Source organism: Novosphingobium sp. NBM11, assembly GCF_015390225.1.
In the GTDB taxonomy this organism is placed as follows: Bacteria; Pseudomonadota; Alphaproteobacteria; order Sphingomonadales; family Sphingomonadaceae; genus Novosphingobium.
Window position 1 is genome coordinate 4,109,211 of sequence record NZ_VUOG01000001.1, and the last position, 42,353, is coordinate 4,151,563.

The window sequence follows — 42,353 nt, forward strand, 5'->3', positions numbered from 1 at the left end:
CGCGGCGATCGTCGCCGCGACCTCCTGGGAGAAGCCGGCCGGCGCGTTGAGCCCGGTGCCGACCGCTGTACCGCCCACCGCCAGTTCATAAAGCCCGGCGCGGCTTTCCTCGATCGCGGCGATGCAGGCGCGGATCTGCCCGGCCCAGCCGTGCCATTCCTGGCCGACTGTCAGCGGTACAGCGTCTTCCAGATGGGTGCGGCCGATCTTGACAATGTCGATCCAGCCATCGGCCTTGCGCTCGATCACCTCGGCCAACCGGGTAACGGCAGGCAGCAGTTCGGCGTCGATCGCGAGGACGGTCGCGATGTGCATCGCGGTGGGGAAGGTGTCGTTGGACGACTGACCCATATTGACGTCGTCGTTTGGCCCAACCGGATGCTGGCTGCCCAGCGTGCCGCCGAGCAACTGGATTGCCCGGTTCGACAGCACCTCGTTGACGTTCATGTTCGACTGGGTGCCGGAACCGGTCTGCCACACGTAAAGCGGGAAATGCTCGTCGAGTTTGCCGGCGATCGCCTCGTCCGCCGCCTGTACGATCGCGTCGCGTTTCCAGTCAGGCAGGCGGCCGGCGGCTGAATTCACCAGCGCGCAGGCTTTTTTTACATAGCCGTAGGCGTGGTAAACGTCCTTGGGCATGCGGTCGCCGCCAATGTTGAAGTGGTGAAGAGACCGTTCTGTCTGCGCGCCCCAATAGCGATCGGCAGCGACGCTGACCGTGCCCATGCTGTCGAATTCCTCGCGCATACCGCTGGCGTTGATGCCAATCGCAATTGCCTGGACGGTTGGTATCTCGGTCAATGCAACGCTCCCTTCTTGGCGGCGAATTGCGTGAGGGTTCTGCGCCAGGCTCGCGATCTCCGTCATGGGATCCGCCCTTGAGCCCAGACTGCCCGCAAACGATAGAGCGCCAAGCTATCGGCGTCGCCCCCGATCCATCTTGTCGAATTGCGCTGATTTTTGGACGGGTAGTCCTCGCTGCAAAGCCCGTCCGCGTGGTCTTGGGACTTGTTGCAAAGGCGTGATCAGCCGATCACACTCGGCAACTAATGGATAAATGATCCCATTGGCATCCATCCTGTGCAAGCCTGACGGCCGGAAGTGCGGCTATCCATCGGATCGCTTCGCCGCTGAATAATCGATTTTTCGCAGGCGCTTGCCGAATACCCTGAGGCTGGCGCATCAATCCCGGTAGGTTACGGAGAATACCCTCATGTCCAAACAGACGATCGCAGATCTGGTCGCCGCCACGCTCGCCGACGCCGGCGTCGAGAGAATTTGGGGGTCACGGGACAGGGTGTGCTAAAACCCACGGATCAGGCAAGCCTGTCCGGCGATCCTGAAGCCGTTTCACGGACAAATGGTGTTGGCCGGGAGCGACCAACGCCCGAAATTAGCCGGCCGTCCGTTGAAAACCGGGGTACAGCCGGGAAGCGGAGTGGCGGATCTAAAGCGCCGGCTTTGGAATGGCCGCCGTTTCTGGAGTCGGCTTCCTGCCGTGCATGAACGCCTGAACCATGAACCATGCGAACGCAAAGACACCGAATGCGAACACGATGTCGCCGGGCACCCTTGCCCAGACCAGCGCCTGCATGATCGGGCTATGGATAAACTCCGCCGAGCGCGCATAGGCATAGCCGTGCTCGATGCTGGCGTAGGTCTGCAGGATGCCCTGCGGGAGCAGCGACAGGAACGTCATCATGCCAAGGCCGATATTGAGCGACCAGAAGGAAATCCTGATCCATTTCTGGTTCCACCGCGTGACGTCGGTCAGTCCACGCATGCAATAGAGCGTCAGGCCAAGGCCGAGCATGCCATAGACGCCGAACAGCGCGGCGTGGCCATGGTTGGCCGTCGTGTTCAGCCCCTGCATATAATAGAGCGCGATCGGCGGGTTGATGAGGAAGCCGAACAGCCCGGCGCCGACCAGATTCCAGAACAGGACGGCGGCGAAAAACATGAACGGCCAGTGGTAGATTCGTTCCCACTCGGCCTCATGCTCGACCTTGTGGCGCGTATAGGCCTCGAAGCCGACCACCAGCAACGGCACCACTTCCAGCGCCGAGATCATCGCGCCGACCGCAATCACCGACGTCGGCGTCCCACTGAAATACAGGTGATGGAAGGTCCCGAGCACCCCGCCGAACAGGAAGATGATCGTCGCGAACAGCACCATCACGGTGGCGGTGGAGGTTCGCAGGATCCCCATCTGCACGAACAGCAGCGAGATGATGGCGGTCGCGAAGACCTCGAAAATGCCTTCCACCCACAGGTGCACAACCCACCAGCGCCAATATTCCATGATGGCGATGTTCGTATGCTGGCCCCACATCAGCCCGGCGCCATACAGCAGCCCGATGGCGAGCGCCGACACCAGCACGAGATAGATGAGAGACTTGCCGCCCTCCCGGCGCAGCACGGGCCGGAGTGCGCGCACCACCAATGCCACCCACAGGAACAGGCCGATCAGGAGGTAGATCTGCCAGAAACGGCCTAGGTCGACATACTCATAGCCCTGGTGCCCGAACCAGAAATTCGCCGTCAGGTTGGTGAAGAAGCGATGGACCGCCGCCCATTGCCCGGCGAACGAGCCGATGACGATGACCAGAAGGCTGACGAACAGAAAGTTGACGCCGAGCCGCTGGAATTTGGGGTCGCGTCCCCCGAGCATCGGCGCGACATAGAGCCCGGTCGCCAGCCACGCCGTGGCGATCCACAGCACCGCGAGCTGCGTGTGCCATGTGCGGGTGATCGTGTAGGGAAGATATTCGGCGAAGGGCAGGCCGTAGAGCCCTTGCCCCTCGACCGCATAATGGGCGGTGACGATGCCGAGCAGCACCTGCGTCACGAAGAGCGCGCAGACGACCCAGAAATATTTCGCCGTGGCCCGCATCGACGGCGTGATGACCGCCTGCCCCAGTAGGTCGGAGGTCGCCATGCCATCCTCGGGCAGGATGTCGCCGCGCCAGACGTCAAACTGCTTGGCATAATAAGCGATCAGCGCCCCGGCTGCGGCAAGCAGCAGGATGACAGACGCAAGGCTCCACAACAATGTACCGGTGGTCGGGCTGTTGCCCACCAGGGGTTCGTGCGGCCAGTTGCTGGTATAGGTAATGGTCTGGCCCGGACGGTTCGTGGTCGCGCCCCATGCCGTCCAGAAATAAAAGGCGGCAAGCTGCCGGGCTTCCGCTTCCGACAGCTCGCCATAGACCGGAAAGGCATAGTCGCGGCGGAGCTGGAGCGAGGCGGGGTCGCCGCCATCGTACAGGCTGACGAAGTGCTGCTGCACCTGCCTGATCGCGCGCGCGCGCGCGTCGCTGACCGTTATGACGCCGGATGCGGGGTCATAGGTGTTCCTGCGCATTTCCTCCTGCAGCGCGGCCTTTCGCATCGCCTCCGCTTGCGTCGCGGATACCCCCTCAGGTACCGGCGAAGTCGATAGGGCGAGCAATGCCTCCGCCTCCCGGTGCAGCCAATCGGCGCTCCAGTCGGGCGCCAGATAGCTGCCATGGCCCCAGATCGAGCCCTGTTGCATGCCGCCGATCGACTGCCAGATATTCTGGCCGGTCTCGATGTCGGCGCGCGTGAACAAGGTTTCGCCGCTTTGGGATTTCACGGCTTCGGGAATGGGCGGCGCCTGCTGGTAGATCTGCTGGCCGAGCAGCAGCAGGATGCCGAACATGACCACCATGCCGACCGACAGGATGATCCACAACCGTTTGATGCTGAATGTCGTTTGATAGCTCGTCATGCTCCAACCCCTCCATTCAGAATAGCCCGTGGCTACCGCCGACCGCTCCAAGAATAGTTGTGATGCTGATGATGAGTAATAGTTGATGCAGTCGCGTCATTCGAGCGAAATCCGCCTCCGGTGACTTTGAATCTGCAAGTCGGCGGTGCAGATGCAGTGGCTCGATGACGAACAACATTAGCGCAAAAACGACCCAAAGCGCCACCATCAGGTGCATCCACCAGAACCGGGCGTCGAGGAAACGGCTCCACAGATCGGCGCGCACCACCAGCCACAGGCCGCTTGCGCCGGCAAGCAACACCCACAGGCGCGCCTGCCAGGCAAAGCGCGCCTCCATCTGCTGAAAACGGCGCAGGCGGTCCTGAGGCAGTTCCGTTGTCCTCAGCGTCGGCATCAGCACCCGGGTGACGAAGCCGACGCCGCCTATCCAGAACAGGACCGCGATGACATGCACCGCGCGAGCAAGGGCGAAGTCATCCACGGCCGGCGTCTTCGCCAAGGAACGGGCGTTCCCGGTAGAACTCGACCTGCATCGTCATGGGGCCGAGCGGAACGACATGATGGGTTGCTTGCGGCGGGATGATCGCGGGCCTGTCGGGCGTCACAAGCTGCTCGCTCGGCGGATCGACGAAAATGAGCCGCACTTCGCCGTCCAGCACCCGCAGCAATCCCCAGGTGCCCGCCTTGGTGCGATGATCGTTGCGTAGGGCATCAGGCAGGCTTTGCTCATCGAAGATCGGCGAGGCGCCATAGGGGGCGGGCGTCATGACGAGGCCCTCGCGGAAATGGCCGCCAGGCCGCCGCGGTCGATCTTGATGCCGGTCAGCAAGCTCTCGCCAATGCGCAGTGCCGCTTCGCGAAACCGATCCGCGACCGCGGCGTTCGGCGCGATCCGGTCAAGCGTCTGGTTCCAGAGCGACTGCCAGCGCGCGAAATGCGCCTCATCGAGCCCGCCGATCGCGATGTGCTTGCGCATCGGATTGCCGCTGAAGCGCCCGGATTCGAGCATGACCGAGGCCCAGAAATCCTTCATCCGCGCCAGATGATGCGGCCAGTCGCCGATCCGTTCCGCAAAGATCGGGCCGAGCATGTCGTCCTGGCGGACGGTGCTGTAGAACCGCTCCACGAGTTGCGAGATGAAAGCATCATCGATTCCGCAGGCGAGCGCGTCCGCCATCTTGCGCGCCCGCGCCTGCTCGGCATGGTTCGACGTCATTGCCTGCCTCGACTCGATTAAGATGTATTCCTATGCATGGTTTACGCGCGTTGGCGGATAAAACCAATATATGATATCCATCTTTTATGAGATTGTCCGTCCAGACCGACTATGCCCTTCGCACACTGATGTTCCTGGCCGTGAAGGACGGCCATCATTCGATCGCCGAGATCGCACACGCTTATGGCATCTCGAAGAACCATCTGATGAAGGTGGCGCAGCGACTGGCTGCGGAAGGATTTGTCGAGGGCGTGCGCGGTCGGAGCGGCGGCCTCAAGCTGGCGCGGCCCGCCAATGCCCTGAACGTCGGTTCGATCATGCGCGCCATGGAAGACACCGGGACCTTCGTGGAATGCTTCGACGCGGCGACCAACAGCTGCGTCGTGACGCCCGCATGCGGCTTGCGCCATGCCTTGGCAGGCGCGCTGGAAGCTTTCGCGCGACACCTCGATCAGTTCACCATCGCCGATCTCGTACCGGATTCCAAAAGCTACGGGTGGCAGCTCGATGCGCAAGCGGCCACTGCTTCGACGTAACGGAGAACCCGGCGATTCTGACCTCATCCTTCTCGGAAGCCCGCAACATCTGTAATGAGTTATTACGCCACCTAGCGCAGATGTTCAAAGCCAAGAACAAGCTTTTACTCATGAACCTGTCAGTGTAGAATCCAATTATCTTCCCATCCTCCACGCCGGGGTGTGCATGAGTTTTATTGAGGGACTCGCACGAGACCAGGTCAGCCTGCTTCCTCCTTGTGTTGATGACTATGTTTCCCCGGACGCATTGGTCCGAGTCGTCGATGCTTTTGTTACCAGCTTGAACTTGGCAGAGCTTGGCTTCGGTCGTGCTATCGCTGCGGTCACCGGCCGCCCTGGATACCATCCAGGCGATATGCTCCGGCTGTACATCTGGGGCTACCTCAACCAGGTACGGTCCTCACGCCAATTGGAACGAGCGTGTGTCCGCGACCTCGAAGCGCTTTGGCTAATGCGCCGGCTCGCCCCGGATTACCGAACGATCGCCTCCTTTCGTCATGACAATCCGGAAGCCATTGTCGGCGCCAGCGCTGCATTCATCCAGTTCTGCCGCGAAACCGGCTTGATCAGCGGTCGATTGGTCGCGCTGGACGGGACGAAGATGCGCGCGGTCGCGAGCCCAAAGAACATCGCTGGCGCCGACCGGCTGGCCCGTGACGTTGCGCACACCGAAAAGGAGATCGCCTACTACCTTGAACGGCTCGACATCATAGATGAGGCAGTGGCCCAGGGGTTCGACGATCAGCCCAAACATCGGGAGGCGTTCACCACTGCGATCGAGACCCTCGGGCGCCGCAAGGACAGGCTCGTGCGCCGGCAGGACATCCTGAAGGATCGCGACGAGACGGCTTTGGTCTTTGGCGAGTCCGACGCGCGGCCGATGGGCTATGGACGTTCTCCCAAGACACCCTGCTACAACATGCAAAGCGTGGTCGATGTAGATAGCGGCCTGATCATACATCACGACGTGACCAACGAGGCAAACGACAGCCAGCTCCTGCATCCAATGTCGATGGCGACGATGGAGGTGCTTGAGGTTAACGAGCTCAAAGTCCTGGCCGACGGCGGTTACTCCAACGCCCAGGCGGTCGCGCAATGCGAGCGCGACCATATTGAGGTCGCGGCGCCGATCAAACGCGGCGCCATGAGCACCGATTTTTTCCGGCCAGCGCAGTTCGTGTATGATGAGGGGACCGACACAATCCGGTGCCCCGCCGGCAAGACGTTGAGACCATCCGGCAAACATACCCGCAACCGTGCGATCCGATATAGAACGTCCGCATGCAAAGACTGTCGGCTGAAGAGCCGATGCACGTCCGGCGCCCAACGGACCATCCATCGGTTGTTCGACCAGGCGGCGCTGGATCGTATGGAGGCCAGAATCTACGCGGATCCGAGCTTGATGGTGACCCGCCGATGTACTGTAGAGCACCCCTTCGGCACGATTAAACGGATGTCCGGCGGCGGAAGGTTCCTCACGCGAGGTCTCAGAGCGGTAAAGGCCGAAGCGGCTCTCTCGATTGTCGCCTTCAACATCCTCCATGCAGTAAATGCCTTCGGTGTCGAGCGACTGACGCCAGCGGGGTGAGACGCGCGTCGCTGTGCTGGTGGCGGCGGATTAGACGAATGAGTTTTTGCACAGCCTGGGGAGACAGCCTCAACGGATTGAACGAAAGCCTTCGACGGCTGGGCACGATTCAATGGATGATGACGCGCCACGAGGAGGTGGCGGCCTTCGCAGCGGGCGCCGAAGCCGGCCTTACCGGCAAGCTGGGCGTTTGTGCCGGGTCGTGCGGGCCGGGCAATCTCCACCTCATCAACGGGCTGTTCGACTGCCATCGCAACCATGTGCCCGTGCTGGCGATCGCGGCGCATATCCCATCGTCGGAGATAGGCCTGGGCTATTTTCAGGAAACGCATCCGCAAGAGCTGTTCCGAGAGTGCAGCCACTTCGTGGAGCTCGTCAGCAACCCCAAGCAAATGCCGGAGGTGCTTCACCGCGCCATGCGGGCCGCGATCGGAAAGCAAGGCGTCGCTGTCGTGGTGATCCCGGGCGACGTCGCGCTCGCGGAGGCACCCGCCGGGGCCGCGACCGTCTTCCCGGTGCTACGGCCCCCACGGCTGCTTCCGCATCCGTCGGATATCGACCAGCTCGTCGCGCTGCTCGACGAATCGCGAGCAACCGCGCTGCTGTGCGGCAGCGGCTGCGCCGGTGCTCATGACGAAGTCGTCGCGCTGGCAGACAGGCTCGGTGCCCCGGTCGTTCATGCGCTGCGCGGCAAGGAGCATGTCGAATGGGACAACCCTTTCGATGTCGGCATGACCGGTCTGATCGGCTTTTCGTCGGGCTATCACGTCATGGAAAACTGCGACACGCTGCTCATGCTCGGCACCGATTTTCCCTACCGCAACTTCTATCCCGAAAGCGCCAGGATCATCCAGATCGATCGGGACCCCTCGCAAATGGGCAAGCGGGCTCCCCTTGCCTTGGGGATCGTAGGTGATGTCGGTGAAACGGTCCGCCAGTTGTTGCCGCGGTTGGAGCGTCGTGAAGATAGAACGTTCCTGACCCGATCGCTGGAACACTATGCCGGCGCTCGCAAGGGGCTCGATAGCCTCGCCACCCCTGACAAGCCCGGCCGACCGGTCCACCCGCAATACATCACCAAGCTGGTCAGCGATCTCGCAGCCGACGATGCGATCATCACGGCCGACGTCGGGACACCCACCGTATGGGCCGCACGGTATCTCAAGATGACGGGGAAGCGGCGCCTGCTTTTTTCGGGCAATCACGGCTCGATGGCCAACGCCCTGCCCCAGGCGATGGGGGCGCAGGCCGCCTTCCCCGATCGGCAGGTCATTTCTCTCTCGGGAGACGGCGGGTTCGCCATGTCGATGGGCGATTTTCTGAGCCTTGCGCAACTCGGTCTGCCCGTGAAGGTCATCGTGTTCGACAACAGCCTGCTGGGCTTTGTCGCGATGGAACAAAAAGCGGGCGGATTCCTTGACGTGAACGTACAGCTGCACAACCCGGACTTTGCCGCGATCGCCGAGGCGTGCGGTGTCCTGGGCCTCCGCGTCGAGGATTCCGACGCGCTCGAGCCCGCCCTGCGCCGTGCCTTGGCGCATCCCGGGCCGGCTTTGGTCGATGTGCGAACCGCACCCCAGGAACTGGCGATGCCGCCCGCGATAAAACTCGAGCAGGCAAAGGGCTTCAGCCTTTATATGCTCAAAGCGATCATCAGCGGTCGCGGCGACGAGATCATCGAGCTTGCCCGGACCAATCTGCGCTAGTCGATGACAGGGCGACAGTATCAGGATTCCGTTTCAGCCCCGAATACCGCAGCGAGGATTTCCGCCCGGCAAGGCCCGAAGCCGATCGGCACGAAGCCATCGGCCCGGGCCTTGCCGCCGAAGGCGATCTCGTCGCCGTCGATCAGGAACGAACGCTCCTCGCCACCCGGCAGCGTGATCGGCGCTTTGCCGCCCCGCGTGATTTCCATGAGGCTGCCGAGGCCCGATGCTGCCCGCGATCGGGTCGCTGCCCATCAGGATCGATGGCCGGGTCATCGGCGCTATCGGCGCGAGCGGTGCGCCGTCCGCGGTGGATGTGGCGGTGATCACTGCGGCTATCGAAGCCGTGGTCGGCCCCATCGGCAGCTGAGGACGATCGAACATGCGTCTCCTCGCTTACCAGGACAGCACGGGTCGCGCGCTCGGCGTGTCGACCGACGGGCTCAGCTTCCATCCGATCGCGGCACTGGCGCCCGATCTGCCGACCGACATCGAAGCATTGCTTGGTATCGACGGCGCGCTTGATCGGCTGGCCCGACTGCTCGCGGCAGCCGGGCCTGGTCACCCATTGAAGGACGTCACGCTCCTTCCTTTTCTCGGCCGCTCCAATGCGTTCTGGGCACTCGCACTCAACTTCAAGACGCATATCGCCGAGACGGGTCTCACCACGTCACTCGACTATCCGCATCTCTTCCTGCGCACGGCTGCCTCCTATGTCGGAAGTGGCGAGCCGATCCTCGCCCCGCCGGAAAACATCGCGAAAGCCTTTGACTACGAGGGCGAACTGGGGGTCGTGATCGGCAAAGCCGGCCGGCATATTCCGGTCGAACGCGCGCTCGAGCATGTAGCCGGTTATACGATCGTCAACGAAGGGTCGGTCCGCGAATACCAGATGCACAACCGCCAGTTCGGTCTGGGCAAGAATTTCGAGGCATCGGGCAGCTATGGCCCGTGGATGGTAACACCCGACGAGTTCGGCGATCCGACCCGGCACTGCCTCGAGACACGCCTGAACGGCGTGGTTCGCCAGCGTTCTGGTCTAGATGACCTGCTGGTCGGCGTTGCCGAGACCGTTGCCTATCTCTCACAAGGCTATCGCCTGCGCCCCGGCGACATGATCGCCATGGGCACGCCCGGCGCGCTGCCGCCGTCCGAGGATGATGCGGAAGGACGCGACCTTTCGCGCCAATATGGTCCCTTCCCGACGCCGGGGCTGGTCCACATGCGGCCGGGCGTCAACCCTCACCCCGCCACCGGCACCTCTTCCGGTGGCAACGGCACCCTGCCCCGGATCACGTCGGCGATCTTTTCCGCGATCATGATCGTGGGGGCGTTGGTGTTGCCGCCGATCAGGGTGGGCATGACCGAGGCATCGACCACGCGCAGGCCTTCGAGGCCGATCACCTTCAGGTCCTTGTCCACCTCGGCGAGGGGATCGGTGGGCAGGCCCATGCGGCAGGTGCCCACGGGGTGGTAGATCGTCTCACCCTTGGCGCGGATGAAGGCGTCGATTTCCTCGTCGGTCTGCACCTGCTCGCCCGGCGCGAACTCGGCGCCCCGGAACGCCTCGAGCGCGGGCTGGGCGACCACCGCGCGGGCCATGCGCACGCCTTCGCGCACCGCGCGGCGGTCATCCTCGGTCGAGAGGAAGTTGGCGAGGATCGCCGGATCGTTATAGGGATCGGCCGAGGATAGCGAGACGGTGCCCCGGCTTTCGGGCCGCAACTGGCAGACGTGCATGGTAAAGCCATCCTGCTTCACCGCGACCTTGGCATGGTCCTGCATGATCGCGAGCACGAAGTGGAACTGCAGGTCCGGCCGGTCGAGGTCCAGGCGGGATTTGAGGAAGGCGCCCGCCTCCAGCCCGTTCTGCCGCCCCGGCCCCTTGCCGGTGAGCAGGTATTGCAGGCCGACCTTGAGCTGCTTCAGGCCCTTCGTATCGTTATAAAGCGTGATCGGCTGCGGGCACGTCCAGTTGAGCGTGACGTCAAGGTGATCCTGGAGGTTGCCGCCCACGCCCTTGCGCGCATGAACCGGGCGGATGCCGTGGCGGGCCAGCGCCTCGGGATCGCCGATGCCCGAGAGGTTGAGGATCTGCGGCGACTGGAACGCCCCGGCGCAGAGCAGCACCTCGCGCGCGGCGTGCGCGGTTTGCACCGGCTTGCCTTTGCCCAGGCTGTATTCCACTCCCGTCGCCCGGCCGTTCTCGATGACGATGCGGTGGGTACGGGCACCGGTCACCACCGTCAGATTGGGGCGCTGGCCCACGATCGGCTGAAGATAGCCGCGCGCCGCGCTCCAGCGCTGCCCATCGCGGATCGTCAGTTGATAGCGGCCGAAACCTTCCTGATCGAAGCCGTTGAAATCGGGAGTGATCTTGTGCCCGGCCTCGCCCCCGGCGCGGATCACGCCGGCATAGAGCGGATGGTCGGACCGTTCGCCCCAGCTGACCGAAAGCGGCCCGCCTTCGCCGTGGTAGGTCGAAGCGCCATCCTCGAAGTTTTCGGCGCGTTTGAAGTAGGGGAGCGTTTCGGCATAGGACCAGCCGTCCAGCCCAAGCTGCCGCCAGTGATCGTAATCGCGCGCGTGGCCGCGAATATAGACCATGCCGTTGATCGCGGACGAACCGCCCAGCCCCTTGCCGCGCGGATGCCACAGGCGCCGGCCGTCCATGAACGGTTCCGGCTCGCTCCAGAAGCCCCAGTTGAACTTGCTCTTTTGCTTGATCAGCGTACCCACGCCGGCCGGCATCCGCACCAGCACAGAGGTATTGCGCCCGCCCGCTTCGAGCACCAGCACCCGGACGCCGGGATCTTCGCTGAGCCGCGCGGCCAGAACCGATCCCGCGCTGCCCGCGCCGATGATTATGTAATCGTATTCGCCCGAAGCCATGGCACGCCCATCCCGATACCGTTCTTATTGACATGCTTGTCATCAAGAACGCGCCTGAGCGCAAGCGCATTTAGGCGATCGGTTAAATTACCGTTCTACAGGGCTAGACCGGCGGCCTTGCCGCTGGCCCAGGCCCACTGGAAATTGTATCCGCCTAGCCAGCCGGTGACGTCAACCGCCTCCCCGATCGCATAGAGGCCGGGCACCGTGCGCGCCTCCATCGTCCGGGAGGAAAGGCCCGCCGTATCGATCCCACCGCCGGTGACTTCGGCCTTGGCGAAGCCTTCGGTGCCGTTGGGGTGGAAGCGCCAGTCGGCAAGCCGGGCTTCGGCCGCGCGCAAGGCCTTGTCGGTCATGCCGCCAAGCTCGCCACCGCCGCCTAGCCGTTCGCACAGGGCAGTGGCAAGCCGCTCGGGCAGCGCTTCGGCCAGCACCTTGCGCAGCGCCACGCGGGGCCGTTCACGCTTGGTCGCCAGCAGCCATTCGCGCGGACGGTCGGGCAGGAAATCGATACCCACCGCTTCGCCATGGCGCCAGTAGGACGAGATCTGGAGAATGGCGGGGCCGGACAGGCCCCGGTGCGTGAACAGCGCGGCCTCGCGGAACGCCGTTTTGCCGGCGCGCGCGGTCACATCGGCCGAAACGCCCGACAGATCGCGGAACAGGGCCTCGTCCCCGCCCAGCGTCAGCGGCACGAGCGCCGGGCGGGGTTGCACCACTTTCAGCCCGAAGCGCCGCGCCAGATCATAGGCGAAGCCTGTCGCGCCCATCCTGGGAATCGATGGCCCGCCCGTGGCCAGCACCAGCGCCGGCGCGGTGAAGGTTCGTCCGCTGGCCTCCACGCGAAACAGGCCATCGGCATGGCTGACCTCGCCCACCGCCATGGCGCACAGCACCTCGACCTGCCCTGCCGCGCATTCGTCGAGCAGCAGGGACACGATCTGCCGCGCCGAACCATCACAGAACAGTTGCCCCAGCGTCTTTTCGTGCCAGGCGATGCCATAGCGGTCGACCAGCGCGATGAAGTCGGACGGGGTGTAGCGGCTCAGCGCCGATCGCGCGAAGTGGGCATTCTGCGAAAGATAGCGGTCATGCGCGGTGTGGATATTGGTGAAGTTGCACCGCCCGCCCCCGGAAATCAGGATCTTCCGGCCAGGCTCGTCCGCGTGATCGAGCAAGGCCACGCGGCGGCCGTTCTGCCCGGCGGTGGCCGCGCACATCAGCCCCGCCGCGCCGGCGCCCAGCACGATCGCATCATGAGTCGCGGTCATGCCGGAACGCCGGAGTGGTCAGGATCAGATATGCAGCGCGCGCCCGTAGGCGGCGAGCACGCTTTCGTGCATCGATTCCGAGATCGTCGGATGCGGGAACACGGTGTTGATCAGTTCGGCTTCGGTCGTTTCCAGCGTCTTGCCGACGACGTAGCCCTGGATCATCTCGGTCACTTCCGCGCCGATCATGTGCGCGCCCAGCAGTTCGCCGGTCTTGGCGTCGAACACCGTCTTCACGAAGCCTTCCGGTTCGCCCAACGCGATCGCCTTGCCGTTGCCGATGAACGGGAACGTGCCGACCTTGAGCGTGTAGCCCGCTTCCTTCGCCTTCGCTTCGGTCAGGCCGACGCTGGCGATCTGCGGGTGGCAATAGGTGCAGCCCGGAATGTTGCCGCGATCCATGGCGTGCGGATGCACATCCTTGTTGCCCAGTTCCTGCGCGATGGCTTCCGCCGCGATCACGCCTTCATGGCTGGCCTTGTGCGCCAGCCACGGGCCGGGGGTGACATCGCCGATCGCCCACACGCCCTTCACGTTGGTGCGGCCATGGCCATCGATCTGGATGATCCCGCGTTCGGCCTTCACGCCCAGCGTTTCCAGGCCGATGTTCTCGGTATTGGGCACGATGCCCACCGCGACGATGACGTGGCTGAACTGGCTTTCGACCACCTTGCCGTCCTTGCCCTTGATCTTCGCCTTCACGCCACTGGCACTCACGTCGAGGCTTTCGACGCCCGCCCCGGTCAGGATCGTCATGCCCTGCTTGACCAGCGCCTTTTCGAGGAAGGCGGAAACGTCGGCGTCTTCCACCGGCACGACCCGGTCCATCATCTCGACGACCGTCACTTCCGTGCCCATATCATTGTAGAAGCTGGCGAATTCGATGCCGATCGCGCCCGATCCGATGACCAGCAGCTTGCTCGGCTGTTCCTTCGGCGTCATCGCGTGGCGATAGGTCCACACGCGGTTGCCATCGGCCTTGGCGAACGGCAGGTCGCGCGCCCGCGCACCGGTGGCGACAATGATATGGTTCGCGGTCAGCGTCTCCACGCCCTTGTCACCGGTCACTTCCAGCGTGCCGGGCGCCTTCAGCACGCCGGTGCCCATGTGGACGGTGATCTTGTTCTTCTTCATCAGGTGCGTGACGCCCTGGTTCAGCTGCTTGGCCACCCCGCGCGAACGCGCGACCACCGCTTCGATGTCGGCGCGGATGTTGTCCGCAGCCAGGCCATAGGCCTTGGCGTGCTTCATGTGGTTGTACACTTCGGCCGAGCGCAGCAGCGCCTTGGTGGGGATGCAACCCCAGTTCAGGCATATGCCGCCGAGCAGTTCGCGCTCGACAATCGCGGTCTTGAGGCCGAGTTGCGCGGCGCGGATCGCCGCGACATAGCCGCCGGGGCCGGATCCGAGGACGATCAGGTCATACTGTTCAGCCATGTTCACTCCACTGTATCGATGGCGCGCGGCCGGCCATCATCGGCCAGCAGCACGAATTTGAATTGCCCGCGCGCGACCTCGGTCACGCCTTCGCCATTGCGTTCGCGCCCTTCCCCCCGCGCGACGATCGTCAGAGAGGTGCGCCCCCGCGCAACGATTTCGGCATGGACGGTCAGTTCGTCGCCCACCGCCATCACGCCCGGAAAGGTAAAGTCGGTAGCGGCGACCACCACGGCCTTGCCCTTGCCCCGGCGCGAGGCGAGCGAGCCGGCGCCCAGCGCAAGCTGGCTCATCAGCCAGCCTCCGAACACCCCGCCATAGGGATTGAGGTCGGTTGGCATCGCGGTCACGCGGATGACCAGTTCCTCAGCCATGCGCGTTCTCTCCCACGGGAATCGGCGGCACCGCGCGCGGCTGCCGGCTCTCGTCGATGGCCACGAAGATGAACCGCGCCTGCGTCACGCGCTGCCGCTCGTTCCCTGTGCGCGGCCGCCGCCAGGCTTCCACGTCGATCACCATCGACGTGCGGCCCACCGAGGCGAGATCTGCATAGACCGTCACTTCATCCCCGATGTGAACGGGGTGGTGGAACTTCATGCCTTCCACCGCGATCGTCGCCGCGCGCCCCATCGAATGCCGGGTGGCGACGATTCCCGCCGCCATGTCCATCTGCGCCATCAGCCACCCGCCGAAGATGTCCCCGGCCGGATTGGCGTCCGCCGGCATCGCCGTGATGCGGATCGCCGGCTCCGAACCGGGCAGCGGCGGGTTGTCGACGTCCGACACGGCGGGGTCAGGCGACCAGGCCGAGCGGGTTTTCGATCAGCGCTTTGAACGCCTGCATCAGTTCGGCCCCATCCGCGCCATCGATTGCGCGATGGTCAAAGCTGCCGGTGGCGCTCATCACGGTGGCGATCGACAGCGCGCCATCGACCACATAGGGCCGCTGCTCGCCCGCGCCGACCGCCATGATCATGCCCTGCGGCGGGTTGATCACCGCATCGAACTGCTTGATGCCGAACATGCCGAGGTTCGAAAGCGAAGCCGTGCCGCCCTGATACTCATGCGGCTGCAGCTTGCCTTCGCGCGCCTTGTTCGCCAGTTCCTTCATCTCGGTGGCGATCGTGGAGATCGACTTGGTGCCGGCATCGACGATGATCGGCGTGATCAGGCCCGAAGGCGCGGCCACGGCCACCGAGATGTCAGCACGGCTGAAGCTGCGCAGTTCGTCGCCAGCGAAGCTGACGTTGCACTTGGGCACTTGCAGCAGCGCCTTGGCCAGCGCCTTGATGATGAGGTCGTTGACCGAGAGCTTCACGCCCTGCGCTTCCAGCGCCTTGTTCAGCTGGCCGCGCAGCTTGAGCAGCGCGTCGAGCTGGATGTCGACGGTCAGGTAGATGTGCGGGATGGTCTGCTTGGCTTCGGTCAGGCGGCGCGCAATCGTCTTGCGGACGTTGTTGAGCTTCTGCGCTTCGTAGGGAATGCCGAAGTCCGGAACGCTGGCGGCGGCGGGAGCCGTCGCGGGCGTCGGGGCTGCTGCCGGCGTGGCGGCCGGGGCCGAAGCCACAACAGGCGCGGTCGCAGGCTGCGCGCCCGCAACATCGGCCTTGACGATCCGGCCATTGGGGCCGGTGCCCTTCACGCCGGCCAGATCGATGCCCTTGTCGGCGGCGATGCGCTTGGCGAGCGGGCTGGCCACGACGCGGTCTCCCTTGGGCGCGGGCGCGGCGGCAGCCACGGGAGCGGGAGCCGGCGAAGGCGCGGGTGTCGCAGCAGGGGTCGGCGTGGTGGCTGGCGCGGGAGCCGGGGTGGCCTTGGGCGCGGGTGCGCTGGCGCCTTCGTCCTCGCCCGCGAGCGTGGCGATCACCGTGCCGACCTTCACGCCTTCGCTGCCTTCGGCAACGTCGATGGAAACGATCACGCCTTCATCGACCGCCTCGAACTCCATCGTGGCCTTGTCGGTCTCGATTTCGGCCATGATGTCGCCGGACGAAACCGTGTCGCCCACCTTCACCAGCCACTTGGAAAGCGTGCCTTCTTCCATCGTCGGCGAAAGCGCGGGCATCTTGATGGCTATGGGCATGGCGCAGTTTCCATCCTTGGTTATTGATTTGAACAAAAAGCAACCAAATAGGTTATTTCAGGCTGCCTCACCTCTTGTCGCCATTTCAACGGCCTTGCCTTGCGGGTCAAGTGGCTTGAGGCTTGCCCTGCATACGAATTTGCCGGTAGAGAGGTCCGGGAAGGAAAAGGCCATGCTTCAGCAGCGTGTCTACCTGGTCATTATGGACGAAACGGACGAGGCGCGGCAAGCGCTGCGTTTCGCCGCCCGACGCGCCGTTCGCACCGATGGCACCGTTCACATCCTCGCACTCGTTCCGAAGCAGGAATTCGTTGCTTTCGCCGGCGTACAGGCGACCATCGAGGAAGAGGCCAAGGATCGCGCCGAAGTGCTGGTCACTACCGCGGCCGGCAGCGTGGCCAGCGAATCCGGACTGACGCCGATCATCTCGGTGCGCCAGGGCAACGGCCCGGACGTCGTGCGCGATTACCTGCGCGAACATCCCGAGGTTTCGGCGCTGGTGCTGGGCGCCGCGGCCGACGGCGCGCCCGGCCCGATGATTACCCATTTCAGTACCCACGCCGGGCAACTGCCCTGCCCGCTGATGATCGTGCCCGGCGGCATGGACGACGAGGCGATCGACGCGCTGAGCTAGGAGCGGACTGTCCGGACATGCTCGAAGCCCGTTGCCCAAAATCAAAATCCCGTCACCCTGGCGAAGGAATCCCATCATCCCGGCGAAGGCCGGGATCTCATGCCGGATGCCTGAGGCCAGAGATGCCAGCCTACGCTGGCATGACGGCGGAGGAGGGAGAAGTCTCGACGGTTGTCGCCCAGTTGCGGAAGTTTAGCGATGATAACGGCCTGCGATGGGTTGCCGCTTTCACTCCAAAGCGTTAAGTTAAAGCAATGAAAGTTGCGAAGATTTTTTTAGGCGGCGTGGACAAATTGCCTAGAGGCGAGCTTTCCAAGTGTCTTCGGGATATTTGATGATTTGTCGCCGCCATATCCAAACGGCGAACGAAAACATGATTGCTCCGGTAGCTATACCAGCACCCCATCCCTTCTGATGACCATGAAAATAGGCCACCAGAATACTGACAACGGCCGGAGCAGATAGCGCAAGCCAATCCCGTCGGGTCACTTTCCTCATGCGGCGTAATCTATCGCGAGGTGGCCGTAAAAACACCGATTTCTGCATGGTGTTTGGGAACGCGATTGACGCGATGGCCAGTCGTTGATTCAAGCCTGCTTTTTGGAGGCAGATTTGAGCCGGGGCGATCTCACCGAAGCAGAATGGCGAATTTTGAAGGGCTTGTTGCCAATCGAGCCTGAAAATCGCGGTCGAGGCAGGCGGCCGGAGCAGAACCGTTCTGTCGTCAACGGCATACTCTGGCGGCTCCGTTGCGGCGCACCGTGGCGCGATGTACCACCGAAATACGGCAGTTGGAACACGATCTATCGGCGGTTTCGACGCTGGAGTGAGGCTGGTGTTTGGGAGACCGTTGCGGTTACGCTCGCCGAAATCATGGCTGACAGCGGCCACTACAGCATCGATAGCACAACAGTCCGCGCCCACGTTTCGGCAGCGGGCGGAAAAGGGGGACTCATCGACGCGCTCTTGGCCGCTCGCGGGGCGGGTTCACCAGTAAGCTTCACTGCTTGGCTGATGCCCTCGGACGACCAGTTGCCTTCCACCTAACAGGTGGCGAGGCAGCGGACTGCAAGGCGTATGATGCTTTGATCGATCTGCCCGAGTGCACGCCCGACGCTTTGTTGGCGGACAAGGGGTATGACGCTGATGCCATTCGTGCGGATCTTGCCGAGCGGAAGATTGCTGCCGTCATCCCCGGCCGGTCAAACCGCCGCGTCAAGATCGAGCATGATCGAACGCTCTACAAGCAGCGCAACCGCATCGAGCGCATGTTCGGCCATCTCAAAATCAACCGCGCCATCGCCACCCGCTACGACCAGCTTGCCAACAGCTTCCTCGGCATGGTCCATCTCGCCACCGCCAGATACTGGCTCAAATTTGTCCACGCCGCCTAGGATTATGCGCTCTTGCTGTCGCTTGGACATGCATACTTTCCTACGTCGAGAGAACGAGAACAATCGAAGGCATCTGGAGTGTCGCTTTCGAATGCTCTGAATTTTTCGAGAATGCTCAACCAGAGGATGTTGAGGACCAAAGTTGCCATGACGGCTCATGGATCGACTACCTCTACGATAAGGGACGTGGAGAAAACTACGATCGCATAATGCAGCACAGCTTTAACCCTCATACAGGTAAAGTGCGAATTTGGCCGCCCGCTCCGTATAAGATCCGCTTCATAGGTAGTAAAAAGGTAGCTTTATTTGGGATCGGCTACTTGATACCCGTCGGATTCGGTCACATGTCTGGCTGGGGAAGCGAGTACCGCGTTGAAAGGTTGCTTTCGATCAAGCCTTTGCCCCTTCGCGGGAATGACAGTGCGCCGTCGCCATGGCTCACAGCGAAGTGAGTGATCCCAGGATCATCCGCGAACGACGATGATCGCCTACTTGCGCTTGCCCTGATGGCGGATGTTGGACGGCCGCCCACGCTTTCCGGTCATGAACTTGCCCTTGGGCTTCGGCTTGCCCGGAAGCTTGCCGCCGCGGCGCTCGATGCGGCTGACGCCTTCGGCCACGTCGACCGGTTCGAACTTCAGCGCGCCGGTCAGCGGGTTGGCCTCGGCCAGTCGCAGCTTGAGCATCATGCCCATCGCAAACTGTTCGCCGCTGCTTTCGCCTTCCAGCACTTGCGCCTTTTCGTCATAGACGAAGCGTTCGGCGCCCAGCACGGAAACGGGCACCAGCCCGTCGCCGCCCAGCCCGATGATCGTGGCGAACAGGCCGAACTTCTGGACGCCGGTGATGCGCGTATCGAACACTTCGCCCACCCGACCGGCCAGCCATGCCGCCACATAGCGGTCGATCGTTTCGCGCTCGGCTTCCATCGCCCGCCGTTCGCTGGCGCTGATCGCTTCGCTCACGCGGGCCAGATCGTTGCGGTCGCGGTCGGCAAGGCCACTCGTCGGCGGCAAGTCATGGTCCTGCGGGCGCGGCTGCTCCAGATCATAGGCATCGACCAGCGCGCGGTGGACCAGCAGGTCCGAATAGCGGCGGATGGGCGAGGTGAAATGGGCGTAGCTGCCCAGCGACAGGCCAAAGTGGCCGGCGTTGCGCGGCCCATAGTAGGCCTGCGTCTGGCTGCGCAGCACCGCTTCCATGACCAGCGCCTTTTCCGCCTCGTCGGTCACGTCCTTCAGCATCCGGTTGAACAGCGATGGCGTGATAACCTGCCCCAGCGCCAGCTTGCGATCGAACGTGGCGAGGTAGTCCTTCAGCGCAAGTAGCTTCTCGCGCGTGGGCGGTTCGTGGATGCGATAGACCACCGGCGCGACTTTCGCCTCCAGCGCCTTGGCCGCGGCGACATTGGCGGCGACCATGAAATCCTCGACCACGCGATGCGCGTCGAGCCGTTCGCGCAGAGCCACTTCGGCGATTCGCCCCTGTTCGTCGAGCAGCACGCGCCGTTCGGGCAGATCGAGTTCCAGCGGATCGCGATCCTTCCGCGCCTTTTCCAGCAGACGCCAGGCCTCCCACAGGTGCGCCAGGTGCGGCGCTGCTTCGCTGGCGTCGATCCGGCGCTGCGCTTCCTCGTAGGCGATCACTTCGGCGATCCGCACCCGCGCGCGGGTGAAGCGCCATGACGTCACGCGCCCCTGGGCATCGATGGTCATGTGGCACGCCATCGCCGCGCGGTCCGCGCCGGCCTTGAGCGAGCAGACATCCGCGCTCAGCACTTCGGGCAGCATCGGCACGACGCGGTCGGGAAAATAGACCGAGTTGCCCCGCTTGCGCGCGTCCCGGTCCACCGCGCCACCGGGGCGGACGTAGAAGCTGACGTCGGCGATGGCGACCAGCGCGCGGAAGCCGCCCTCGCCGTCCGGCTCCGCCCAGATGGCGTCGTCATGATCGCGTGCGTCGACGGGGTCGATGGCGACGATCGGCAGGTGGCGCAGATCCTCGCGATGCTCCTCGCTCAGCGGCAGGGCTGCCGCGAGCTTCGCTTCCTCGATGGCCTTTTCGCTGAACGAGAACGGAATGCCGTGCTTGTGGATCGCGATCAGGCTGAACGCGCGCGGGGCCAGCGGATCGCCCAGCACCGTCGTCACTTTCAGGCCCGAGCGGGGCGAACGCCCGGCGGGTTCCGCCAGCACCAGGTGGCCGGCTTCCGCCTGGCCCAGATCGCTGATCGGCGCCGCGTTGCGCACGCGCTTGTCCACCGGGGCAAGCCATCCCTTGCCCGCGCCATCGATCTCGATCACGCCCAGCATCTGGTCGGTCTGGGCGGGCAGCTTCTTCATCGGATGGGCGATCCAGCCCTTCCCGGCTTCCTCGGTCCGCGCCAGCACCCGGTCGCCCACGCGCAACGCCTGCTGCCGCTGCTTGCCGCGCTGCTCCACCAGCCGCACGCGCGGCGGCGGCGCGCCATCATCGGGATGCCAGCTGTCTGGAATGGCGATCGCCTCGCCATCATCGATATCCACCACGCGCAGCACGGTCACGCGCGGCACGCCGCCCATGCGGTGAAACGCGGTGCGGTTGCCGTCTATCAGGCCTTCCTCGGCCATGTCCTTGAGCAACGCCTTGAGCGCGATCTTCTCCTGCCCCTTCAGTCCGAACGCGCGCGCGATCTCGCGCTTGCCGGCGGGCTCGTCGGACCGGGCGATGAAGTCGAGAACCTGCTGGCGCGTGGGCAGGCCAGGCTCTGGTCGAAGCGTTTTGGCTGAAGGCATCAACGCCATGTGGCGCTTTGCCGCCCGCAACTCAAGGCGAACGTGGCCTAAATCGCCCTAATCGCGATCGGACATACCCCGAATGCAACCTAGAAGCGCGTGGGCTCGTCTCCGTAGCGATTGGGTCCGTCTGTCGATTTCAGAACCCCAAAGATCACCACGAACAGTACCGGCACCCAGCCGAGCAAAGCTATCGGCCCTTGTCCCTGCATCATCGTCATGGGACCGTTGGCGGCCGATCCCGGCGCCTGAATTCGCTCCATCACCTCGATCGCGCGATCCATCTGTACGGGCAGCATCGCCAGCGCCACAGCGTAGGACAGACCGGGCACCAGCACGAGCCATCCCGAAAGGCCGCTGTCGTGCAGCCGCCGGGCCAGACTGGCAGCCAGCAGCACGATCGTAACCACGCCGATGACGATCCCTACACCGGCCATGGTCTGCATCATGCCCGTCATCTGATGCATCATCTGCGCCTGGACCACGGCCTCGCCATCGTTGCGTTGGGCGGCCCGAAACCCTGCGCGCATCAGGTTCACCGTGAGCGGAATTGAAACGGCTATGCCGCCCGCAACGCGCAGCAAGACCACGAATAGCACGTAATACCAGAACGTCTGGCGCGCATCGCGACCCCGGGGATCGAAAATATGGACCAAGCCGTGCCGAACCGCCCCAAGCATCCCTCGACCCCACCTTCACTACCAGACGCATCATTTTTTGCCGCGGCGGCGCAAGCGCGTCCAGCGCCAATGGATCGGCATTGACGCTACCATCAGGGGAGCGCGGATGCGACCGGAACGAACCCACCCCCGGGCAGGGCGGAAGCAATCGGGCTTTCGCTGCCGTCGGCCGCTTTCGCGCTGACCCCGAAGAACCAGTCGTCTCCGCGCACGCCATCGAACCGCACGCTGGTGCCGGTCACGCCTTCGCGGACTTTCTCCTGCCATGCCGGCGCGTCCGTGCGCCGCCGCCAGACCGTGTAGCTGGCCGCGCCGTCCACCGGCTTCCACGCGATGTCGGTCCAGGTCGAAACCGCCGCCTTGACCGTCGCCACGGGCGGCATCGGCGCGGCGGCCAGCGCCGCCAGCCCACGCACGTTGAGGCGGACGACCTTGGCCAGATAGGGGAAGTCCATCTCGTCGATGGTATCGCCGAACTTCACCCCGTTCTCGGTGCGCAGATCCTGGTGCTGGTGCTCGTAATCCTCGACCGCCACGGTGAAGCGCACGGCGGGATAGCCCTTGTCCGAAAACGGCAACTGGTCCCCGCCACGCCCCATGCGGTCGGCGCGCCAGATCTGGCGGACTTCCAGCCCCGTGGCGTCGCCGGTGGCCAGCCCCGCCAGCCAGCGCGATAGGTTGCGCGAAGGGCTGTCGTTCTCGCCCCCAAAGCGCCGCTGCGCCGCGCGGAGCGCATCGGTGCTGTCGGCGCGCGGCCCTTCTGAAAGGATGCGGACATGCGTATCGTCCTTCCACCCGTCGGACCCGCGCGATCCGCCGACGATGTCGTTGTTGAACACCGCCTTGATCGTCCAGCCATGCTCTGCCGCGTAATCGGCCAGCAGCTTGCCGCCCAGCAGCCCCTGTTCCTCGCCGGAAAGGGCGGCATAGACGATCGTCGAAGGGAATTTCTGCCGTGACAGCACGCGCGCGGCTTCCAGCACCAGCGCGGTGCCCGATCCATCGTCGTTGGCGCCGGGCGCATCGATCGTGGCGTTGAGGACATCCGACGCGCGGCTGTCGATATGCCCCTGCACGATCACCACCTCGTTGGGGCGTTCAGTTCCACGCTGGATAGCGACAACGTCGACCAGGCGCGTCGGTGTCGGCACGCGTTCGCCCTGCACCATGCGTTCGGGGAGCACGATCTCCAGGCAATTGCCGCAGGCCTTGGACGTCTTGCGGAATTCGGCTTCCGCCCAGGCCCGCGCCGCGCCGATCCCGCGTTTCGGGTCGGTCTGGGGGGACAGGGTATGGCGCGTGCCGAAGGCCACCAGCTTCGCCACGTCCGCTTCAAGCCGTGCTTGCGAAATGGCGTCTTCGGGCGCCGCGATGGCCGGCGCGGAACAGGTGAGGGCGAGCGGGGCGATAATGGAAAGGCGCTTCATGCCGCGCAGGGTAACCGTTCGCCCCTGTTCCTCGCAAGCACCGGCAGGAAAAAGGGCGGAGAACCCGAAGGTTGCCCGCCCTTCTGGATCAGTACGCCCGCGCGATCAGGATGCGCTCGACCGCCGGTTCGCCCGTGAACGGGCACGGCCCTTCCGGCGGCGCGGCATCCATCGGCGTGTTGCGGATGGTGAGCTTCAGCCCCTTCAGCGTTTCCACGACCTTGTCGAGCGCCGCGCCGGTGGGGCGGGACCAACCCATTTCCACCCAGCCGGGGAACTTGCGATCTTCGGCGAAATAGGCGGCAAGCCCGTCCAGATCGGTCACGTCGCGCACCACCTGCGCATCGCGCTTCGCCTGCGCTTCGGCGAACAGGCCTTGCTGGATGGCTTCAAGCTCGACCACCGCCGTCGCGACGAAATCGTCCTTTGCCTGTGCCACGAAGTTGGGCTTGCCATCCTCGCGCCACAACCGGTCGCGGCGCAGCGCGCTGACCTGGCCGCCTTCGGCATCGCGGCCGCCGATTTCGAGCACCAGCGGCACGCCCTTCTTGACCCAGGCCCAGCGCTTGGCGGTGGCCTTGCCGGGGCGTTTGTCGAGCAGGACGCGCACGCGCTCGCCGAACGCCGATTGCCGCGCCAGCGCCGCGCGCAGGCCTTCGCAATAGGCGAGCAGCACCTCGTCGCCTTCGTTGTCGCGCAGCATCGGCAGGATCACGATCTGCTGCGGCGCCACCTGCGGCGGCACGCGCAAGCCGTCATCGTCACCATGGGTCATGATCACGCCGCCGATCATGCGGGTGGAAACGCCCCAGCTGGTGGTGTGGCACAGCGTTTGCTGGCCTTCCTTGTCCTGATAGCGGATGCCCGCCGCTTCGGCGAAGCCGGTGCCGAGGTAATGCGAGGTGCCGGCCTGCAGCGCCTTGCCATCCTGCATCATCGCCTCGATCGAATAGGTCGCGACCGCGCCGGGGAAGCGTTCGTTCTCGGGCTTGGCGCCGGCGATGACCGGCATCGCCAGCACGTCCTCGGCAAACGACCGGTACATTTCGAGCGCGCGCAGCGTTTCCTGCATCGCGTCGGCCTCGTCCGCGTGCGCGGTATGCCCTTCCTGCCACAGGAATTCGCTGGTGCGCAGGAACATGCGCGTGCGCATTTCCCAGCGCACGACATTGGCCCACTGGTTGGTCAGCAAAGGCAGGTCGCGCCACGATTGCACCCAGCGCGCCATCGCCGCGCCGATCACCGTTTCCGACGTGGGGCGCACCACCAGCGGCTCTTCCAGCTTCGCTTCGGGGTCGGGCACCAGTCCGCCCTTGCCGTCCGCGATCAGGCGGTGGTGCGTGACCACGGCCATCTCTTTGGCGAAGCCTTCGACGTGGTCGGCTTCCTTGGCGAAGTAGGACAGCGGAATGAACAGCGGGAAGTAGCAGTTCTCGACGCCCGCTTCCTTGATGCGTTCATCCATGATCTTCTGGATGCGTTCCCAGATGCCATAGCCCCACGGCTTGATCACCATGCAGCCGCGCACCCCCGATTCCTCGGCAAGCTCGGCCTCGGCGATCACCGCCTGGTACCACTGGGCAAAGTCTTCGTCGCGCGTGACGTTCAGCGCGTGCTTGATCTTGGGCTGGTTCATGCCGCGCGGGTTAAGCGGCAATCGACAAAGGGGCAAGACGGTTTGCAGCGGTTCCGCACGGTTCGTGGCCCGGCGATCACGCCACCGGCACCGGCACCGGCCCCGCGCTCGCCGCTATTTCGTGATCTGGTCGAGCTTCTTCTGCATTTCGGCCATCTGCTTGCGCAGTTCGGCCAGTTCGTCACCTTCGCCGGCGGCGGGCTTTTCCGCTTCGCGCGCGGGGGCGCCCGGCACAAACGCGGCGGCTGCGGCCTTGAAGATTTCCATGTTGCGCTGGGCCAGTTGCGCCAGCGGGTTGGCGCCGATGCTGTCCTCGATCGCCTTGCGCAGCTTGTTCTGGTTTTCGCGGAAATAGTCCATCGACGCTTCGAGATAGCCAGGCAGCAGCGCCTGCATCGAATTGCCGTACATGGAGATCAACTGCCGCAGGAAGTTGGTGGGCAACATCTGTTCGCCCGCCGATTCCTCTTCCATGATGATCTGCGCCAGGATCGAATGCGTCAGGTCCGCGCCGGTCTTGGCGTCGATCACCTGGAAGTCGATGTTTTCCTTCACCATCTGGGCGAGATGGTCCAGCGTGATGTAGCTCGACGTCCGCGTATTGTAGAGCCGCCGGTTGGCGTACTTCTTGATGATTACGGTATCGCCGTCTTTGGACTGGTTGGCCATCGTGGTGCGCCCTTCATGGTTTATCGGCGTCATTAGCAGATGCAGTATGTGCGGCGCAACACGGGGGCACAAGCCCACTTGCCTCAGGTTTGGCGGAAAAAGCGACGCCCGAGCAGGGTAAAGAGTTCATATTGAGACAATCCGCTGATCGCGGCCGCCGAAACGGGGTCATAATCGACCGTCAGCCAGTCGCCCTCGCCGCAACCGGGCGCATCGTCCAGCGCGACGATGGTGAGGTCCATCGAGATTCGCCCCAGCACCGGGATGGGGATTCCCCGCCATGAAAGGCCGCCCTTGCCCGACCAGCAGCGCAGATAGCCATCGGCATAGCCCAGCGCGATCACGCCCGCGCGCATCGGGCGCGGCGCGATGAAGGTGGCGTTGTATCCCACGCCCTCGCCCGCCTCGATCCGGCGGACCTGCAGCACCGCCGCTTCGGGATAGGCGACCTGGCGGATCGCCCCCGCCATTTCCGCGCGCGCGATCCCGCCATAGAGCGCCAGCCCAGGCCGCGTCAGGTCCGCGTGATAGGCATCGCCCAGCATGATGCCCGCGCTGTTGGCCAGGCTGTAGCGCCGCGCCGATACCTGCCGCCGCACTTGTTCGAAACGGTTCAATTGCTGCGCGTTCTGGGGCACGTCCTCGTCCGCCGACGCCAGGTGGCTGATGCAGCAATCGATGGTCAGCGCCTGCAGCACCGGATCGCCCAGATCGCCCATCGCCAGACCCAGGCGGTTGATGCCGGTATCGACCATGACATGGCACGCGCCGCCCCCGGCGGCGGACCAGCGCCGGGCCTGCTCCAGCGAATTGAGCACCGGCCGCACGCCGCTTTCGAGCGCGAATGCCACGTCGGCATCGTTCAGCGGTCCATGCAGCACGGCGATCTGCTCCGCCGGCACATGCCGCAACAGTGCCGCCGCCTCGCTCCAGTGCGCCACGAACCAGTTGCGACACCCCGCGCGCGCCAGTTCCGGCACCACTGACGTTGCCCCCATGCCATAGGCATCGGCCTTCACCGCCGCGCCCGCGACCGCCTTGCCCGACCAACCGTCCAGCGTCCGCCAGTTGCGGGCGAGTGCGTCCAGATCCAACCTCAGGCGAAGCGCGGCGGGCGGAACAGCGAAATGGGTGGGATCAGACGGCATCGTCACCATAGGCTTGTGGAGGACCGCCCTTTAGCCCCCACATCGCCACGAGGAAAGCCACCGCCACCACGACCCAAGTGTACCACAGACCCGAATAGGGATCGCCCGTCTTGGCCACGATCAGGCTCGATATGAACGGCAGGAAGCCGCCGAAATACCCCGTGCCGATGTGATAGGGGATCGACATCGAGCTGTAGCGGATGCGAGGCGGGAACATCTCCGTCAGCAGCGCGGCGACAGGGCCGTAGGTGAAGCCGGACAGAGCCATCAGCAGCAGTAATGAGGCGATGATTCCCGCAATCTGCACCGGGCCAGGGCGGACCTTGGTGAAATCATATCCGGCATCGGCCAGCATCGCCTGCAAGGCCTTGGCGCGCGCCGCCTTGTCCGTCCAGGGATAGGCATCGAGCTGCAGGACGCGATCACCCGCCCGCAGCGTCAACGCCGGCGCGGTCTTCAGGCTATAGGGCACGCCCGATCCCGCCAGATCGGCCAGCAGCTTTCCGCACTGCGTCGACTGTTCGGTCGAAAACGCGCTGAAGCTGCAATCCGGGCCAGCGACCGTGACCGGGGCGCGGCGTGCCTGTTCAGCCAGCGCGGGATTGGCGGAGGCGCCCATCAGCCAGAACGCCGGGAACAGCAGCAGCAGCGTGGCGAGATAGCCGATCACGATCGGCTTCTTGCGGCCGACCCTGTCGGAGATGTGGCCCGCCAACAGGTAGAACAGCATACCCACCGCCGCGCCCACGCCGACCACGATTTCGGCCAAGGTATCTTCCACGCGCATCGCCGATTTCAGGAACGAAAGGCCGGTGAACATCGCGGTGTACCAGATCACCGTCAGCCCGGCCGCGATGCCGAACAGCGCGATGAACAGGCGCTTCCTGTTGCCGGGATAGGTCAGGCTTTCGACAAAGGGGTTGCCGGCGATCTCGCCTTGTTCCTTCATCGCCTGAAACACCGGGCTTTCCGACAGTTTCATGCGCATCCACAGCGATACCACCAGCAGTGCCAGGCTGACCAGGAACGGCACGCGCCAGCCCCAGTCCTTCCACACCGCCTCACTCATCAGGCTCTTGCAGGTCAGCACCACGATCAGGCTGAGCACGAAACCGCCCACCACGCTGGCCTGGATATAGCTGGTGAAATAGCCGCGGCGGCCGGGTTCGGAATGCTCCGCCACGTAGACGGCCGCTCCGCCATACTCGCCGCCCAGCGCCAGCCCCTGCAGGATGCGCAGCAGGATCACCAGCACCGGTGCCGCCATGCCGATGGTGGCAGCGGACGGGATCAGGCCGACGCCCGCCGTGGCGATGCCCATCAGCGTGACGGTAACGAGGAACGTGTACTTGCGGCCCAGCCGGTCGCCCAGAAAGCCGAACAGGATCGCCCCCAGCGGCCGGAACCCGAAGCCGACCGCGAAGACCAGCCAGAACAGCAGCATTTCCAGCGTGGCATTGCCGGTCGGGAAGAACGCCTTGGACAGGATGGCGCCCAGCGTGCCGTAGATGAAAAAATCGTACCATTCGAACACGGTGCCGGCCGACGACGCGGCGATAACCAGCCGAATGTCCGCCGCGCTTGGTTCAGCGCCCGCTGCTGCCATTGTCCGTCCTCTTCCCCGTTTATAGCCCCGCTCTAGCGAACGCGGCGGGATCGGGAAAGAGCCGTTCAAGCCGCCTGTTCGAGTGCGGAAAGCGCGGCTTCCCAGGCCAGCATGATCGCGCCATGGCGCGCCGGATAGTCGCGGGCAACGGCGATAAGGTCGATACCCGGCCAATCCGGCATCGCGCCATCGCCCGCCAGCCATGCTGCCAGCGCATCGCGCGCGGCCGCGATGGCAGCGGCATCGCGGCCGATCGCGGCTTCGGCGAAAACGGAGGCCGCCGCCTGTCCCACCGCGCAGGCGTGCGGTCGCAGGCCCAGCCCGTTGATCGTGCCATCGGCATCCGTCCGCAGCGCCAGCCCGATCGTGCTGCCGCAGCTGCGCGAGCGCGCCTCACCCCGCAAGGGCAAGGCTTCGTCCCACGGCCAGTTGGCCAGCCCCGCCGCCGCCGCCAGCATGGCCGGCGTGTAGAGAGCGCGCGCGGAACTGGCCACGGTTCAGTCTTCCTTATCGGCGGACGTGTCGGCCCGATGGCGTGAAGCCGACTTCTTGGCCGCTTTCTTGTGCGCGGCCGCCTTGTCCTTTTTTGCCTTGGCGGCCTCGTCAGCCTTGGCGTCCGCTTCCGCCGCCGCGCGGCGATCCGCGATCATCGTCATCAGTTCCTCGCTGGCCGCGTTAAGGAACGGATAGGTGCGCGCCTGCGAAATCCACATCGGCCGACCGCTGACGCCCCACACCACGTCATAGCCGAAGACTAGAATCGAAAAGCCCAGAACGACGATGATGAAGCCCTTCACCGCGCCGAAACCGAAGCCGAGCAGCCGGTCGATCGGCCCCAGCACCGAATTGCGGCTGGCGCTTCCGATGCGGCGCGCGATGAAGCGGGTGATCCCGTAGGGCACGATCAGCAGCAGCACGAAGGCGAGCACACCGCCGCCGGTCTCGTTCTCCAGATAGGGCGTCAGCAGTTGCGTGAGCGGTTCGTGCAGATAATGCACCGCGAACAGCGAGATGCACCACGCCGCCACGGCGAGGATTTCCTCCACGAAGCCGCGAAAGAATCCACCGATCGCGCCGACCGCGACGATCAGGAATACAACATAGTCGAAGCCGGTCATTACCCGGTGAAATTAGGAGCCGCCCACAATCCGGTCAACGAGATTTGGCAGCAACCGCAACGGCGCATAGCTGAGACCGGCCACCTTCTCGATGCTGCCATCAGGGCCATAGGCGCGGGAAAAGCCCAGTTTCGCGGCTTCCTTGAGCCGGATGGAGCTGTGCGCCACGGGCCGGACTTCGCCCGCCAGCGATATTTCGCCGAACCAGGCCGCCTGCGCCGGCAGCGGCCGGTCGGCCAGCGCCGAGACCAGCGCCGCCGCCACCGCGAGATCGGCGGCGGGATCGGTCAGGCGATAGCCGCCCGCCACGTTGAGATAGACTTCGGCTGCGGAGAAATTCAGCCCGCAGCGCGCTTCCAGCACGGCCAGCAGCATCGCCAGCCGTCCGCTATCCCAGCCCACCACCGCGCGGCGCGGCGTGGCCCCGCTGGCGAGGCGCACGGTAAGCGCCTGGATCTCCACCAGCACCGGCCGCGTACCTTCCAGCGCGGGGAACACCGAACTGCCCGGCACCGGTTCGTCCCGGCCGGACAGGAACAGCATGGAGGGGTTGCCGATCTCCTCCAGCCCTGCCCCCGCCATCGCGAAAACACCGATCTCGTCCACCGCGCCGAAGCGGTTCTTCAGCGCGCGCAGGATGCGGTACTGGTGGCTGCGTTCGCCCTCGAAGCTCATCACCACGTCGACCATGTGTTCCAGCACGCGCGGGCCGGCGATCGAACCGTCCTTGGTGACATGGCCCACCAGCACCAGCGCGACGCCGTTCTCCTTGGCATAGCGAATCAGTTCGAACGCACAGCCGCGCACCTGGCTGACCGTGCCTGGCGCGCCTTCGATCTGGTCCGAATGCATCGTCTGGATCGAATCGATCACCAGCAGCGCCGGCGGCTTCATGCCGCCCAGCGTCGTCAGGATGTCACGCACCGAGGTATTGGACGCGAGCCGGATCGGCGCATTGCCCAGGCCGAGCCGGTCGGCGCGCAGGCGGACCTGGTCGGACGCTTCCTCGCCGCTGATATAGATCGCGTCCGCGCCGGCAAGCGCGATGGATGCCGCCGCCTGCAGCAGCAGCGTGGACTTGCCGATGCCCGGATCGCCGCCCATCAGGATCGCCGATCCCGGTACCAGCCCGCCACCGAGCGCGCGGTCGAATTCGGCAAGGCCGGTCTTGCGCCGCTCCGGCAGCTTGACCGGCTGATCGAGCGAGACGAACGAGACCAGCCGCCCTCCGCTCGACAGGTCATGCCTCGCCGAAAACACCGTTTCCGGCGCTTCCTCCACCAGCGTGTTCCATTCGCCGCAATCGGCGCACTGCCCCTGCCAGCGGGGAGAAACACTGCCGCAGGACTGGCAGACATAGCGGCGCTTGGGTTTGGCCATGGCCTGCGCTTAACGGGAACGTATCAGGAACGCAAGCCGCGTGATCGCCGCAACGCTCCTCGCCGTCACCCCTTGGGCATCAGCCGCATCGCCTCGCTGGCCAGCGCTTCCGCGCCGGCGGCGATGACCTTGTCCGCCTCGGGCGCCCAGAACGGACTGTGCAGCGATGGCAGCGCCCGCCCCTCGCGCTTCGCCGCTTCCAGTTCGCTGGCCGGGCGGCCGCCGACCCAGAAGATCGTCGCGCCCATGCGGTCAGGATCGGCGCGCCAGAACTCGCCGAAATCCTCGCCCGCCATCACCGGCGGCGTCTGCACCGCGCCCGTATCGCCAAACTGCCGCTTCATGTCGGCCAACACCCGCTGGCTGAACGCGGGCGGATTGAACGTGGCGCGGGTATAGGGATCGAGCACGGAGACGACCGGCATCCGGTCCTGCGGCACGCCCGACGCCATGGCCTCGCCCGCCGCAATGCGGCGGATGCCGTCGAGCAGCAGCTTGCGCTGTTCGTCGCTGTAGCTGCGCACGGTGAGCTGGAGCCTCGCCTCGTCGGGGATGATGTTGTGCTTGGCGCCGGCATGGAAGCTGCCGACGGTGACCACGCCCGGCTCGAACGGGCTGTTCTCGCGGCTGATCAGCGTCTGCAGGCGCATGACGATGGCGCTGGCCAGCACGATCGGGTCTTTCGTGGTCTGCGGATAGGCGCCGTGCCCGCCGAGCCCCTTCACCGTGATGTCCACGCTGTCGACATTCGCGAGGGCATAGCCCGGCGTCACCCCGATCACGCCCGAAGGCAGATCGCCAGTATCGTGGAACGCCAGCGCGAAATCGGGCTTGGGAAAGCGGGTGAACAGGCCGTCGGCCAGCATCGCGCGCGCGCCGAGGCCGACTTCCTCCGCCGGTTGCCCGATCATCACCAGCGTGCCCGACCACGCATCGCGGTGCGCGGCCATCAGCTTGGCGACTTCCATCCACGCGGTCATGTGCGTGTCGTGCCCGCAGGCATGCATGATCCCGCTTTCGACGCCAGCGGTGGACGTGCCACGATCCTTCGAGGCGAAGGGCAGCCCGGTCTGTTCGACCACCGGCAGCCCGTCCATGTCGGCGCGGACCAGCACGGTCGGGCCGGGGCCGTTGCGCAGTACCGCGACGACGCCGGTGCGGCCCACGTTCTCCGTCACCACGAACCCTGCCTTGCGCGCGGCGGCGGCCAGTTGCGCGGCAGACTTCACTTCCTGGAAGCTGAGTTCGGGATGCGCGTGCAGGGCGCGGTAGGTCTGCAACAGCCCCGGCAGATCGGCAGCGATTTCCGCGCGCAGATCGGGTGCGGCAGCCTGAACGGCGGCGGGGATACAAAGAGCGGCAGCGCCGAGCGCCAGCAGGGAGCGGAACGTCATCGCGCCACTCTATCGCCGGGCGGGGCCGGTGCAAACGTCCTTTCCTGGCCCCGAAGAAATGCTTTGTGGCAATGCCGGGTCCACACCCCACATCGGCCACCACATCGACCTCAGCATTGACACGGCAACAGGACAGGACGGATCATGACGGACGCAGCAACGATCGACACCGCGCGTTGGGCCGCGGCGCAGCACTTGCGCGATGGCGGCTTCGAAACCGAGGCGACGATGGTATCCGAAGGGCGCGGTGACGATTTCGCCGAAGTGCGGATCGCCCTGTCGCTGCTGCGCATCCTGGGCGAGCGACCCGCGCGCACCGCGCCGCCGGTCAAGCGCAACGGCCGGCGCCTTGTCGGCGAGGAGTGTTGAGTCGGGAGTGTTGAGGGGGGAGCGCTGAGGCTCCCTCGCTTTCAGTAGTGTGGTACGGGCGGCCGGACTCGAACCGGCATGTTGTCACCAACGGCGGATTTTGAATCCGCTGCGTCTACCATTCCGCCACGCCCGCGCGTTCGACGAAAACCCGTACGTGCCGGAGAACGAAGGCGCCCTATAGGGCGCTGTTCCCCGGCAAGCCAGAGCCAATGTGCAAAATTTAGACGCGCCGGTCAGCGAGCCTTGAGCGCGCCAGCCACCAGCTTGTGCAGCTTGGAATGGAGCGCATCGTTGCCGGCCAGGACGGTTTCGTCGCAGATCGGCAGCGAACGGCCCTTGTAGTCCGAAACGAAACCGCCGGCTTCGCGCACCAGCAGGCATCCGGCCGCGCTGTCCCACGGTTGCAGGCTGCTTTCCCAGAACCCGTCGTAACGGCCGGCGGCCACCCACGCGAGATCCAGCGAAGCCGCGCCGAAGCGACGGATGCCGGCCACGCGCGGGCCAAGCTCGTGGTAGATGCGGGTCCATTCGCCCATGTCGCCCCGGCCCGCGAAGGGAACGCCGGTGGCGATCAGCGCCTCGTCCAGATGGCGGCGCGCCGAAACGCGCAGGCGGCGGTCCTGCAACCATGCGCCCGGGTCTTTTCGGCCCAGAAGCTCTCGTCGGTCACGGGCTGATAGACGATGCCGGCGGTCACTTCGCCCCAGCCCCTGCCGTCCAGCGTCGGTTCCTGCACCGCGATCGAGATCGCGAAATGCGGGATGCCGTGGAGGAAGTTGCTGGTGCCGTCGAGCGGGTCGACGATGAAGCGCGGCTTGCCGGGCTCGCCCGCGATCTCGCCGCCTTCCTCCATCAGGAAGCCCCAGTCCGGCCGCGCCTGGCGCAGTTCGTCCCAGATCGTCCGTTCGGCGGCCTGATCCGCCTTGGACACGAAGTCGGCCGGCCCCTTGCGGCTGACCTGGAGATGTTCGACTTCGCCAAAGTCACGGCGCAGGCGCGTGCCGGCCTTGCGGGCGGCACGTTCCATCACGCGGATCAGTCCGGAAATTGCGGCCATCGCGGATCAGCCCGCCTTGCCGACGTAGGAACGTTCGTACACGTCCACGACGATGCGCGTGCCGCTTTCGATGTGCGGCGGCACCATCACGCGCACGCCGTTGTCGAGGATCGCGGGCTTGTAGCTCGAAGAGGCGGTCTGGCCCTTCACCACGGCGTCGGCCTCGACGATGGTGGCTTCGACCTGTTCGGGCAACTGCACCGAGATCGGGCGTTCGTCGTACATTTCGAGCAGCACGGTCATGCCGTCCTGCAGGAACGCGGCGGCATCGCCGAGAAGATCGCTGGGCAGCGTGATCTGGTCGTAGGTTTCCACGTCCATGAACACCAGGTCATCGCCTTCGGCATAAAGGAACTGGAAGTCCTTGGTATCGAGGCGGACGCGCTCGACCGTGTCGGCGCTGCGGAACCGGACGTTGGTCTTGCGGCCGTCGATGAGGTTCTTCATCTCGACCTGCATGAAGGCACCGCCCTTGCCGGGCTGGGTGTGCTGGGTCTTGGCAACTTTCCAGATGCCCTTTTCGTATTCCAGGATATTGCCCGGACGGATGTCCACGCCGCTGATCTTCATGATGGAAAGAGCCTTACCGTGAGTAGGGAAGCGCGCGCCTTAGCCGCTGTGGCCGATTGCTTCAAGCGGCAGCCGCGTGCTAGCGCGATATCCGTCATGAACCGTCGTCTTTTCCCTGCCTCGCTCGCCGTGATCGGCGCGCTTGTCGTCACGGCTCCGGTCGAGGCCGTTCCGGGCGGCCCGATCCACACCTTGCTGCGCGGGCGCTGGATCTGCGAACTGCCGGGCGATGCCGAAATGCAGCCGACCGCGCTGCCCGACGACAGCTTCCGCGCAATTCCGGATTCGAGCTACCAGATGGCCGACGGAAAGCGCGGCACCTACGCGCTGTTCGGCCGTATCCTGACGATGACGAGCGGACCGCTGAAAGGCCGGCGCTATCAGTTGAACAACCGCGCGATGGCGCGGCAGATCGACGCGGCAGGCGAGTTCATCGGGCCACGCTGCATCCACGCCGGCACGCCGACCGGCGTCGACGCGGGCGATGATTCGTCCGGGTCCGACAGCGGCAACTCCGACATCTGACCCGGATCAGCGGGCGGCGCCATCGCGCCGCATCCGCCAGTAGGCATAGCCCACCAGCCCGCCAAACACCGCAATGCCCAGCGGCATAGCCACGGGGTTTGCGTGAACGATCGCCAGCGAATCGGGGTCGTTGGTGGCAGCCACGATCGCGGCATAGGCAATGTTGAACAGGCCATCGCCAACGATCAGGCCGGTGGCGGTCAGCACGCCCATGCGTTCGGCCAGTTCCGGATCGGCCTGCCGCGCGGCCCAGCGGTTGTAGAGATGGCCCAGGATCGCGCCGATCACGACCATCCCCGTGGTCTGCGTGGGCAGGTACATGCCCATGCCGACCGCGAGCGGCGGTAAGGCACCACGGCCCGACCGGCGCAGCGCGCCATCGACCGCCAGCGCCACCACGCCGATCGCCGCCCCCAGACCCACGAGGTTCCAATCGAGACTGCCGCCCAGCACGCCTTGCGCGATGGTGGAGATCAGCGCGGCCTGTGGCGCCGCCAGCGCGTTTTCGCCCGCGCTCGGGGCGCCAAGGAACCCGAAGGTGCCGTTGAGCAGATCAAGGATGGGCGGGATTACCAGCGCGCCGAACAGCACGCCCAGCACGAGCGCGACTTGCTGACGCCATGGCGTCGCCCCGACAAGCTGGCCGGTCTTGAGATCCTGCAGGTTGTCGTTGGAAATCGTGGCCACGCCGAACACGATCGCGGTGACGAACAGCGCGAAGGCGACCAGCGCCTTGGTTGCCGCCGCATCCCCGCCGCGCCCGTAGAGCGCCAGCAGGATCAGCGAGATGCCCAGGGCGGCGAGGATGCCCACGCCCGAGATCGGGCTGTTCGACGCGCCGATCAGCCCGGCCATATAGCCGCAAACCGAAGCGATGAAGATGCCGGCGACCAGCACATAGAGCACGGCGGCCGCCAGCCCGATCCCGAGCGATTCAGCGACCGGGCCGCCGGCCGCGAAATCGGCCAGCAACAGCGCGATCGGCACCATCGACAGCAGGATCGTGCCGCCCACCAGGCCAATCGGCAGGTCGCGCTCGCTAAGGTCCAGCGAGGCGTAGCCCGCCTGCTTGCGCGCCCGGCTGGCGGCGATGGCTCCGGCCACGCCGCGCACGATCGGGCCGATCACCCGCAGCATCGTCCAGATCGCCGCCACGCCAATGGCCCCCGCGCCGACGAAGCGGATGCGCTGGCGGAACACGATGGAGATGAAATCGGCGAGTTCGGTCCCCGCCGGGGGGCCGCCGGCGGTCAACACCGGCAGCAGCACGCCGAAGCTGATGACGATGCCCACCAGCATGGCGATGCCCACCGCCAGCCCGACGAGATGCCCGACCCCGACCAGCGCCATCGACAGCCCGCCGCCGAACGCGGTGCCGCCCGCGCCGACGCGGATCAGGGTCGAGGCTTCCTCCGCCACCAGCTTAAGCTTGGCGAGCAGCGGATAGAGCGCTGCCAGCAGCGCCCCGCGCATCACCGCCGCCAGCCCGCGCCGGTTTTCATCCGCGCCACCGACACCCGCGCCGACCTTGAGCACTTCCGCCGCGGCCACGCCTTCGGGATAGGGCAGGTCCGATCCGGTCACCAGCGCGCGGCGCAGCGGCACCGAATACATCACGCCCAGGATCCCGCCGACCGCGATCACCGCGACCGATTCCCAATAGGGAAAGCCCGTCCACCACCCGATCATGACCAGGCCCGGCAGCACGAACACGATGGCCGAAAGCGTGCCCGCCGAACTGGCGATCGTCTGGACGATGTTGTTTTCCTGGATCGTCGCGCCCGAAAGCAGCCGCAGCACGGCCATGGAAATCACCGCGGCCGGGATCGAGGTGGCGAACGTCAGCCCGATGCGCAGGCCAAGATAGACGTTGGCCGCCGTGAACACGACCGTCAGCACCGCGCCAAGCACCACGCCGCGCAGGGTCAGTTCCCGGACCGGCCCCGTGCCCGATTCGCCTGCGCTCATGCTCGATCTCCGTTCAGGAAACTCCGCCTTTTCCTGACGAAGTTGACAAAGTTGACACGGTCCAGCGGAAAGGATCGCCCCTTCCCCGCGCGGACTTCGCAGGCCCTGTCTGGCATGGTGCGGCGGATTAGGAAAGCGGGGCGCCGTTAGCCGTGCTGGCCCCCCATGTTGACGGCGCACTTCCTCGACTCGCCCGTCGAGCATCGTCACGCGCACATCAGCCACCTCGGCAATGCCGGTATCGTGGGTGACGCAGACCACCGCCCGGCCCTGTTCGTGCGCCAACGTGCGGAACAGGTCGACCACGCGCGCCGAATTGGTGGAATCGAGATTGCCGGTCGGCTCGTCGCCCAGGATCAGCGCGGGATCGTTGGCCAATGCGCGCGCGATGGCGACGCGCTGGCGTTCGCCGCCGGACAGCTTATCGGGGGACTTCAGCACCTTTTCACCCAGGCCCACGTCAGCGAGCAGCGTCCGCGCGCGCGCATCGGCCTCGGCGCCAGACAGCTTCCCGAGCCGGCGGATCGGCAGCATCACGTTTTCCAGCGCGTTGAATTCGGGCAGCAGGAAATGGAACTGGAACACGAAGCCGAAGTGTTCGAGCCGGATGCGCGCACGCTCGTCGCCCGAAAGCGGCGTCATGTCTCGCCCTTCGAACAGCAGCCGTCCCTGCGTAGGCCGGTCGATCAGGCCCAGCAGGTACAGCAGCGACGACTTGCCGCAGCCCGAAGGCCCGACGATGGCGGTGAAGCACCCGGGCTGGATGGCAAGGTCCGCGCCGTCCACCAGCGTCACCGGGGGATCGACCGGCAGCCGACGGGTAAGTCCTTCGGCGACAAGGACGGGCCGGTCCGGGGCGGGCGCGCTCACATCGCCCCCCGCAGGATATCCACGGGATCGACCTTGGCCGATTTGCGCGCGGGCAGCCACGCCGCCACACCACCCGCCAGCAGCGAGGCCGCCGCCGCGATCAGGTATTGCCGGGGACTGCGATCGATCGGGATCGACTGCTCCTCGCCGCCGATGGCAAAGCGCAGCGAGCCGAGAATGCTCATCAGCGCATAGCCGAGCAACCAGCCCAGCAGTACGCCGATCACCGCCAGCGCCAGCCCTTCGACGACGAACACGATCTGCAGGTCCGCTTCCGAAAAGCCCATCGACCGCAGGATCGCGATGTCGCGCCGCTTGTCGGCCACGCTGTTGGAAACGGCGGTGTAGATGCCGAAGCTCGCCACCAGCAGGATCGCGGAAACCACCGTGTACATGATGATGTTGCGCGTCACCAACAGCGAGAGGAAATCGGACGAGCGTTCCTGCCAGCTTTCCGCCTTGTAGCCATAGCGTTGCTCCAGCGTGCGGGCGACATCCTGCGCGGTATAGGGATCGCTCAGCTTGATGCCGATGCGGTTGATGATGAACGGGCGGCCGAGCAGCGATTGCGCCTCGCGCAGCAGCATGTAGCCGTTGGACGAGCCGAGCTGCGAATTGCCCTTCTTGACCAGGCCGACGATGCGCAGCGAGCGCGTGGTGCCCGATGCCGCCGTCGCGCCGACGATGTCGCCCATGTTGAGGCCGAGCCGGCTGGCCAGTTCCTCCCCGATGATGACGCCGCCCTGCACCCGCTCCAGATCGTCGAGATGCCCGGCGCGCAGCTTGTCGGAAATGGTGCTGACGCGGGATTCCAGCGCGGGATCGATGCCGATCACGCCCAGCGGCTCCTCGCGCCCGCCCAGCCGCAGCGTGACCGCACCCGAAAGGCTGGGCGAGACGACCGCGCCGGGGATGGCGGCGGCGCTGGCCATCACCGCCTGCCAGTCCTTGATACCCCGCACCTCGTTGCGGACCTTGTAGCCGTGCAGCACCACGGCGCCGTCGGGAAAGGCGCGCGCCCCCGGCTGCGGCGCCGGGCTGCGCAATTCGTCGGAAATGATGATGTGCGGGGCAACGTCGATCAATTGCCGCACGAAGTCGGCCTGGCTGCCGACCATCAGCGCCGACACCGCCAGGAAGAAGCCGACGCCCACAGCCACGCCGCTGGTCGCCACCAGCGTTTGCCGCTGCCGCATCAGCAGGTGGCGCGAGGCGATGTGCAGCAGCAGGAGCAGGCGGCCGATCACGGGGTCTTGATCCTGACCTTCCGTCCTTCCGCGAGGTCGGCAGGCGGGGCGACGACCACCGTCTCGCCCGCGCGCAGCCCACTCACGATCTCCACCATGTCGTTAGCCTCGATCCCGCGCCGGATGGTGCGAGCATGGACCTGTCCGTCCGCCACCACCCACAGGCGATCGCCGGAAAGCGCGGTAGCCGGCACCAGCACCGCGCGTTGCGTGCTGCGCGTGACGACGTTGACCTCCAGCGTGATGCCCAGCGGCAGGTCGCCCGCGCTTTCGGGCAGCAGGCGCACGCGGAAGGCGCGGGCGTTGGGATCGCCGCTGGGGGTGACTTCATGGACGCGCGCATGGATCACGCGGCCGGGCCAGGCATCGCTCGACATCAGCGCATCCTGGCCGACGCGGACCCGGGTGATGTCGCGTTCGTCCACGGTCGCGGTGATGCGGATGCGCGCCGGATCGCCCAGCAGGATCAGCACGCGCGTGGGCGTGGCGAGATCGCCCGGCTCGACATCGCGCTTGGTAACCACGCCGTCGGTATTGGCGCGCACGACAAGCTGGTCGCGCCGGGCAACGGCGGTGCGTTCGCCGGCGCGGGCTGCATCGGCGCTGGCGACGGCCTGATCGCGCGCGGCGCGGGTCATCCAGCCCTGGCGATAGAGCGTTACCGTCCGGCGTTCGGTTTCCTCGGCCGCGCGCCGCTGCGCCGCCGCCTGATCGAGCAGGCCGCGTTGTTCGTCATCGACAAGGAGAACCAGCGGCTGGCCGCGCCGCACCCGGTCCCCTTCGGACACGAGCACTTGCGCTACTGGCGCGGTGATGCGGGCGGCGACCGATACCGGCTGCTGAGCCTCGACATAGCCGGTGGCATAGACGAGGTCCGCCGCCGGCCCGATCCGCGCCTTGGCGACCTCCACCGCGGGTGGCCGGGTTCGCCATGCCAGCCCGCCGGCTATAGCGCCCGCCAGCAGCAGTACCACCACGATCCAGACCAGCCAGCGCTTCCGTCCCACGCACCGTACCCCATGCCCGCCGGGGCCCACGCGCCCTTCGGATTTCCGGTCATTGGCGTGCTACGTGCGCCCGCGCCTTGCGTTGGGTCAAGCGCGGAACGGTGTCCGCTGCTTATTCGTCTTCTTCACGCCGGGGCGCGGCTGCGATGGCCGCCAGCAGGTCGCGCACGCCCTGCGCCTCGTCCCCGCCCCACACGGCGTGACTCACCGCGAGGAAATCGGCGCCCGCTGTGACCAGCGGCGCGCAATTGGCGGCGGTGATGCCACCGATGGCGACGCAGGGCAGTTCGAACAGGGTGGACCACCAGGTCAGCAGGTCCGGTTCGGGACGATGCTCGGTTTCCTTGGTGGTGCTGGGGAAGAATGCGCCGAAGGCCACGTAGTCCGCCCCGGCCTCGCCCGCTTCCATGGCGAGGTGGCGGCTGGCGTGGCAGGTCACACCGATCTGTGCGTCACGCCCCAGGCGCTGGCGCGCTTCCTGCGGATCGCCGTCCTTCTGGCCCAGATGGACCCCATCGGCGCCGAGCCGCTTGGCCAGGCTGACCGAATCATTGACGATGAACGCCACGTCGCGGTCGGCGCAGATGCGCTGGAGCGGTTCGGCCAGCCGCGCGGCGGCATGATCGTCCACGTCCTTGACGCGAAACTGGAACGCGGCGACCGGCCCCGCGTCCAGCGCGCGGACCAGCCGTTCGGGAAAGGTGCCCGAGACATCGAGCGGGGAGATGAGATACAGTTCGCTGGCGGGTTGCGTCATCGGCGCGCTCTACCGCCGTTGCGGGGCGGCGGCAATCACAAGGTCAATCTTCGAAACGCACGCCCTGCGCGGCCAGCATGGCATCGAAAGCGGCGGGATCATCAAGCCTGATCATGACCGCATGAACCGGGCGCCGATCCGCCAGCGGCGGCGAGAGCACCAGCATCCGGTTCGGATAGGCCAGGGGCACGAGATTGCGCACACCCGCCTCCTTGTGCGCACCCGGCTGCCAGCTTCTGCGCACAACCGCAATAGCACCCAGCGGCACGCTGATCTGTCGCAGCGAACCGGCGCGGAGCAGCAAGCTCCCTTCGGCAAGCACATGGGGTAGCCGCGCCATCGACCGTATCCACCGCACGATCCAGGCGAGAGACGCCGCGGTCAGCGCGGTCAGTGGCCAGGCCAGCCATGGCCAGCGCAGCGCAACGAGAAGATGGACCACGACAAGCTCGATCGAAGCCAGCCCGAACAGCACCCATGCCATGGGCGCCACGCCGCGATGATAGGCAAAGGTGGACGATGAACATGCCGGTCCGGTCATGGCTTCTCCCCGGCTATCGGTCTCCCGACAGCAAGACGCCCCTCCCCCGCTTTGCGGGGCGAGGGGCGGCCTTTCCCATCCTCTGCAATCGATAGATCGTCAGGCGGACTTGACGGTCGAACCCGTAAAGATTTCGTCAATGGCGCCGGCCAGCGAGGCATCGAATTCCGCGTCGGTCATCTGGTGGCGCAGGTCTTCGAGCAGCGCACGGCTGAAGCTGGCGATGATCCCCGCGTTCTTCGCCAGTTCGACGCAGGCTTCGGGGCGCTTGTAGCCGCCCGACAGCGCGACGACGCGCAGCACCTTGGGATGGGCGACGAGGGGATCGAATGTGCCCGGCACGATCGGCAGGGACAGCTTGAGCATGACCTGCGTGCCTTCGGGCAGTTCGTCCAGGTTCTTGAGGATTTCCGCGAGCAGGATCGTGTCGCACTCGGCGCGGGTTTCGCTCTTGATGTTCACTTCGGGTTCGATGATCGGCATCATGCCATGCGCGAGCACCTGCTTGCCGACTTCGAACTGCTGCTTCACCACGGCGGCGATCCCGGCCGGGTTGGCCGAATTGATCACCGAACGTTCCTTGGTCCCATAGACGCCCAGCGCCTTGCTGCGTTCGAGCAGCGCATCGAGCTCGGGCATCGGCTTCATCAGCTGGACGCCGTCCTTTTCGTCCTCAAGCCCCTTGTCGATCTTGATAAAGGGCACCACGCCGCGTTCGATCAGCGCGGCGGGAACGGGCTTGCCGCCGGCATCGCCGTCCATCGTGCGTTCGAACAGGATCGCGCCGATCACCTTTTCGCCGGTGAACGCGGCCGAAGTGATGATGCGCGTGCGCATCTGGTGGATCAGGCCGAACATTTCCTCGTCCGTGCTCCACGCGCCTTCCTCGATGCCATAGCCCTTGAGCGCCTTGGGCGTCGAACCGCCGCTCTGGTCGAGCGCGGCGATGAAGCCCTTGCCGGAAGCCATCTTGGCGGTCATTTCAGTGACGTTCATGATCCCATCCTGTCCTGTGGCGCCTTCGGAAATCCAAGGATTTTCAAAAGCGCATACCTATGCACAAACTTCATTTGAAAAGGCGTCCGCCTTGCAACGGACG

At 65.4% G+C, this 42,353-nt stretch carries 37 protein-coding genes, 1 tRNA gene and 4 pseudogenes (1 of these 42 only partly in view); 9 read left to right on the forward strand and 33 right to left on the reverse strand.

The window, feature by feature from the left end; translation table 11 throughout:
- From fumC to F1640_RS19920, 5 genes are all read right to left on the reverse strand, one after another.
- On the reverse strand, positions 1 to 747 hold the 5' portion of the coding sequence (gene fumC / locus F1640_RS19900; protein WP_206694906.1) for a class II fumarate hydratase. Its footprint begins 648 nt before the window's first position; the window shows 747 of its 1,395 coding nt (coding positions 1-747); it begins with the start codon at positions 745 to 747; its stop codon lies beyond the left edge, outside the window.
- A 700-nt stretch (positions 748 to 1,447) separates the two neighbouring features.
- The gene (locus F1640_RS19905) at positions 1,448 to 3,751 is read right to left on the reverse strand and encodes a nitric-oxide reductase large subunit (protein ID WP_194918777.1); all 2,304 of its coding nucleotides are present in this window, start codon (positions 3,749 to 3,751) and stop codon (positions 1,448 to 1,450) included.
- 16 nt (positions 3,752 to 3,767) lie between these two features.
- Positions 3,768 to 4,232 carry a hypothetical protein gene (locus tag F1640_RS19910; RefSeq protein ID WP_194921279.1) on the reverse strand — a complete coding sequence of 155 codons (465 nt, stop codon included), beginning with the start codon at positions 4,230 to 4,232 and terminating at the stop codon, positions 3,768 to 3,770.
- The gene (locus tag F1640_RS19915) at positions 4,225 to 4,518 is read right to left on the reverse strand and encodes a DUF1971 domain-containing protein (RefSeq protein ID WP_010335699.1); all 294 of its coding nucleotides are present in this window, start codon (positions 4,516 to 4,518) and stop codon (positions 4,225 to 4,227) included. Before F1640_RS19915 ends, F1640_RS19910 begins: the two co-directional genes overlap by 8 nt.
- A complete protein-coding gene (locus tag F1640_RS19920; RefSeq protein ID WP_010335698.1) occupies positions 4,515 to 4,967 on the reverse strand; it encodes a group III truncated hemoglobin in 453 nt (150 codons plus the stop codon). Before F1640_RS19920 ends, F1640_RS19915 begins: the two co-directional genes overlap by 4 nt.
- Before the next feature lie 86 nt (positions 4,968 to 5,053).
- On the opposite strand from F1640_RS19920, the gene F1640_RS19925 reads away from it, so the two are divergent.
- The 3 genes from F1640_RS19925 (at position 5,054) to poxB (ending at position 8,797) form a co-directional block, all read left to right on the forward strand.
- Positions 5,054 to 5,503, forward strand: coding sequence for an Rrf2 family transcriptional regulator (locus tag F1640_RS19925; protein ID WP_065846908.1), 450 nt, complete (start codon positions 5,054 to 5,056; stop codon positions 5,501 to 5,503).
- A gap of 166 nt (positions 5,504 to 5,669) precedes the next feature.
- On the forward strand, positions 5,670 to 7,091 hold the full coding sequence (locus F1640_RS19930; RefSeq protein ID WP_065846905.1) for an IS1182 family transposase: 1,422 nt from the start codon (positions 5,670 to 5,672) through the stop codon (positions 7,089 to 7,091).
- Positions 7,088 to 8,797 (forward strand): ubiquinone-dependent pyruvate dehydrogenase, encoded by a 1,710-nt coding sequence (gene poxB, locus F1640_RS19935; RefSeq protein ID WP_309229308.1) that lies wholly within the window; start codon positions 7,088 to 7,090, stop codon positions 8,795 to 8,797. Before F1640_RS19930 ends, poxB begins: the two co-directional genes overlap by 4 nt.
- A 20-nt stretch (positions 8,798 to 8,817) precedes the next feature.
- Here poxB and F1640_RS19940 read toward each other — a convergent pair.
- Positions 8,818 to 9,021 (reverse strand): annotated as a pseudogene (locus tag F1640_RS19940) (fumarylacetoacetase); the annotation flags it as partial.
- Between the two features lie 2 nt (positions 9,022 to 9,023).
- Here F1640_RS19940 and F1640_RS19945 point away from each other — a divergent pair.
- Positions 9,024 to 9,167 carry a heme-binding protein gene (locus F1640_RS19945; RefSeq protein WP_255530421.1) on the forward strand — a complete coding sequence of 48 codons (144 nt, stop codon included), beginning with the start codon at positions 9,024 to 9,026 and terminating at the stop codon, positions 9,165 to 9,167.
- Between the two features lie 12 nt (positions 9,168 to 9,179).
- Positions 9,180 to 9,926, forward strand: a pseudogene (locus F1640_RS19950) (fumarylacetoacetate hydrolase family protein); the annotation flags it as partial.
- 113 nt (positions 9,927 to 10,039) lie between these two features.
- On the opposite strand, the gene F1640_RS19955 reads toward F1640_RS19950, so the two are convergent.
- The 6 genes from F1640_RS19955 to F1640_RS19980 form a co-directional block, all read right to left on the reverse strand.
- Complete coding sequence (locus F1640_RS19955; RefSeq protein ID WP_194920962.1) at positions 10,040 to 11,689, reverse strand: choline dehydrogenase; 1,650 nt, start codon at positions 11,687 to 11,689, stop codon at positions 10,040 to 10,042.
- 95 nt (positions 11,690 to 11,784) lie between these two features.
- A complete protein-coding gene (locus F1640_RS19960) occupies positions 11,785 to 12,960 on the reverse strand; it encodes an NAD(P)/FAD-dependent oxidoreductase (RefSeq protein ID WP_194920963.1) in 1,176 nt (391 codons plus the stop codon).
- Between the two features lie 24 nt (positions 12,961 to 12,984).
- Positions 12,985 to 14,397, reverse strand: coding sequence for a dihydrolipoyl dehydrogenase (gene lpdA / locus F1640_RS19965; protein ID WP_194920971.1), 1,413 nt, complete (start codon positions 14,395 to 14,397; stop codon positions 12,985 to 12,987).
- Positions 14,398 to 14,399: 2 nt separating this feature from the next.
- Entirely contained in the window at positions 14,400 to 14,771 is a 372-nt protein-coding gene (locus F1640_RS19970) for an acyl-CoA thioesterase (RefSeq protein WP_194920973.1), read from the reverse strand.
- Positions 14,764 to 15,123, reverse strand: coding sequence for an acyl-CoA thioesterase (locus F1640_RS19975; protein ID WP_124807651.1), 360 nt, complete (start codon positions 15,121 to 15,123; stop codon positions 14,764 to 14,766). Before F1640_RS19975 ends, F1640_RS19970 begins: the two co-directional genes overlap by 8 nt.
- 67 nt (positions 15,124 to 15,190) lie before the next feature.
- Positions 15,191 to 16,480: a pyruvate dehydrogenase complex dihydrolipoamide acetyltransferase gene (locus tag F1640_RS19980; protein ID WP_194920974.1), complete on the reverse strand. Its 1,290-nt coding sequence runs from the start codon at positions 16,478 to 16,480 to the stop codon at positions 15,191 to 15,193.
- Between the two features lie 172 nt (positions 16,481 to 16,652).
- Here F1640_RS19980 and F1640_RS19985 point away from each other — a divergent pair, with 172 nt between their 5' ends.
- A complete protein-coding gene (locus F1640_RS19985; RefSeq protein WP_124807354.1) occupies positions 16,653 to 17,114 on the forward strand; it encodes a universal stress protein in 462 nt (153 codons plus the stop codon).
- 612 nt (positions 17,115 to 17,726) lie between these two features.
- Positions 17,727 to 18,508 (forward strand): IS5 family transposase gene (locus tag F1640_RS19990; protein WP_202804794.1). Its coding sequence is split into 2 segments (ribosomal slippage): positions 17,727 to 18,051 and positions 18,051 to 18,508, totalling 783 coding nucleotides; the frame shifts between segments, so codons are not numbered across the junction.
- Between the two features lie 488 nt (positions 18,509 to 18,996).
- Here the strand turns inward: F1640_RS19990 and F1640_RS19995 are convergent.
- From F1640_RS19995 to F1640_RS20045, 11 genes are all read right to left on the reverse strand, one after another.
- Entirely contained in the window at positions 18,997 to 21,282 is a 2,286-nt protein-coding gene (locus tag F1640_RS19995) for a ribonuclease R family protein (protein WP_194920976.1), read from the reverse strand.
- Positions 21,283 to 21,371: 89 nt separating this feature from the next.
- Positions 21,372 to 21,938, reverse strand: coding sequence for a DUF805 domain-containing protein (locus tag F1640_RS20000; RefSeq protein ID WP_194920977.1), 567 nt, complete (start codon positions 21,936 to 21,938; stop codon positions 21,372 to 21,374).
- A gap of 116 nt (positions 21,939 to 22,054) precedes the next feature.
- Positions 22,055 to 23,389, reverse strand: coding sequence for a M20/M25/M40 family metallo-hydrolase (locus F1640_RS20005; RefSeq protein ID WP_194920978.1), 1,335 nt, complete (start codon positions 23,387 to 23,389; stop codon positions 22,055 to 22,057).
- An 88-nt stretch (positions 23,390 to 23,477) separates the two neighbouring features.
- Entirely contained in the window at positions 23,478 to 25,025 is a 1,548-nt protein-coding gene (gene proS / locus F1640_RS20010) for a proline--tRNA ligase (RefSeq protein WP_194920979.1), read from the reverse strand.
- A gap of 114 nt (positions 25,026 to 25,139) precedes the next feature.
- A complete protein-coding gene (phaR, locus tag F1640_RS20015; protein ID WP_125955835.1) occupies positions 25,140 to 25,694 on the reverse strand; it encodes a polyhydroxyalkanoate synthesis repressor PhaR in 555 nt (184 codons plus the stop codon).
- 83 nt (positions 25,695 to 25,777) lie between these two features.
- Complete coding sequence (locus F1640_RS20020; protein ID WP_194920980.1) at positions 25,778 to 26,842, reverse strand: alanine racemase; 1,065 nt, start codon at positions 26,840 to 26,842, stop codon at positions 25,778 to 25,780.
- Entirely contained in the window at positions 26,832 to 28,448 is a 1,617-nt protein-coding gene (locus tag F1640_RS20025) for an MFS transporter (RefSeq protein WP_194920981.1), read from the reverse strand. The genes F1640_RS20020 and F1640_RS20025 overlap by 11 nt, the downstream gene beginning before the upstream one ends.
- A 65-nt stretch (positions 28,449 to 28,513) precedes the next feature.
- Entirely contained in the window at positions 28,514 to 28,942 is a 429-nt protein-coding gene (locus F1640_RS20030; RefSeq protein ID WP_309229309.1) for an iron-sulfur cluster assembly scaffold protein, read from the reverse strand.
- A gap of 3 nt (positions 28,943 to 28,945) precedes the next feature.
- Positions 28,946 to 29,566 carry a CvpA family protein gene (locus F1640_RS20035; RefSeq protein ID WP_125955641.1) on the reverse strand — a complete coding sequence of 207 codons (621 nt, stop codon included), beginning with the start codon at positions 29,564 to 29,566 and terminating at the stop codon, positions 28,946 to 28,948.
- Positions 29,567 to 29,578: 12 nt separating this feature from the next.
- Positions 29,579 to 30,946: a DNA repair protein RadA gene (radA, locus tag F1640_RS20040; protein ID WP_194920982.1), complete on the reverse strand. Its 1,368-nt coding sequence runs from the start codon at positions 30,944 to 30,946 to the stop codon at positions 29,579 to 29,581.
- Positions 30,947 to 31,011: 65 nt separating this feature from the next.
- Positions 31,012 to 32,340, reverse strand: coding sequence for an amidohydrolase (locus F1640_RS20045; RefSeq protein WP_194920983.1), 1,329 nt, complete (start codon positions 32,338 to 32,340; stop codon positions 31,012 to 31,014).
- A gap of 144 nt (positions 32,341 to 32,484) precedes the next feature.
- Between F1640_RS20045 and F1640_RS20050 the strand changes: the two genes are divergently transcribed.
- Positions 32,485 to 32,709 carry a hypothetical protein gene (locus tag F1640_RS20050; protein WP_194920984.1) on the forward strand — a complete coding sequence of 75 codons (225 nt, stop codon included), beginning with the start codon at positions 32,485 to 32,487 and terminating at the stop codon, positions 32,707 to 32,709.
- A gap of 50 nt (positions 32,710 to 32,759) precedes the next feature.
- On the opposite strand, the gene F1640_RS20055 is transcribed toward F1640_RS20050, so the two are convergent.
- From F1640_RS20055 to efp, 3 genes and pseudogenes are all read right to left on the reverse strand, one after another.
- Positions 32,760 to 32,845 (reverse strand) — tRNA-Leu (locus tag F1640_RS20055).
- Positions 32,846 to 32,945: 100 nt separating this feature from the next.
- Positions 32,946 to 33,769, reverse strand: a pseudogene (locus F1640_RS20060) (inositol monophosphatase family protein).
- Between the two features lie 6 nt (positions 33,770 to 33,775).
- A complete protein-coding gene (gene efp / locus F1640_RS20065; RefSeq protein ID WP_124807343.1) occupies positions 33,776 to 34,339 on the reverse strand; it encodes an elongation factor P in 564 nt (187 codons plus the stop codon).
- A gap of 96 nt (positions 34,340 to 34,435) precedes the next feature.
- Between efp and F1640_RS20070 the strand changes: the two genes are divergently transcribed.
- Complete coding sequence (locus tag F1640_RS20070; RefSeq protein WP_194920985.1) at positions 34,436 to 34,864, forward strand: hypothetical protein; 429 nt, start codon at positions 34,436 to 34,438, stop codon at positions 34,862 to 34,864.
- 6 nt (positions 34,865 to 34,870) lie between these two features.
- Here the strand turns inward: F1640_RS20070 and F1640_RS20075 are convergent, their stop codons facing one another.
- The 7 genes and pseudogenes from F1640_RS20075 to F1640_RS20100 all read right to left on the reverse strand — a co-directional run bounded on the left by F1640_RS20075 (position 34,871) and on the right by F1640_RS20100 (position 42,250).
- Entirely contained in the window at positions 34,871 to 36,832 is a 1,962-nt protein-coding gene (locus F1640_RS20075) for an OPT family oligopeptide transporter (RefSeq protein ID WP_206694907.1), read from the reverse strand.
- A gap of 348 nt (positions 36,833 to 37,180) precedes the next feature.
- Positions 37,181 to 37,762: pseudogene (locus F1640_RS24900) on the reverse strand (ABC transporter ATP-binding protein); the annotation flags it as partial.
- Positions 37,699 to 38,949, reverse strand: coding sequence for an ABC transporter permease (locus tag F1640_RS20080; RefSeq protein WP_194920994.1), 1,251 nt, complete (start codon positions 38,947 to 38,949; stop codon positions 37,699 to 37,701). The gene F1640_RS20080 and the pseudogene F1640_RS24900, both read right to left, overlap by 64 nt.
- Positions 38,946 to 39,956: an efflux RND transporter periplasmic adaptor subunit gene (locus F1640_RS20085; RefSeq protein WP_194920996.1), complete on the reverse strand. Its 1,011-nt coding sequence runs from the start codon at positions 39,954 to 39,956 to the stop codon at positions 38,946 to 38,948. The genes F1640_RS20080 and F1640_RS20085 overlap by 4 nt, the downstream gene beginning before the upstream one ends.
- Before the next feature lie 112 nt (positions 39,957 to 40,068).
- Positions 40,069 to 40,713: a thiamine phosphate synthase gene (gene thiE, locus F1640_RS20090; RefSeq protein ID WP_125955661.1), complete on the reverse strand. Its 645-nt coding sequence runs from the start codon at positions 40,711 to 40,713 to the stop codon at positions 40,069 to 40,071.
- Positions 40,714 to 40,756: 43 nt separating this feature from the next.
- Entirely contained in the window at positions 40,757 to 41,254 is a 498-nt protein-coding gene (locus F1640_RS20095; protein WP_194920999.1) for a hypothetical protein, read from the reverse strand.
- A 99-nt stretch (positions 41,255 to 41,353) separates the two neighbouring features.
- Positions 41,354 to 42,250 carry a fructose bisphosphate aldolase gene (locus F1640_RS20100; RefSeq protein ID WP_194921001.1) on the reverse strand — a complete coding sequence of 299 codons (897 nt, stop codon included), beginning with the start codon at positions 42,248 to 42,250 and terminating at the stop codon, positions 41,354 to 41,356.
- Positions 42,251 to 42,353: the final 103 nt, after the last annotated feature.

Bases quoted from the DNA above. Each gene is read 5' to 3' on its own strand.
- phaR (WP_125955835.1), bottom strand. From the start codon at position 25,694: ATGGCCAACCAGTCCAAAGACGGCGATACCGTAATCATCAAGAAGTAC.
- F1640_RS19920 (WP_010335698.1), bottom strand. From the start codon at position 4,967: ATGACGTCGAACCATGCCGAGCAGGCGCGGGCGCGCAAGATGGCGGAC.
- F1640_RS19915 (WP_010335699.1), bottom strand. From the start codon at position 4,518: ATGACGCCCGCCCCCTATGGCGCCTCGCCGATCTTCGATGAGCAAAGC.
- F1640_RS19960 (WP_194920963.1), bottom strand. From the start codon at position 12,960: ATGACCGCGACTCATGATGCGATCGTGCTGGGCGCCGGCGCGGCGGGG.
- F1640_RS19905 (WP_194918777.1), bottom strand. From the start codon at position 3,751: ATGACGAGCTATCAAACGACATTCAGCATCAAACGGTTGTGGATCATC.
- efp (WP_124807343.1), bottom strand. From the start codon at position 34,339: ATGAAGATCAGCGGCGTGGACATCCGTCCGGGCAATATCCTGGAATAC.
- F1640_RS20020 (WP_194920980.1), bottom strand. From the start codon at position 26,842: ATGCCGTCTGATCCCACCCATTTCGCTGTTCCGCCCGCCGCGCTTCGC.
- F1640_RS19930 (WP_065846905.1), top strand. From the start codon at position 5,670: ATGAGTTTTATTGAGGGACTCGCACGAGACCAGGTCAGCCTGCTTCCT.
- proS (WP_194920979.1), bottom strand. From the start codon at position 25,025: ATGAACCAGCCCAAGATCAAGCACGCGCTGAACGTCACGCGCGACGAA.
- F1640_RS20100 (WP_194921001.1), bottom strand. From the start codon at position 42,250: ATGAACGTCACTGAAATGACCGCCAAGATGGCTTCCGGCAAGGGCTTC.
- F1640_RS20070 (WP_194920985.1), top strand. From the start codon at position 34,436: ATGAACCGTCGTCTTTTCCCTGCCTCGCTCGCCGTGATCGGCGCGCTT.
- thiE (WP_125955661.1), bottom strand. From the start codon at position 40,713: ATGACGCAACCCGCCAGCGAACTGTATCTCATCTCCCCGCTCGATGTC.
- F1640_RS20075 (WP_206694907.1), bottom strand. From the start codon at position 36,832: ATGAGCGCAGGCGAATCGGGCACGGGGCCGGTCCGGGAACTGACCCTG.
- F1640_RS20045 (WP_194920983.1), bottom strand. From the start codon at position 32,340: ATGACGTTCCGCTCCCTGCTGGCGCTCGGCGCTGCCGCTCTTTGTATC.
- F1640_RS19975 (WP_124807651.1), bottom strand. From the start codon at position 15,123: ATGCCGGCGGACGCCAATCCGGCCGGGGACATCTTCGGCGGGTGGCTG.
- F1640_RS20050 (WP_194920984.1), top strand. From the start codon at position 32,485: ATGACGGACGCAGCAACGATCGACACCGCGCGTTGGGCCGCGGCGCAG.
- F1640_RS20005 (WP_194920978.1), bottom strand. From the start codon at position 23,389: ATGAAGCGCCTTTCCATTATCGCCCCGCTCGCCCTCACCTGTTCCGCG.
- F1640_RS19980 (WP_194920974.1), bottom strand. From the start codon at position 16,480: ATGCCCATAGCCATCAAGATGCCCGCGCTTTCGCCGACGATGGAAGAA.
- F1640_RS19955 (WP_194920962.1), bottom strand. From the start codon at position 11,689: ATGGCTTCGGGCGAATACGATTACATAATCATCGGCGCGGGCAGCGCG.
- F1640_RS19995 (WP_194920976.1), bottom strand. From the start codon at position 21,282: ATGCCTTCAGCCAAAACGCTTCGACCAGAGCCTGGCCTGCCCACGCGC.
- F1640_RS19945 (WP_255530421.1), top strand. From the start codon at position 9,024: ATGCTGCCCGCGATCGGGTCGCTGCCCATCAGGATCGATGGCCGGGTC.
- F1640_RS19970 (WP_194920973.1), bottom strand. From the start codon at position 14,771: ATGGCTGAGGAACTGGTCATCCGCGTGACCGCGATGCCAACCGACCTC.
- F1640_RS20095 (WP_194920999.1), bottom strand. From the start codon at position 41,254: ATGACCGGACCGGCATGTTCATCGTCCACCTTTGCCTATCATCGCGGC.
- F1640_RS19985 (WP_124807354.1), top strand. From the start codon at position 16,653: ATGCTTCAGCAGCGTGTCTACCTGGTCATTATGGACGAAACGGACGAG.
- lpdA (WP_194920971.1), bottom strand. From the start codon at position 14,397: ATGGCTGAACAGTATGACCTGATCGTCCTCGGATCCGGCCCCGGCGGC.
- radA (WP_194920982.1), bottom strand. From the start codon at position 30,946: ATGGCCAAACCCAAGCGCCGCTATGTCTGCCAGTCCTGCGGCAGTGTT.
- F1640_RS19925 (WP_065846908.1), top strand. From the start codon at position 5,054: ATGAGATTGTCCGTCCAGACCGACTATGCCCTTCGCACACTGATGTTC.
- F1640_RS20025 (WP_194920981.1), bottom strand. From the start codon at position 28,448: ATGGCAGCAGCGGGCGCTGAACCAAGCGCGGCGGACATTCGGCTGGTT.
- F1640_RS20035 (WP_125955641.1), bottom strand. From the start codon at position 29,566: ATGACCGGCTTCGACTATGTTGTATTCCTGATCGTCGCGGTCGGCGCG.